The organism is Tenacibaculum sp. M341 (assembly GCF_004337695.1).
GTDB lineage: Bacteria > Bacteroidota > Bacteroidia > Flavobacteriales > Flavobacteriaceae > Polaribacter.
On the sequence record NZ_SJXJ01000011.1, the window covers coordinates 115,344 to 173,014 of the forward strand.

Genomic DNA, 57,671 nt, shown 5'->3' on the forward strand with positions numbered 1-57,671 from the left:
ATCAAAATCAATAGCATGCCTATCTGTGTTTGACACTCTTTTTCCTTCTTCCCAAACCTGAATTTCATCTTTAAAAAGAGCAAAAGCTCCTGCAAAAAATATAATATAAAGTGCTACACTAATTACAATTCCGCTTACCGTATGTGTATTAAAAAACACATTGTAATTTCTTTTACTCATAATACAAGCGGTTTTTGTTGACTACCAAAATGATACACCAAATAAAGAATTACTATAACTAAAGTATATAAAACCAAAACTTTGTAGCCATTTTTAAATAAAAAAGGAACAATCATTAAAGCAGACCAAATAATGAAAAGACTAAATATAGAAGTGATTAATACCTCTTTTGGGTATGGTAAAAAAAGTACTAAAATCATATGCAATAATGCTGCTATTACATAGCCTCCAATAATTCCTGCAACTAGTTTTGTTGTTTTATGCCAAGGTGAGGTTGTTAAGTATTTTTTATTCGCTGGCATAACCGATTATTTTTCTATTCATATTTTTTTATTCTAAAATTAGAATTGTTGTTAACTCTATTAAAAGTGCTATCATAAAAACAATGAACAAATAATTACTGTTTATAACTTTTAATGGGTAAACAACTATAATTAAACTTAAAAAGATTAGTAATAAGAGTAATAGAAATATAACTCCAGAGGTACTTCCGAATAAATGAATTGATATAAACGTACCTACTAACAATAGTAATCCTCCTATTAAATAACCATATTGAGATAACTTGGTTATTATTCCCATTATTCCCTTTGATGATGCATTAGTATCTTTTGATGTACTATAAAAAAAGAGACTTGCTACAAATACAATAATTATTAAAATACTATTCATGCTTATTAAAATATAATAGCAAAACTCTAAATAAATTATACTTAGAGTTTTGCATGATTAATTAAGTATTAATTCTAATATGATTAACACACAATTAGGGGGATTAGTTTATTAAAACTTATATGTTAAAGCTCCAAAAAATGCTCTTGGTTGTTGTGGTGTAACTGTACTCCATCCTTTATAATAAGTTTCATCTGTTAGGTTATTTACATTGAAACTTACACGGAATTTGGTATGATCATAATACACTCCTGCATTAAAAACTGTGTAAGCTGGTAAAATAAATTCTCCTACATTTGGATACCCTTCCATTGTGTTATAATCACTTGCTCCATTAAACCCTGCTGTAATTCCAAAGTTCTTAATAGCACCTTCTAAGAATCTATAATCTGCCCAAAAGTTATAAGTAATATCTGCTCCTGCTTCTCCAAATCTTTGTCCGATTAATGATGGATCTGAAGCTGTTTCAACGATTTCAGAATCATTGTATGCAAAACCACCTCTTACATTTAATCCGTCAACAGGATATGCATTAATATCTAATTCAAAACCTTGACTTTTTACTTTTCCATCTTGTTGTTTTGATGGACCAAAACCAATAATTTTATTACTAACTGTTATGTTATAATAACTTACAGTTGCTTCTAATTTATTATTGAATAGATTTGTTTTTACTCCTCCTTCAAGTTGATCCGCATTTTCTAAATCGAAAGAACGTAATTGTAAGCCAGCAGAAGGATCTGCAATATTTACTGGCGCTAATTCTGGATTCACATAATTAAATCCGTTTTGATAATTAGCAAACACAGACACTTTATTTAAAATTGGCTGATAGATTACTCCAAACTTTGGCGAAATTGTAGATTTTACATATTCCGTTGCGTCATCATCTGCAGTATTTTTATCTCCTTTATAATTAAATCTATCATATCTTACTCCTGCCATTACCGATAACTCTGGTAAAATATTTACTACATCAGAAACATAAGCACTTAATATATTTTGATTTACATTAATATCAGAAGTAGCAGCTCCGGCTAAAACTAAATTTACACTACTTAAGTTTGTAGGTAAACCTTGTAAAACATTCCCTTGAATATCAATCGCATTTAATGTTGCAAAATCAGAACTTTTATCAATATTTTGAGTTTCTAAATAATCAACTCCTACTACTAATCTATTACGTACATTTCCTAGTTTGAAATCGCCAGTAAAGTTTTGTTGAATGTCAAAAGAGTTTGTTTCTGCATCTGAATTTTGGGCAAAAACACTAAAGAAAGGTGTTGTTTGAGGATTAGCTGGATCTGACCAATCTGCAAAATTCCATAAAAAAGTATATTTCCCTTTAGATTGAGCTTTTCCTCCAGAAATAAGTGTTTGAGAAGACCAATTATCTGTAATTTTATATGCTATTTCTCCTCTATAATTTTGAGTTGGATTTTTAATAGAAATACTATCATCTGTTAACGATAACTCTGGATTATAATTTAATTCATCTATAGTATTAAAAGCTAATGGCACTGTTCTATTAAAGAATAAAAATGTTGGATTGGTTTGTGATGTACTTGATAACTCATAGCTTAAGTTTAAAGTTAATCTATCATTCACTTCATAAGAAACTGACGGAGCCATAAATACTGATTCTCTAAATCCTGCATCTTGAAAACTATCTTCAGATTGAAAACCTGCATTAAAACGGAAAGAGAACTTTTCAGTACTAGAATCAGTGGTATTCACATCTACCGCTAACTTTTTAAAGTTAAAAGATCCTCCACCTAAAGATATTGATCCACCAGTACCTTTAAAAGGTTTCTTGGTTACAATATTAATTAGTCCACCATAAGAACTTACAGTGCTACCAAATAAAGTAGCTGATGGTCCTTTAATTACTTCTACTCTTTCTACATTTAATGGATTTATAAATCCGTTTGTAACACCTGGCATACCATTTACTAACTGTGGCTGTGTAGCAAAACCTCTCATAGCATAAAAACCTGCACCATCTCCTGGTCTACCAGTAGATTGCCATAATTTATCAACTCCTACAGCGTTTTTTAAAGCATCTTCAAAATTATTTACATTTTGAGATATTAATAATTCTTCTGTAACAGTATTATAAACTTGAGAGTTTTCAATGTTTCTTAAAGGTAATTTAGCTACATAAGCAGTTTTCTTTCTAGAAAATTTATTCTTTCTATTCTCAACTACTACTTCTTGTAACAATTCGTTTCCTTCAAATAGTATAATATTTAGACCATTCTGAGGTGCATTTACTGCTACCTGTTTGGTTTTAAAACCAAAAGATGTAAATACTAATGTTTTAGCTCCAGCTACTTCATTTAATTTAAATATTCCATCAACATCTGTTACCATTTTTACATCTGTTCCTTTAACAGATACTGTAACCCCATACAAAGGTTGTTCATTATTATCAACCACCACCCCGCTAACTTGCGCAAAACCAATTGCACAACAAAAACATAGCAAATTAAAAAGTATAAATTGTTTCATTTATTTTTATTTAGATTTATTAAATATTATTTTTACAGCAAATTTATATTGTTCCCCCTTACTGTAAAAATTATTTAGAACTGTTTTAAATAGTTTGTTTAGGGTGCAAAACTAACCACATTATAAATGCAAAAAAGACGTATTTGGGATTAAAAAAGACGAGTTATGGAACTTATTAAAATTGATATAAATACTAAGGAAAAATATATTTTTGAAGACCTCTTATTATTAGAAAATGTAACTGAACAATGTGGACTTAAAAGAAAGGAATTCTCTTTAAAATCTGAATATGGTTCTGGTAAATTGGTTAGCTGTAATTTTAATGGAATTACTGTTAAACTAGTACAAGTTAAATTTAATAATACAATACAGTTTAATGGTTTTCAAGAAGTAAATGCTTTGGTATTTTCAGCTTTGGCAAGTGGTGAAAAGAAAATAATTATTCCTGAATCTGATGTTGAAATTGTTCAGGAAAATAACGAGAGTTATATTTCTTATTTTAATAAAGTTGAGGGAACCATGACTTATGCTAAAGATAAATATGTTGAGGAAATTATTGTAAAAATGTCTCCTGATTTTATACAAAAACACGAATTAGACGTACTCTTTCCTATTTTTGATGAATATGCTACAAACAGAATTGCTAAGAATTTAATGCAACAAATTGAAGCTAAAAGTCAGAGTATTATTAGAGAAATTATTGAAGATGATAGAGTTGGTTTATTAAAACGTTTATTTATAGAATCTAAAGTACTTGAAATTCTATCCATTCAAATTCATACAAAAAATAAAAAGAAAGCAAACAACAATACAACCATTAAAAAAGTATACGAAGCTAAAAACTTAATTACTGAAAACTTAGATACGCAACTATCAATTAAAGAGTTATCTAAAAAAGTGTATTTAAATGAATTCATTTTGAAAAAAGAATTCAAACGCATTTTTAATATTACCATTTTTGAGTTTTCATTGAAAACACGTATGGATGAAGCTAAAAAACTATTAATTCATACGTCTAAGCCTATCTATGAAATTGCAGAGTTAGTAGGCTATAAAAATTCTACACATTTTTCAGCAGCTTTTAAACGAAAAGAAAATATTACACCAAAGGAATTCAGAAAAACATTAATGTAATAGCTAGTAGTGTACAGTATTTTAATTGCTTATAATGTAAAGTTTACTAAAACACTGCACACTGTTAACTAACTATTTTCGTTCTTTCCATGCTTCTTCCCTATATACTTCAGCTTTTTTACCTCCATCAATATGATTCCATCCTGGTGGCATGAATATATATTTCATTTTATCTGTAAAAGTAGGAGCTCTTTTAACATCTAACCATAATTCTTTCAACATTAAAAATTGAACATGCCAAAAACTTTCGCTATTTAACTTATCATGCATAATTCCATATTGAATTTTTTCATCATCTAATTCTGTTTGAAAAGTTTTAAATAATCGATCCCAAATAGACAAGGTCTCTCCATAATTTCTATCTAAATAAATATGATTTTTTGCATGATGTACTCTATGAACAGAAGGGGTTATAAAAATACCTTCAAGCCATCGTAATTTACCCACAAATTTTTCATTTGTATGTGATAATGTAGCATACAAACGCGCTACGGGTTCAATTACAAAAATCATAAAAGGATGAAAACCTAAAATTGGTAACCATATAAAGTTAAACGGAGTAAAAAACACATCAAAAATAGAACCTCTGGCTACCACTGTTAAATTCATTTCTTCTGCCGTATGATGCACTCCATGAATACACCATAAAACACGTACTTTATGTCCTAAAAAATGAATAAAAAACACCGTAAAATCATATAGTAAAAAAGCTAAAACCCAAGAATACCATTCAAAGTTCATGTCAAAAATTCGATGCTGATATAGCCAAAACATAGAACCTACTATAAATATTTTAGCCAATAAAAAGTAAGGAATACTTTGAACTAAATAAGATACAATACTTACCAAACCTTCTCTTTTCTTTTCTACATAGTTTGTTATAAATAAAACGATTAATTCTATAATCATTAACACCAAAACAATTACACTCATATGTGCTAAATATCCTGATAGGTTTTCTATTGAGGTTAAATTCATCTTAATAATCTAAAAAAATTGTTTGTAAAAAATTATTGGTTTGTTGTAAAGCAGCCTTTGAAGCTTCAGTATTTTTTAAAGCATTCAGTACTATAAAATCATGAATTGTTCCTCCATACCTTGTTGAAATTACAGGAACATTTGCCATTCTTAACTTTTTAGCATACGCTTCTCCTTCATCTCTTAAAACATCATACTCAGCAGTAATTATTAATGCTTTTGGTAATTCTTTTAAATCGTTTAAAGAGGCTTTTAAAGGTGCTACTGTTGGTAATGAATGTAACTTTTCATCTGGAACGTATACCTTAAAAAACCAAATCATTGTTTCTCTAGATAAATAATGTCCTTTAGAAAATTGATGATATGATCCCGTATTTACATTGATATCTGTTACTGGATATAACAATATCTGTCCTTTAATATCAAACTCCTTACGTTCTTTCGCCATCATAGTAACAACAGTTGCCATGTTACCACCAACGCTGTCTCCTCCTACTACTATTTTATTTGGAATTAATCCATATTTTTGTCCGAATTTAGCTACATATAGAGTTGCTAAATAAGCTTCTTCATTTGCCATAGGATATTGTACTTCTGGTGTTCTAGAATATTCAACAAAAACAACTGCTATGTTAGATTGTAATGCAATATCACTCATTAATCTCTTGTGAGTTTCAAAGCTATTATATACCCAGCCTCCACCATGAAAATACATTAAAACAGGAAGTGTTTTTTGTGCTGCTTTAGGTTTTACAATGACTACATTTACTTTTTTAGCATTTAATTCAAAAACCTCTTTTGCAAAGGTTACTTTATCATAGTTAACTGTAGAATCTTTCTGCATGTTTTCCATTGCTCCTCTAGCTATATCTAAAGAAAGTTTATGAATTGGTGGACCTTCATATGAATGAATCACTTCTAAAAAATTTTGAACAGCAGGATCTAAACCGTAACTACCTGCTAATCTTGCTTGTGAAATAGCACTTAATTGTATTAAAAAAGTACTAATTATAAATACATATTTCATTTCTAAGCTGTAGTTCTGGTTAATTTTCTTTTTATTGTTTTCTTAGAAAAAACATATCTATTAAGTATGTGCAATAATCCGAAGGTTCCTATATTAATTACTAACATAATACCCAGTACAGAAATCTCTCCATAAGCAGAAAAGTTTGTAAAAGCTAATAACCAATAAATTAAAATCCATTGTAAAATGTAAAAAGGGGTTACATTTTTACTGCAATAAAAAAACAGTTTACTTACATAATTATTTTTTGGTAATAATTTCTCAATACGATAATAAATCCAAAAAAGTACTAACATTACTCCCATTAATCCCATGGTACCTCCAGGTCCTAAGTGATAATAGTCTCCAAAATGATATTCATAATTATAATCACATAATAATTTTCCTATGATTAATAAAACTACTCCTATGTATAGCATTGGCTTAAAAAGTGATTTATCTGCATTTTCAGGATTTTCTTGATAACTCAATCCCAAAAACAATCCTATTAAAACAAATGATAACCAAGGGAAAAGAGGAAAGTAAACATCAAAATTATTACCCCAAATCAACGTTAAAATATAATCAACTCCAGGAATTCCTAATTGAATACCACTCACTATTTTTGACAACCACATAATGACTAATGTGATAAATATTAAAACATATTTATTTTTAACTAAAAAATTAAACGATAAGCCTATTAAGAATAATGATATTCCAACTAATTGAAACATATCTCCTATTAAAAAATAGTTCAACATTTTTAGTGGATTAGAAATCTCTAATCCGGTTACTTTTACAAAACTTTCAGGAAATCCGCCTAAAAATAAAATAGGTACAATAAATCTTAAAAAATTTAGTATGTATCCCAAACCAATAATCATTAATGCTTTTTTTAATATTCCATTTTTATTAGAGTTTTTTGAAAAAGCAAACGAAACTCCCATTACAATTAAAAATATAGGAGAGCCTCTTTCTAAAAGTTGCACAAAATTTCCTGTAATAGTGTTTTTCCATGTATCAACAGTTGCAAAAAGCATCATTACATGTACAGGTATCATCATAAGAACACTAAATCCTCTTACAAAATCAACTCCTCTTACTCTTTTATTTTTTTTCATTTAGTTGTATTTATGCTTGTTAATTTTTTGTCCAACTTAATTTTTTAGACAGTGGTTTTCTTTTTCTATTCCCAATTTCTATTCCCTCTCTTAAATGTCCCATCATAAAAAGTCCTAAGAATTTCTCTCCTTCTTCTAATGGAATTCTCTTCCCATATTCCATAGTTGCTTCAGCAGTATCCCAATAACAACCAATATTTAGTGTTGTACAGCTTAGCCACATATTTTGTACAGCACATGAAATTGCTGCTATCTCTTCCCATTCTGGTAACTGTGCTCTTTTACTTGGTTGAAAAATAACAGCTAACAACGTAGCATTTTTAGCATAACTTTTAGTTGCTTCATAACGTTCGTTAGAAAATTGCTCTTCAGTATATAATTCTCTATAATAATCTGCCATAAACTCTCCCAATTCATTTTGATGAACTCCCTCTAAAACAACAAACCTCCATGGTTGAGTTAATTTATGTGTAGGTGCCCACAAGGCATTAGATACAATCTTTTCAACTGTAGCTTTATCTATTTTTTCTTCAGTAAAGTCGTATGCATATGTTGTCCTTCTCTCTCTAATTAAGTTAGATATTGTTTCAAAAGTCATATTGCTATTATTAAGCTTTTTCCGCTACTAAAGATGTAGGTCTTAATTTTTTAAACTTTGCTAATGGATTCTGCAACGTTCCTACTAATTTTAAGCTTTCAATAGGATCAGCCAAACTCAACATTTGTTTGGTATTTCCTAACTGTAATCTGTTTAAACAACAACGATCAAACTCATCTACAAACAAATCATATCGTTTATATTTATCATTAAATTCTGGATGCTGCTCTTGATATTTATGTACGCAATTTGCTACTAATTGCCAAAAATTATGTTCTGAAAAGTTGATATGTGTTTGTAATTGTTGAGACATAAATCTGAAAAAACAATCAAAAACATCTGTGAAAATAGATAAGATTTTCATTTTATCTGAAGTTTTAGTGTACAGTCTGTCAACATGCTCAGGTAAATTCATTGCTTCATTAAAAACAATTACTTCTTCTGTAATATCTTTCATTAAAACATAAACAGGTGTATCTTCCTCTAACACCATTATTAAGTTTTCCCCATGAGGCATAAACACAAACTCATACTTGTAAAAACAATGTAATAAAGGTGCTAAATATGCTTCTAAATAACGTTCAATCCAAGTGGTTACTCCGTATGGAGACTTTTCTACTAGTGATGCTAATAATGAACCTCCTTGATAATCTTCATGAAGCAACGCAGCCATGGTTAACACACGTTGATTAGATGTTATTTTAACAAATGGACTTTCTCTCCATAATGCTGATAGCATTTTATTATGCGGATTCGTTTTTCCTAATACTTCGTAGTAATGATTTTGATATCCAACAGTAGCTACTTCACCTAACATGGTAAAACCATTTTCTAATAAATAATCATCTTCCGCTAATAAATTAGTAATCCACTCGGTAATAGGCGGTGTACTTTGCATGTAATACGGAGATAATCCACGCATGAACCCCATATTTAAAATAGAAAGAGCTGTTTTTGTGTAAAGTCTATCAGGATTTGTAACATTAAACAATGTTCTAATAGACTGCTGTGCAGAATATTCATCGTTACTTTCGCCTACCAACACAATATTTTTCTGTGCAATGTCTGCTGCAAATACATGAATAATCTTATTTGTCCATTGCCACGGATGAACTGGCATAAATAAATAATCATCTGTATTTAACTGAGCTTCCTTTAATACTTGATAAAAAGTATAGACTGATTTTTCTCCTAACTCACTATTGATTAAAGTTTCGTACTTATAATCTCTAGTACCTGTATATACAGCATATTTTTTATGAACTGCAATCCATAAAATTTTAAATGGTTGATTGGTTTCTGGTGCATATGCATGATAATCATTAGCATTAAAACCAATTCTTCCGTTATTAGCCACAAAACAAGGATGGCCTTCTGTCATTCCATGTTCAATTTCTTGAAAACTTTTAGTCGCTAAATCTGTTGCAGAAAATTGTTCGTTTGCTAATTTATATGCCGCCCCAAAAAGTGTACTTGTTATTTCTTCTAAATAAGTAGCTAAAAACTCATCTGGTATTCCTAATGTTTGTTTAAACTCAGTAATAAAATGAATAGCATCTAATTGAATTTCATTTTTTTCTTTATCTAATTTCTGAATACTTTCAACATCTACAAACCAATGATCTAATAAGAACTTCTGTGCTCTAAATTGATATGTAAAACTCTCTCCATCGGTTACTAATTCGTAATAATTCCAACTACTTTCTTCTTTAAGAAAAACAGGTTCAAAAATCAGTTCGTGAGAAAACTCACTAATCGATTTTTTTATTAAGTTTCTATTTACAACTTTCCAATGATTTGGTTGTAAATGTGATATATTTTGGTTGTTCATTTTTTTCTATTATCAGTAATCATTAATCAATTATCAATGATGTCATACAATTATCAGTAATCGGTAATCAGCTATTAATTAAGTTAACTTTGTTTTATGGCTTTTCACTTACGTTTTGTAACTCTTTAATATTTCAATTATTAAAATTGAACACTGATCACCGATAATTGATCATTGCAAAAACTCTTCTCTTGTACAAAAAGCTAAACTTGCTGTTTTGTGAGGTAATTCTATCTCTTTTTGATAAACAAATCCTGCTTTTTTATTAAGTACATGAATCTTTTCATTATTCTTATCTGGCTCTACCACTACTCTGTTTACAAAATCTAAACTGAAAAAATAGTGCATTACTGTAGAAAATACATGCCAAGTAAATTGCGGAATTCTTTTTTCTGCTGGTGCTACTAATATGTGCATCCCATAATCATCATCTAATGCTTCGTAATGTTCTGCAATAACATCTTCAGATGCTTTATAACGTTCCATCAAAAAAATTGGATTTCCATTTAACTCTCCGATGTAAGTATGATGATTTGGGTCTTCTTCTATCTCTTGATAAGCTGCCTTTACCTCTTCTTTAGTTTGATCTAACATTCCCCAATATTTAGCATACGGTTTAGTTACCCAGCTATACAGAGTTTCTATATCTGATGCTAGATGAATTGGACGAATACTTATTTCACCCAGTCCTTCAATATTTCTACTGAAAACGGTTTTAGTAGTTGAAATCATAACTAAGCTTCTTGAGTTTTAAACTGTGCAATCGGATTCTCTAATTTCCCCGCAAATTGAAGTAATGCAACTGGATCATCTAAATCAATCATTTGCTTATGATTGTTTAGTTGTAATCTATTTAAACATGATAATTTAAAATCATCAGCAAATAAATCATACTTATCAAACTTTTCTGATAACTGCGGAAATTGTGATTGATAGTCACTAATATTCTCAGCAACTAATTCCCAAAAACGAGTTTCACTATAGTTTGAATGTTCTTCTAAAATTGGAGCTAAGAAGCGGAAGAATCCATCAAACATATCAGTAAAAATTGATAATAATTTTACATCTTCAGGCACAGGAGCATACATTCGCTTTAAATGATCTGGCAACTCAACATCTGGACTCAAAATACAGGCTTCCTCTGTAATATCTTTTAATAATGCGTATACAGGAATATTATCTTCTAATACTAAAATAATATTCTCTCCATGTGGCATAAATACCAAATCGTAATAATAGAAACAATGTAACATTGGACTCAAATACGCTTTCAGATATTTACGTAACCAATCATCAATAGTAATTCCTGAATCCTTAATCATTTCTGGTAATAATGCATTCCCATGATGATCAATGTGGAGTAAAGCCGCCATGGTTATTGGTTTTTGATTTTCTGTTACAACTGAAAACGGACTTTCTCTCCACAATGATGCTAACATTTTATTATAATCGTTATGCGGACCAAACTCCTCAAAATATGGGTTTACATAACTTACTGATCCTATTTCACTCAACATTCTAAATCCATTCTCTTGAATGTACGTATCACTATACAATAAATCTTCTAACCAAACGGCCATTTTAGGTGCTGTTCCTAAATAATACAATGGCAATCCTCTCATAAAGCCCATATTTAAAATAGATAAAGCTGACTTTGTATAAAATTTTTGAGGATTTGTAATATTAAATAAAGTTCTTATAGATTGTTGTGCTAAGTATTGATCTGGTCCGTACCCTAAACAAATTAAATCTCCTTTTGCTACTTCTGGTGCAAAAATATTTGCTAGCTTATTAAACCATTGCCAAGGGTGAATTGGTAAGAATAAATAATCGTTAGATGCATACCCTTTTTCTTCTATAATTGCATTGAATTTTTGAATTGTATCGTTATCTAATTCTTGCTGAATCAACTTTTCATAAGGTAATGACTCTATAGCTGCATATACAGCTTTCGATTTGTTTCCTGCTAACCACAATAGTGAAAAAGAATTTCCTGCTTCTGGAGCATATGATCGATAATCTGTACTATCAAATCCTATTCTACCATTATTAGCTACAAATCCAGGATGACCTTCTGTCATTGATTGTTCTATTGTTTGGAAATCTGCAATTGCTAATTCTTTTGCTGTAGGATTTCCTTTGGTTATCTTATAAGCACTTCCGTATAATGTGCTAATTATTTCTTCTAAATACACTGGCATTTTTTCATCAGCTATACCAAGTGCTTCTCTGTATTCCTTTATAAAATATATAGCATCTAAAGGTTCTTCATTACCTTTTACATATTTTTTAATAGAGTTTTCATCTATTAAAAAATGATTTAAAGCTAATGGCTTTGCATTAAACTCATAGCTTATTTCTGAACTATCTGCATGTACCTTGTAATGATTATAACCATTGGCTAAACTTTCAATAATCTCTGGTTGAATTAGTAATTCATGTGAAAACTCACACAATGCTTTTTTTACTAATAATGTATTTGCTTGTTGCCATACTTCTGGCTGTATATGTTGAGTTGATTGTTGTGGAGATACTACATTATCTATCGTATTCATACTACTTCTTTTTGAAGGTAATGGTGTTTTTATTTTTTGCTGATAATTTTCTTTGGATAAAAATGCTAACTGAGCCATTTTATTAGGTAATTCGACTATTTTATCTAATTCGAAACCTATTCGTTGGCATAGTGCAAACATTTTTTTATTTCTAATATCTGGTTCTACTAATATTCTGTATACACTTGGATTTGTAAACACAAAATCCATAATAGAACGAAACATAAACCAAGTGAAATTTGGAGTTTTTGGTGTCTTGGGTGGAGCTACAATTATATGAATTCCACAATCTGAATATTTAGCTTTGTAAAAATCTCCAATAATATCTTTTTGAGGATTATAGCGTTCTAATACAAAAGCTGGTTCATTATTAAACTCTCCTACAAATACATCGTAATGCTCTGGTGTGGTTAATGAAATATATTCAGACTGTACCTCTTCTAAGGTTGCATTTTGCATTCCCCAAAAAACTGCATAATCTTTGTTAACCCATTTATGTAAAAATTCACTATCATTTAACACATTAAATGGTCGAATTATAATCTCTCCAAAACCTGCATATTCTTTACTAAAAACAATGTTATTTTTATGATTCATATTATTAGGTTTTTGCTAATTGTTTATGAGTAATTCTTACCGATTTGAAAACAAAAAAGTATAGTGTTAAGGTGGTAATGAATCCTAATAAAGCAATAGCGAAAGGAATTCGTAATCCGTAATCTTCTACAACTATTCCTACACTTAATGAAGCTAGTAATACCCCTAAATTTTGGAAAAAGTGGATTTTACTATAATCCCAAGCATACGATTCTGGCTTACTTAATTGAAATAGCAATACATCAAATTTTACGACTCCTTGAAAAATTGCCCATCCGTAAACTATTCTTCCTATAATTACAAAAGCATCAGAAGGAATTCCCTGTAAAAACAATCCTATTAAACCAATACATAATGCATTGATAATTCCATTAGCCCCTTCTTCTTTCTTCCTTTTGTTATTAATCCACAGAGTTATTAATGCTACAAAACCAGGAATTGCATAAATGGTTCCTGATACAAGTTTGGTTTTATAAGCTGAAAAACTTTCCCAATACAAAGAGAAAAAAGGTCTAATTAAAAAATCACTGAAATAAAGAATGAGCGTAATAAATCCTAGTTTTAAAATAAATCCTTTGGGAATTAATTTTTTATCAGTAGGTGTCTCTTCTTCAGACACTATTAAACCAGTGGCATATCTTTTACTTTTTAGTAAATAGGCACTCATTCCCATTTGTATGAAATCACCAGCAGCCATTATTAAAAAAATATAACTGGGATGAATTAGATCAACGGTCAACCCACCTAAAACAGCACCCAAAATTCCACCTAAGTGTACTACCACTGATAATAATCCTATTGTGCTGGGATGTTCTTCTTTGGTAATTATCTTTAAGATATATGGATATACTAGTAAATAGCTTCCTTTGAATAATATCATTACTAAAGAAACAATCCAAAAAGTTAAATATGATTCAGTATAATAACAATAAAGCGCTAAAATTCCAGCAACAAACTGAGTGTAGACTAATATATTTAACTCAGATATTTTTTTTGAGATATATGCCCAAAAAGGAAATGCAATCATTACCATAAAACAAATGGCTGCAAAATAATATCCTACCAGTTTAGGGTTCGTTATTCCGAAACGCAACTCGAAAAACTGTGGATAAAAAGGATGCAGTAAGTAATCACTTACTACTGCAACCAGTGTCATTAATATTAAAAAGTTTTTAAGCTTCATATTTTGTTTGTTCTAAACTTAATTGTCACTTCGAGTGAAATTATTTGCAATGCAATGGAGAATAATTTAGTATCGAGAAGTTTCCGTTTCTCTAATTGTTCTCGATACATTTTTTATTCCATTATCACTGTATAAAAAATACTCGAACTGACATTCGGCATTAAAAATTCATAATTAATTAACAGTCATAGAAGCTCTTATTTCTTCCTCTTCTGAAACTCCAAATTGCTGAAAAGCTATTTTGGTTTCAATAGGATAATGTTCAACTCCTGTTATTTCTTTTATGATGTATGAATTTCTATATGCAGCCATTCCTAAATCTGGAGTTACAAATCCATGCGTGTGTAATTCAGCATTCTGAACAAAAATTTCATTCTTATTTTTGTCTACACTATAATTACGAGCCACATCAAAACGATCTTTGTAATCCCACTCTATTCTATCTGAAATTCCTTCTACGAATTCAGGAAGTTGATACGAATATCCTGTTGCTAAAACCAGACCTTTAGTTTCGTGCTTGAAATACTTATCCTGCTCTACTTGATGTAAGTCTAGCTGAATTGTATCTTCTTTTAATTCTGTATTAATTAACTCTGTATTTGTTCGTAATGAAACTTTTAACTTGTCTTCTGATGTGATTCTTTTCGTATATAAAGTATCGTGAATTGCAGCTATTAAATCATCATTAATTCCTTTATACAAATGCTTTTGATGCTTTGTTAAATAATCACGCTTTTCAGCAGGTAAATTGAAGAAATAATCTACATACTCAGGCGATGTCATTTCTAAAGTTAACTTTGAATATTCTAGTGGAAAAAATCTTGGTGAACGTGTAATCCAATTTAATTCATAACCAATGGTATCTGCCTCTTGTAGTAAATCATAAAAAATTTCAGCTGCACTTTGTCCACTTCCTAAAACAGTAATTTTATCTTGTTTTTGAAGATTTTCTTTATGATTCAAATATTGAGAGGAATGGACTGCTTTTCCTTTCAATTTCTTGCAAGATTCAGGAATATAAGGAGGTGTACCCGTGCCAAAAACTAACTTTTTAGCCTTATAAATTTTAATTTCTTCTGTTTTTGTACATGTACTAGTTATAATATAAATCTGCTCTTTCTCATCATAATCTACATGTGTCACTTCTGTATTAAAATGAATATTCGATAATTTTTCAATTGCCCATTGGCAATAGTGATTATATTCATTTCTAAGTAATAAAAAGTTTTCTCTTATATAAAAAGAATACATTCTTCCTTGTTCTTTTATATAATTTAAAAAGCTAAATTTATTGGTAGGATCAGCCAAGGTTACCAAATCTGCCATAAAAGGTACTTGCAGAGTGGTATCTTGCAAAAGCATACCCGGATGCCAATTAAAACCTTCTTTTTTATCTAAAAAAACACCATTTAAATTCTCTATTGGATCTGTCAAACAGGCTAAACCTAAATTAAATGGTCCTACTCCAATGGCTATAAAATCTGCTACTATGTTCTGCTTCATTTTGTTCTAATTTTGTGGTTTGTATTCGGCTCCTGTTTCTTCTATCATTTTTACGATATTCAAGAGATTCATAATTGTGTTTTTCGGATTTAACAGTGTAAACTTTAAGTATGTTTTACCATTTAACTTGGTACTTGCTACAGAAGCTTTTCCTGCTTTAAAAAGCGTATTTTTTATAAATAGATTTACTTCATCATGCATTCTTTCATCTGAAACATTAGTAGATTTATACCTAAAAACTACGGTACTTAAAGCTGGTTCATGTGCTGTTTCAAAAGCTTCATTAGCTACTAAAGATTTGTGTACTTGTTGCGCCAAACTACACACCTCTTCTAAATAAGATGCTATAATTTTTGTTCCAAGTGTTTTCAGAGTTAACCAAACCTTCAAAGCATCAAACCTTCGAGTAGTTTGCATAGATTTTTCAATTAAGTTTGGACGCTCTTCATCTTTAGCTTCTATAGGATTTAGATAATCTGCATAATAAGACACATATCTAAAATGCTCTTTATTTTTAGCTAAAAACGCACTACAACTTACAGGTTGAAATAAGGTTTTATGAAAATCAATTGTTACAGAATCTGCCATTTCAACTCCTTCAAAGTGATGTTTATGACTATCAGTTAACACAAAACAACCTCCATAAGCTCCATCTACGTGTAACCATATATCTTGATCTTTTGCTATTTTCCCAATCGTCTTTACCGGATCAAAACTTCCATAATCTGTAGTACCCAAAGTAGCAACTACTGCTATTGGAATATTTCCTTCCTGCTTTGTTTTTTCTATAGCTAATAACAATGCTTCGGCATCCATTTGCATTTTATCATCAACTTTAACAGGAATCACAGCGTCATAGCCCATACCTAACAAAGCAGCATTCTTTTTAATACTGAAATGTGATTTTTCTGAACAGAAAATTCTAAACTTGCTTACTTTATCTGACCAACCATTTTGCTTAATGTTTATTCCAAACTTTTCAAAAGCATAATGATCTCTTGCCATTAAAAGTGCCATAAAGTTTGACTGGGTACCTCCACTAGTAAACACACCATCTGAATTTTCATCAAAACTATATTCGTTACAAATCCAACGAATCACCTCTTGCTCAATAAAGGTTGCTGAAATACTCTGATCCCAGGTTTCAACAGCAGTATTTACAGTTGTTGCTATTAACTCTGCTACAATAGAAGGTAAAGTAATTGGACAATTTAAATGTGCTACATAGGTTGGATTGTGAAATGCTATTGCATTTTCTATGTACAATTCATTTAATTCCTCTAAAGCTTTATTAATTGGACTAGAAGTATGAATATCTACCAACTTAGCTTTTTGTCTATTCTCTCGTATCTCTTCAAGATCATCTCCCTTATAAAATTTTCTATTAGACAAGAACTTTTGAATATATAGTAAAGTCTTACCTATGTATTCCTCATATAATTTAAGCGACTCGTCATTAAATAAGTAACTATTCAGTGATAGCTCTTTAAAGGGAGGGGCTTCGTTTACAATCATTATTTTTATTTAATCTTAATAAGAAACACAAAATTACATGCATTGTAAAAATTGATTATGACGAAATAAGGAGAAAAAAAGACGTGAATATTTATTCTTAACAGATGTTTACTTTTAAATAAAAAAACGATACCAACAACAACCTTAATAGAATTTTAAGATAAAATACTCATCGATATCCATAAAAAGATAAATTATAAATACTTTTTTAACATTATTAAAAGATAAAACTCAAAAACAAAATGTTAAACAAAAAAATAGAATGTTAATTTTTGATTTTTCTATTTAACACTTTTCTGACATTTAAAAATTTCACCTACGTACTAATTCATATGATAAAGTTCGATTTTTGATATCAATTTTTAAGCCTTTCTGAAAACATTTTGTTTATCTTAATTAAACATACATTAAACAGGATGTTTTTTTTTATCCTCATTTATTTACAATATTTGCCTCAATAATTATTAATTAAACCCTTTAAAATCAAATTAAAATGAAAAATTTAAACAAATTTTTTGTTGGTGCCGTGGTATCGGCTTTAATGATGACTTCTTGTCAAAACGAAAGTACTTCTAACGATGGACTAGACACAAACGCAGAGATTGTTGCTAGTGAAGGAAACATTATTCCTGGTCAATATATCGTTACTTTCAAAAACTCTGAAATTGCTCCAACTTCACAAGTGCTTTCTAGATCTGCTTTTACTAGTAGAGAAGCTAAAGCAAAGTCTGTTGACAACATTTCAGAAGTATCTATTTCTAAAATGGATGCAGTATTATCTAAAAATGCATTAGATAAATCGAACGTATTACACTATTACACAACAGAAATTGTTGGTATGGCTGTAAAATTGACTGAAGCTGAATTTCAACAACTATCTAAAGACCCAAGTATAGACAATATTGAGTTTGATAGAATTGTTGAATTACCAGAAAATCAAATTGAAAAAGTTGTTGCTGGTGATGCTTCACAAAGAATGGCACAACAAACTCCTTGTGGTATCACAAGAGCTGGAGGTGCAGCTAATGGAACAAATAGAAGCCAATGGATTTGGATAGTAGACAGTGGAATTGATTTAGATCACCCAGACTTAAATGTAGTAACTAATACTACTTATGCAAGAAACTTCTTCCCTGGTTTTAGTAACGCAGATGACTGTAACGGACATGGTACTCATGTTGCTGGTACTGCTGCAGCAATTAACAATGGAATTGGTGTAGTTGGTGTTTCTGCTGGTGCTAATGTTGTACCTGTAAGAGTATTTGGTTGTGGAACTTCTAGTGCTACATCTACAATACTTGCTGGTATTAATCATGTTGGTAGATTCGATCAACCTGGTGATGTTGTTAACTTAAGTTTAGGTGGCTTCTTCGGTTCTAGTTGTTCAACTAGATCATCATATAGAAGTGCTGTTTTAGCTTTAGCTAATGGTGGTTCTTATGTAGCAATTGCTGCTGGTAATGATGCTGCAAATGCTGCTAACTATGATCCTGGTTGTATCAATGGTAATAGAATTTATACTGTTGCTAATATGACTTGTGACGGAAGATTTGCTTCTACTTCTAACTATAACATGAATCCTATTGATGTAATTGCTACTGGTACAAACGTATTATCAACTTGGCCAGGTGGTAGATATGCTACTATAAGCGGTACTTCTATGGCTTCTCCTCACGTAGCAGGAATTATACATGCTAGAAACGGAGCTCCAAGAACTTCTGGATCTGTTACTTTTAGAGGTGAAAGATATCCTATTGCTGTGAGATAATTATAATTGTTCTATCTGACATAGTTCACTAATAATAAAACCCCATTTGTTTATTTAACAAATGGGGTTGTTTTTTATAGGTATATTTATTCTATGTTTACTTTCACTGCTTCTTCTGCCATTCATAAGCAGATTTCAAAGCCTCATTTAATGTTTTTTGAGCTTTCCAAGCTAACTCTTTATTGGCGATTGTAGTATCAGCAAATGCAGCAGTAACATCTCCTTCTCGTCTTGCTACAATTTTATAATTTAATTTTAAATCATTTGTTTTTTCAAACGCTTTAATAATTTCAATTACTGAGTTTCCTTTCCCTGTACCAACATTGAAATACTCAAAATTTTCTTTGTTCTTTTTTTGTATCAATCTTTGCAATGCAGCAACATGAGCCTTCGCCAAATCAACCACATGAATATAGTCTCGAATTGGTGTTCCATCAGGTGTATCATAATCATCACCATAAACAGATAATTGTTCTCTAATACCTAAAGCAGTTTGAGTGATATAAGGCACTAAGTTTTGAGGAACTCCTAATGGTAATTCTCCTATTTTTAAACTATCGTGCGCACCTATCGGATTAAAGTAACGTAAAGCTATTGCATTTAAACCATTTGCTTTACAGGTATCTCTTATAATCTCTTCACCAACCTGTTTTGTATTTCCGTAAGGAGATTCTGCTGGTTTAATTGGTGCATTTTCAGTGATAGGTAATTCATCTGCTTGACCATATACTGTACATGAAGAACTGAAAATAAAATGATCTATATTTCTATCTCTCATTTCTTGAAGAAGATATACCAAAGCACCAATGTTATTCTCGTAATAATCTAAAGGTTTTTGAACGCTTTCTCCTACCGCCTTAAAAGCAGCAAAATGGATAATTCCATCAATGCTTACTTTGTTAAAAAAGCTTTTTACCTCTTCTTTAACTCGTAAATCTATTTGGTGATACTCTGGCGTTGTACCAGTTATTCTTCCAATATTGTTTAACACTTCTATACTAGAATTTGATAAATCATCAATAATAACAACATCAAATCCTGCATTTTGAAGTTCCACAACTGTATGTGAACCAATGAATCCTAATCCACCAGTAATTAAAATTTTCTTCATTCAAATTTATTTTGATGACTTTGTAATATCTAAAAGTAGTACTCCTTTAGACTTCAATTTAAAGTGCTCACCTATTTCCAATCCGTTCATCATATTTTTCACCAAGATGCTATCTTCTCCCTTTAAACTAACTTTTAAATCTGCAGTGTTTTTTCCCAAATTTACTATTGTCAATACATAACCGTCTTCATTTTCTTTCTTAACAACTTTCCATACACAACCTTTCCAATCCGTTCCGTTACTTTCCGTTACATTTACTCTTCTTTCTTCTTTAATTTCTGAAATAGCTATGTCTTTAAATTCACTCAAGTTAGCATTATCTGCATAAACTAACTTTCCTTTACTTGCTGATAATTTTACAGCATGTAATTTACCGTATTCATTTTTAGTCAAACTTTCCTTAGAATCAACAACAACAACTCCACCTTTATCTAAATAACTTTGTAAAGCTTTGAATTCACTTTCGGTAATATATGGTGTTTTATACACCACTACAACATCCCAATTTTTGTGATCTTGTTTATTAATAATTTTTTCTGTTGCAAACCCAATATTAAAACCTTCAAAATACATTGACTCATACAACTTTGATTGCTCTGTCATATGATGCTTTTTATTAATTGCTGAAGTTTCAGAATGAAAAATTCTTAATGGTCGTCTTTGATCTCTTAAAGCTAAAATTTCTTCAGAAAAACTATTTAAATCGTACATTACTTGAGAAACTTCATTCACTACATGTGGTTGCATATTTGCTGAACCTGCATATGAACCTGCTAAAGCAGGATCGAAAAAATTCAATTCACCTTCAAGTCTATCTTCTGGAGAACCATCAGCATCTCTTGCCCAAAACCAAGACATACTTGCATCCATTCCGTGTAAAGTTGCCAACCAAAAACTACTTCTAACATAATCGATATCTGTATCTAATTCTCTAAACCCAGAAGTAGATAAGAAATGTCCTTCTGAATTGATATGCAACTTATTCGGTGACACTGATTCTTGAAAATCGTAAGAATGTGCTAATTCATTCCAATAAAAAGCATACTTTTTCTCCCATTTTTCAGGTTGTTTGGCTCTGAAGTTTCTTCCTCCTGTAATTTTTGCATCGTCACCAATCATAGAAGTTAATTCTGTTAATGCTTCATAATCGATTCCATGAGAACGGTGATCGCCAATAAACATTTTTGCCATGATTTTAATATGGGTATCAGCATCTGGATTTACACTTCTTAATTCATTCTGCAAAAAAGTAAACCATTCAATACCTCTATCCATATTATAACGACACCAATCGTACCACAATGGTGTACCACGTTGAGCTGTATTCATAGGAATATCTATAGTAACTTCATCAAAACTTTTAAAGTTACTTTCCCAATATTCATTTAACGTTTTTAAATTACCATTGTATTTTTTTTCTAACCAAACTCTGAACTTATTTAACGTATACGATGAAATTGAATTCATCTCTAAATACTTTTGTGTCCAATGACCTTTTTCAGAAAACCAATGTGGCTCGTTAGACAAAATGTAACCTAAATCGGTAACTTTTTTCCCTTTAGTTATTTCTCCTGTCTTTTTGATTACTTTACTCCAAACCTCTCTCAACAAAGGATTATCCACATCAAAACCTGTAAATAACGATCTTCCTTTTTCTATTTCAGGTTCTTTCTTTTTCATCCAATCAGGAACGCCCATATTCCAAAGCAACAAAAAACCAATGTTAGTATCTGGAACTTCTGTGATGTAACTCAATAAAGTTTCATCAAAAGTTCCATCTTCATTTAACATGTATGGATTACTAGGACGATCTTTATTTACATCATATAAATGACTTCCTGTATGATAAATTGCACCTAAATGATCATTGTAAATATTTTTATCTGTTAAAGGAGCTCCAACAGTTTTAGAAAAATAATCATGTAAAAAAACAGGTCTTCCATTATTTACTAACTTATTTGTTTCAACAGTAATATTATCCCAAGCAACTTTTTGTGCAGGTTTTCTAGTTACTTTTCCGTTTAAAATATTTTCTAAATCCTCAATTCCTTTATCTAAAATTTGAATGACTTTTTTTCTTTCAAAATCTGGTAAGTCTTTCGCTAAAGTTTCTTTCTCTGCCTCATATTTTTGATAATATCCGAATAGTTTTTCAACTGCATCATAATTTTCTTGATCCCAGTTTGCAAACTTTAAAAACTCTTTAGAAAACCATAAAATGGTTTCTTCTCTAGCTACATCTATTGATTTTTCTCTAGCATTATCCGTTAGTTTTTCTAAAATTTCAATTTTTGTTAAAGCTTCACTTTCTAATTTATTTTTAAGTGTTGTTTTACAACCAAAACATAAAATTGTAAAAGCTACTAAACTTAACGTCTTTAGTAGTTTTATTTGGTTTGTTAATCTCATTATAATTTGTGTTTGTTTATTATTTCATCTGAACTAAGCTTATTCAGATTTCTTCATCAATTTTTGAATTTCTTCAATAGATAAGTTCTTTGTTTCTGGTAAAAATTTATATAATATAAAAAGTCCTATTGAAACAATACTTGCATAAAAAATAAAGATGGTACTTGCTCCCATGTTTTGTAATTGCCAAGGAAAAAAGAACTGTACAATAGCACTTACTGTACTCGATATTAAAGCAAATAAAGGGATAGCAACTCCTCGTAAAGAAATAGGAAATATTTCTGATAATAATACCCACATTATTGGTCCTATTGAAAAGTTAAATGCCGCTACAAAACTTAATATTCCTAATAAAATAAGTAACGCATTAATATTTGTTGCTTCTTGTAATAATGCTCCTGAATTATCTCTTGCTGATGCTTCTCCTAGTACTTGTTTTATTGCTTCTTTAAACTTTGTATCACTTTTAAACTCTTTTCCTACTAAAACTGTAAGCTTATCAACATCTGGAATATTTTTCATTTTACTGATCGCTTCATTTGTAATTTTATAAGTAGCTTGATTGAATCCAAATGCGCAAATTCCTAAACTTAAAATAATCCATATCAAACCACCAACCACTAACGGCCTTCTACCTATTTTATCTATTAATGAAAGTGATAAAACAGTTGCTAACAACCCTATAACTCCTAGCCAAATTGCACTAGCAAAAGCTCCATCTGTTCCTAAACCAAGTTGTTCAAACATTGTAGAAGCATAAGTCATAATAGCATTGATTCCTGTTGATTGTTGAACAATAGCTAAAGTTAATGCTACAATAAAAACTATTTTCATTGGTGCACTAAATATCTCTTTTAGTTGTGATGTTGTTGATTTATTGTTATCTGCTTTAGAGACACTTTCTTTCATTTCCTGAATATGGTCTTCTATTTCATTTTCAGGATATACTTTTGCTAAAGAACTTCTAGCTTCCTCTTCTTTGTTTTTATACATCAACCACGCTGGACTTTTAGGAATAAAAAACAAGAAAATATACCAAAAGAAAGCTGGTAAAATTTCAATTCCTAACATCCAACGCCATCCTGTTTCTTTTAAATTGATTGCTGTTACCCAAGCTGCATCTGTTCCCATTTGTTGTAAAATCCAATAATTGATAAAATAGGCTGCTGAAAACCCTATTCCAATATTAATTTGTAACATTGAAACTAATTTCCCTCTTTGTTCTGGTGGAGCTATTTCTCCAACATACATAGAAGCTAACGTAATAGAACTAAAAGCTAGTCCTCCTAAAAAACGTGCTAAAAACAATGTAGTAAATGATGTTGCTAATGCAGATCCAATAGCTGAAACTATGTATAATAAAGCAATGGTTTTCAATGTTGCTTTTCTTCCGTATTTATTACTAGACCAAGCAGCTAAAGGCAATGCAATTAATACTCCGAGACCTGGACCAAAACCAATAGCGCCAATTTCCCATTCATTTAAATTAAATTCAGCAGTAATAAATTTAAATCCTCCTGAAATTAATGCTGCATCTAATCCAAAAACAAAGCCACCTAAAGCAACTATTGTTGCATATATAAACACGTTTTTCTTATATGATTTCATAAATTATTTTAAGTTAGTTTTAGTTTGTTCTCCTATAAACACATTAGTGTTAAATGTATTTATTTCCTTTTTTTGTTCTTCTCCATTAGACCATTTTACTTTAACTATAACTGTTTTTTTACAAGTACCTAAACCAAAATGAATTTGATTATTAAATGAGAGTGAATAGTTTGCTCCTGTACTTCCTATTCTTTTTTGTTGTATACCTGTGCAAGATTCAATAGAAACCAAAGCTCCTAAAGCAGTAGCTTTGTTTGATGAAGAATTTCCTACTGTAATTGTTATGTAATTATTTGTTTTGGCTTTATCTAATTCATTTTTGAATAAATGCCACTTTCCTCTTTCATCGCCAATTACAACATCTTGATTACCATCTTTATCGTAATCAATCGTTTCAATAACCAAACCAATACTTCCTAACTCTTTTGTTACTATGTTATGATCTTGATAATTTTCAAAACCATCTATTCCTTTATTTAGGTAAAGAATTGTTTTATTGTTGAAAACCAAATTTCCGCGTTTACGAATCATTAAATCTTGAAAACCATTATTATCAAAATCTGCAACAGTAGTAGTAACAGTATTTTCTTTTAAATAAACTCCCCTTTCATTAGTAACATCTTTAAATAAGCCTTTTTTGTTTTCTAGTAAAATATCATGTAATGCTTTATCATAAGTTTTTTCTTTATAATCTTTTACATTATGAATTACACCTGTACTAGGTGACCATAAATAACCTGCCAACCTCCACTTTGTATTCCCAACATAACCAAGATATATTCCTTTTTTATGTTTGAAATCCATTTTATCTGGAAAACCTAACGCATTACTATTAGTTAATCTTATGTTTCTACCAGAGTGTGTTTCTCCTTTAAACTCATAATTATACCCAGTTTCTCCTAAAAACAAAGCTTCATTATATGGCCATTGAGTTTGAAGATTTTCAATCTCAAGTACATCTCCTACTTGTATATCTGGTATTTTAAACATTCCTCTTTTTGTATAAAACCCAAATGCTTTTGTTTGTTTATTGTAGAATGTTTCTTCTTTTTTAAAATCTTCTCCTCTTGAAATATATAGATCTAAATCTCCATCATTATCAAAATCTATCTCAACAATACTTGTTGCTCTTTCTATAAGAAACGGAAGTACTTTTGTAGATACTTCTTTAAAATTAAAGTTTTCTGTTCCCTGATATACTTTAATTGACGCATTTCCATATAATATGATATCTAAAACATTGTCATTATTAATATCTGTCAATAACGATTTTTGCCCATCACCTTTAGAAGATGGTAGTTTGTTTTGAAGTAATAATGTTCCTAATCCGTTGTTTTTATAAATATAGTTTTCGCTATCTCCTTGTTTCTGTTTATCTGGAAATGCAAAATTTAATAAATCTAGACTTCCGTCATTATTTAAATCGGCAAATTTTACTGTTCTACCCCTCATTAATTCTAAAGGAGGATTAAAATCAGGTTGAGCTATAAACTCTCTATTTATAACTTTAAATAATTTTGAATTCCTTGCATTACTACCTGAACCACCTCCTCTGGACATTATAACTTCTATAAAACCATCTCGATCAAAATCACCAGCAGAAATTCCATGTAAATCTCCCATAATTATATCTAATGGTTTTGCAAATTCACCTTTGTTATTCCAACAAACTTGAACGCCAAAACCATGATCATTTATCAATAAATCGAGATATCCGTCTTGATCTAAATCTACGACTACAGGAGCGTCCCATTTTCTTAGATTTTTTTCTTTTCTTGGAAAACCTTTTTTTACTTCTGTAAAATTATTTTGACTTTTAGACTGACAATGACTAATGGAAAACATAAAAATCGTTCCAAATAAAAGCGTTTTAGGTATAATCTTATGAGTTGTGATTTTCATATACTACTTTTCTATATTTTCATGTAGTAGAATTACTTTAAGTTTTTTAAAAAATTATAGCAGTTTTTCTTTATAAATTCTTTGATTAAAAAATTATAAAATCTAAAAAGTAAAACTGCTATTTATATGCATGGGAATTATTATGTTTTACCAAACAACTGGCATAAAAACAGTCATTTCTGCCTGCCCTCTATTGCTCCAAGCAAAATAAGGAACAAGATTTGTTTTATAAGAATTCCATTGAGGAGCTTTTACTGTTTTGTACATTGAATTTGGATTATCACTACGTAACATTAATTCGCTATTAATTGTAGTAACTCCTCCTAAAAAATCTGGTTTAAATTCTGCTTCTAAAGCTTCTTTTCCGTTGATGTAAACATCTAAAATATTTGTATCCTTTGGTAAATCTGGAGACTCTACACAATACACAACCGGACCTCTTTTTACAGCAACCTGATTTCTTACCTCTTCAATACGTGGATGACCTTCTACAAAATGAGTTTCCATAGGCAAATCTATTGTAATTACATCTCCTGCACTCCATTCTCTATTTAAAATAGCATAAGTACCAGAAATAACTTCTGCAGTAACTTTTTCACCATTAATTGAAATTGAAGCATTGTTTACCCATTCAGGTATACGAACTAACAATTCAAAAGCTTCTGATTTACACTCTTCAATAGTTAGGTTGATACTACCTTCCCAAGGATAATTAGTTTCTTGAGTAACTTTTATTACTGAACCGTCTAGTAACTTTGTATCTAAAACACTACTTCCGAAAAGATTTACTACTAATCCGTTTTCAGATAGACTGTAAGCCCATTCTGAAACTCTAGCAATTGTACGCACCAAGTTTGGTGGACAACAAAAACATTCTAAATATGGTTTTCTTTCTGGAGTTTCCGTTACATCTTTATGTGCATTGTAGTCTCTTGTATTATTTACCATACGTAATGGATTCGCATAGAAATACTCTTTCCCAGTTAAACTGATCCCAGAAAGCGCACTGTTATACATAACTAATTCTATGATATCTGCATATTTAGCTTCTCCTTTTACACCTAACATTCGATAACTAAACATGGCATTACAAAGATTAGCACAAGTTTCATTGTAAGCAGTCATATTCGGCATCATATAATCATCAATAAAACCTTCTTCGATCATATCTCTGTTCTTTGATGCTCCATAATGTGTTTGTCCAACTGCTCCAGTTACATACATTTTCTTCTGAGTTACACTTTCCCAAAGCCTGTCTAAAGCATCCAATAATGCCTGCTCTCCTGTTTCTGCATACACATCTGTAGCTCCTGCATAATAATACAAAGCCAATACAGCGTGTCCTACAGGTTCTGTTGCATCTCGAAGTGCAGTTCGCTCTTGTACCATATCTCCTATAGGATAACCTTCTGTAGTTGAATGGTGTGCTACTTCATATTTACCTCTATTGTTTATAAAACGTTCTGCTAATTCTAAATACTTTTTATCACCAACTGTTCTATACAATTTTACCAATCCCATAATTTGAGTTTGATTAAAACCAAAACGACCGTAATGTTTGGTTTCTGGCATAAAAATGGTATGTAATAAATCGGCATGTTTTATAGCAATATCTAAGAAATTTCTTTTTCCTGTAATAGTATAATGTGCACAAGCACTTAATAATAAATGCCCAGTATTATACATTTCGTGATACTTTCTGTTTTCGTAACGATCTGCATCTTCTCGTAATTGAATTTGAGTTTGTAAATACCCATCTTCTTCTTGAGCATTTCCTATAATTCTGATGTACTCATCTAACTTTTCTAAGATCTTTTCATCCTTATTATGTCCGTATACATATATCTGAGCTTCCATGTATTTATAAAAATCACCATCGTGCCAATACATTCCTTTATGCTCTCCTGTTTTTTCTCCAGCGGCAATTTTAAAGTTGTTCAGTGCATGACCAATATCTCCACACAATACATCTCCCATGTAAGGAACCATAATATCTTCACAAAGTTTAAATTTGTCTGCCCAAAAACCTGTGGTCCATTGACAGTCTCCTAATTTAATTCCTTTAAACTTTGTATGTGTTGCAATCTCTTTTTTATGTATACTAGTTGATTCTGTTATCATTATCTGCTATGCTTTTATATATAAGTTGAATTAATTCAACATTTATTTTTTAATTTTTAAGATTCTTATTGAAAGAACTCCCTGAAGTTTTTTCTCCTTTATTCCAATATTTATCCATTCTATCAATATCATATTTTTCATAACTCTTCTTCAACATCCATCTGGGTCTTTCTAAAGTTAATTCCCAATCAAACAACTCTTTGTACATTTGTCTATACAGCTCTGGGTGTTCACTAGAAACATCATACAACTCTTTTTCATCTTCAACAATATTGAATAACATTGCAGGACGATCTGGAAATCGTATCAATTTCCAATCCCCTTTTCGAATTGCACCTCTACCATCTTTTCTCCAAAATAACGCTTGATGTGGTTCTCCTGTTTTGCTTCCTTTTATATACGGAAGTAAACTCACCCCATCGATATCTTTTATCTTAGAAACATCTCCTCCTCCGATTTCATAAAAAGTTGGTAGTAAATCAAAAGTACTAATTGGGTATTTATAACTTGAACTTAGCTTTTTTTCCTTGGGAAGTTTTAGTAAAAATGGTACTCGAATCCCTCCTTCTAAATGATTTGATTTTGTTCCACTAAGTGGATAATTTACAGATGCATTTTTATCAGAAGGTCCGCCATTATCATTGGTAAAAACAATTAAAGTATTATCATCTAAACCTAACTCTTTTAATTTATCCATAATTTTACCACAAGCTCTATCTAAAGCTAATGTCATTGCAGCTACTTCTTTTCGTTTTCCTTTCAGATTCGGAAACTTTTTTAAATCTTCCTTTTTAGCATCCATTGGTGTATGCACAGCATTAAAAGAAACAAATGCAAAAAAAGGTTTCGATTTATTCTTCTCTATAAACTTTATTGTTTCATCAGCTAAAAAATCAGTCAGATACCCATTATGCTCCTGATAATTTTCAAATCCTTTTTCTAACCAATTCAATTTATCTTTTGGTAATTTCTTGTATGCAAAATAATCTCTTGCTCCTCCTCTAAAACCATAAAATTCATCAAAACCTCTTTTTGTAGGATGAAAACGATCGGCCCCACCAACATGCCACTTTCCGTAAAAACCAGTAACATATCCTAAACTCTGCATATAATCTCCCATTGTTTTTTCCCCTAACGGCAATCCCATTTCTGCATTATCTTGAGCAGAAACTTCACTCATATAACCGGGTACATTATTCTCTTCGTAACCAAAACGTTGTTGATACTTACCTGTTAATAAACCTGCTCTTGATGGCCCACAAGTTGGATCTGTTACATAAGCTTGTTTAAATTGTATACTTTCATCTGCTAATTTATCTAAACTTGGAGTTAGCATTTCTTTGCTTCCTTGAAAACCAAAATCATTATAACCTGCATCATCTGCAAATAGTAATATAATGTTAGGTTTATCTTGAGCATTGATTATCGCTCCTATATTAAATAGAGCTAATAATAAGAATACCTGTAAATGTTTTTTACTCATTATCTTGTTTTTATAAAACACACAATCATCAAATTTATAACATCAGTAACTATAATAGTTCGTTAATTTTATCGTAAGCACACAATATTTTATCTTAGTTAGGGTAAATATATCTCAATAAACTTTTCTCTTCTTCTTACTTCTCATATTAAAAACCTACTGAAATAGATAAAATAAAGTTAGTAAGAGGTAATTTACACCTCTACTTCTTATCACATTTTTTATTGTTTTGTTTTAGGTTATACTTTATTGTGTATACAGCAATTAAGTTTTTAACCAAGAGCTGTAAGTTCTTTATATAAAGTTGAATATTATGACTTCTACATATTTTATTAGCTGTGATTGGGGTACCACTAATTTCAGATTACGTGTAATTGAAACAGCAACCCTAACTGTTATTGAAGAGAACACGTCTGATTTAGGAATTAGAGATTTGTTTGATGTATTTAAAACCACTTCTTCAATAACTCAATTTGACTTTTTTTCGAATCATTTAAAAAAAGAAGTTTTAAAGCTACCTCAAAAATATCAAAATGAAATTATTGTCATTGCTGGTATGGCTTCTTCCAATATTGGTTTAAAAAACATGCCATATGCTAATTTCCCTTTCTCTATGGATGGTAGTAATTTAAATTCAGAATATTTAAAAACTTCCAATGGATTAAACATCGTATTAATTTCTGGTGTAAAAAATTCTTCAGGAATGATGCGTGGCGAAGAAGTTCAAGCAATAGGTTTGGCTAATTTTTTAAAAGATCTTAACGAAGGAATATTATTACTTCCTGGTACACACAGTAAACACATATCTTTTACTAACCACTCTTTCACCAATCTAAAAAACTTTATGACTGGTGAATTATTCGACATATTATCCAACACTTCTATTTTAAGTAACTCGGTGGTTTCTACCACTTGGAATTCCGAAAAAAATCAAGCTTTTAAAGAAGGTATTGAAATTGGAATTAAGCATCAACTAGCTGCTAGTTTATTTAGCGTTAGGGTAAAAGATGTTTTGGAAAATAAAGATAAAAAAGACAATTATTATTTCTTAAGTGGTATGCTCATTGGTAATGAGTTAAGCTACTTACAACACATAACAACCAAATTATTTTTAGCGGCATCTAATCCTATGTTTGACATGTATAAGACTGCGCTAGAAATGATTATTCCTAAAAATCAACTTGTACTATTAGATGATTCAATTTTAAAAAACGCGTTTTTAATAGGACAACAAAAAATACTCTTATTACATGATAAATAACAACTCTTCTTTCTCTTGGGATTTATTTAATGAAGCTCCCATTATTGGAATTGTAAGAGGTTTAAGTAAAGAAACTACTCTTAACATTGCTAAAACCTTTTTAGAAAGTCAACTCTATACGTTGGAAGTAACTATGAACACAGAAGGAGCTACGGAATTAATTAATAATCTTAAAAATAATTTTCCTAAACTAAATATCGGTGCAGGAACTGTTTGTACCATGGTTGACTGCCATAGGGCAATTACAGCTGGTGCTCAATTTATTGTTACACCAATTATAAATGAAGAAGTTATTACTTACTGTGTTTCTAAAAATATTCCAATTTTTCCTGGTGCTTATACTCCTACTGAAATATACAAAGCTTGGTCTTTAGGGGCTTCTGCTGTAAAAGTTTTTCCAGCAACCCAACTAGGACCAAAATACATTAAAGATGTGTTAGCTCCTCTTAATGACATAAAACTATTGCCTACTGGTGGTGTTTCAAAAGAGAATATTTCATCATTTTTTGAAGCTGGTGCTAAAGGTGTGGGTATGGGTAGCTCTCTTCTTCATAAAGAATATATAGCAACTGAAAACTTCACCGATTTGAAAACACATTTTCTATTGATTAAACAGCAAATTCAAGAGTATTTAAAATGAATATGAATCCTAAAAAACAATACGATATTGTCATCGATTCTCCTGGTAGAATTAATCTTATTGGAGAACACGTTGATTACAGTGGTGGTCATGTATTACCTGCTTCTATTGATAAAAAAATCACGTTAAGTTTTCGTAAAAATGATACTGAAACTTGTAAAGTATACTCTGAAAATTTTAAAAATCAATTTGAAATTAATCTAAATGATTTAAAAAGAAGTAATATAGAATGGCATAACTATATTATTGGAGTTATTTTTCATATAAATGTACTAAAGCCTAATGCTGTAAAAGGTTTTGACTGTAATATTTATAGCAATTTACCTTTGGGCTCGGGTGTTAGTTCTTCTGCTGCTTTAGAGTGTGGTATTGCTAAAGGTTTAAACGAACTATTTAACATTGGACTTACCGATATTGAAATTATTAATATTTCAAAAGATGCTGAACATACTTTTGTGGGTACCAAATGTGGTATTATGGATCAATTTGCTGTAGTAAAAGGTTGTGCTGATCATCTACTTTTATTGAATTGTGAAACACTAGAACATCAATTAATACCTGCTGATTTTGGCGATTATAAAATCATTTTATTAAACACCAATGTTTCTCACAACTTAGCCACTAGTGAATATAATGTGAGGCGTGATGAGTGTAATACAGCTTTAGAAGCCATCAATAAAAAATATCCTGAATATACATTATTAGCTCAAGTAAGTCCAAAGATTATTCAAGAGTTTAAAAATATATTACCTCATAAAATCTTTAATAGAGCTTTATACATTACAAAAGAAAACAGAAGAACTCTTTATGCTGTTGAATGCCTTAAAAATAAAGACATTGTAGGTTTTGGAGAATGGGTTTACAAATCGCATAGAGGACTTACCAATTTATTTGAAGTGAGTTGTGAAGAGCTCGATTTTTTAGTTGATTTTACTCACAATCTTGATTATGTAGTGGGAGCCAGAATGATGGGTGGTGGTTTTGGTGGATGCACCATTAATATTGTTCATAAAGATTTTCATGAAGAATTTATCAATAGTATTTCTCCTGCTTACCAAGAAAAATTCAATATTAATCTTACTCCAATTACAGTAGCTATAGGAAACGGAGTTTCTAAAATTTAATTATGGAATTTAACTCAAAATCGCACAGACGATATAATATATTAACTGGAGAATGGATTTTAGTTTCTCCACACAGAACCAAAAGACCTTGGCAAGGAAAAAAAGATAAACCTGTCATTTTAGAAAAGGTTACTTATGATCCTGACTGCTATTTATGTCCAGGAAACACAAGAGCTAACGGAAGTGTAAATCCTGATTATGAAAGCACGTATAGCTTTGTAAATGATTACGCGGCTTTGATTGAAGATCAAGAACACGAAACTTATACCAATGGATTGTTAAAAGCAGAAAGTGAAGAAGGAATTTGTAAAGTAATTTGTTTTTCGCCAGATCATTCTTTAACGCTACCATTAATGTCTGTTGCATCAATTTGTGAAGTGATTAGTTTATGGCAACATGAATATGAGGAGCTCGGAAAAAAAACAAACATTAATCATGTTCAAATATTTGAGAACAAAGGTGCAATTATGGGCTGCAGTAATCCACATCCTCACGGGCAAATTTGGGCTCAGTTTTCTATTCCTGAAGTAGTTTTAAAAAAGCAATTCCATCAACTTGATTATTGGAAAAAAAATAACAGAAGTTTAATAAGCGATTATATTCAACAAGAGTTGGCATTGAATGAACGTATTGTTTTAAAAAATGAACATTTTGTTGCTTTGGTTCCATATTGGGCAACTTGGCCATACGAAACGATGATTGTTCCAATCAAACAATATCAACATATTGGACAATTAAATAATGATGAAAAAACTGCTTTTGCTGAAATCATTAAGCAATTAACTACCAAATACGATAATCTTTTTCAAACTTCATTTCCTTACTCATCAGGAATACATCAAAGTCCTACCGATAAAGAGCATCCCGAATGGCATTTTCACATGTCTTTTTATCCACCGCTTTTACGATCTGCTGAAGTGAAAAAGTTTATGGTTGGCTATGAAATGTTTGCCAATGCACAACGAGATATTACTGCAGAACAAGCAGCTAACACTTTAAAAAAATTACATATTAAACATTACAGTATTGCATAATTTACAATGAAAAGCAACGTCACTCTTAAAGACATAGCAAAAACCTTAAATTTATCTACATCAACAGTTTCAAAAGCATTAAACAACAGCTATGAAATTAGTGTAAAAACAACAAATAAGGTAAAAGAATTAGCTTCAAAACTAAACTACATTCCAAATGATGTAGCCAGAAGTTTAAAATCAAATATTACCAAAAGAATTGGTGTAATTGTTCCTAATGTACAAGATGACTTCTTTGCTAAGGTGATTCATGCTATAGAACTAGAAGCTAATAAATTAAACTATAAACTTATTATTTGCTTGTCAAATGATGTTCTAAGTAAAGAAGCCGATTCTGTTTCGTTTTTAATGAATGGAAGCGTAGATGGTGTATTGATTTCATTGGCTGAGGAAACTCAAAATAAGAACAACTTTGACCATTTTAAAAGTTTGGGACATCGTAATTTTCCTTTAGTTATGTTTGATAGAGTTTCAGAAGAAATTATATGTGATAAAATAACTGTAAATGATTTTGAAGCTACGTATGATGCTGTAAAATATCTTGTAAAAACCAATTGTAAAAACATTGCCTTTTTATCTACTATTGCAAATACCAGCGTTGGAGCACTCAGAACCAAAGGATATTGTAAAGCTATTGAAGATGAATTATCTGCTTCTCCTAATTTGATAAACATTACTGATTACAACGAGTTTGAAGGAAAGTTAATAAAAGCACTTCAACAACATAAAATAGATGCTTTGATAACTGCTGATCAACTTTCTGCTATTTGTGCTATTAATATTATTCAGAAAAAAGGACTTCATGTACCTAATGATATTGCTGTAATTGGTTTTACAGACGGAGCAATTCCCAAATACACATTACCCTCTTTAACAACCATTAACCAGAAACCAGAAGAAATGGGAAAACTGGCTTTTAAGACTTTAATGAAACGTATTCACAACAACGATAAAAAAATTAAAAATATAGTCATTGAAACTGAACTTGTTAAAAGAGCTTCTACCTACTAATTATGAATACTTATATTTTAAAAAATAAAAATAATTTAGAATTAGAAATCAGTACTCTTGGCGCTACTATACTAAGTTTAAAGGTGCCTGATAAAAATAACAAACTTGTGAATGTTGTTGTTGGTCTTAGCTCTAGTGAAGATTATAAAACTGAAAAATATTTAAATAATAACTTGTACTTAGGAGCTACTGTTGGCAGGTATGCTGGACGAATTTCTAAAACAAGTCTTGAAATTGATGGAAAAAAATTTCCTATTCATACTAAAGAAGGAGTGCATTTACATGGTGGTAAAAATGGATTTGATAAAAAAAACTGGATTGTAGAAAATATTGAGAATGGTGTTACATCTTCCATTACCTTATCATATTTAAGTGAACATTTAGAAGAAGGTTATCCAGGGAACTTACATGTTTTTGTTACTTATTCTCTTACTGAAAATAATGAATTAACAATTAAATATTCAGCAACAACAGATAGTGTTACACACGTAAATCTTACCAATCATTCTTATTTTAATTTAAATGGAGAGCAATCTATATTGAATCATGAATTATTTATTGATGGTGATTTTTATTTAGATGTTGATGATCAATTGATTCCTTCAGGCAAAAAAAACGCTGTTGATAAAACTTCTTATGATTTTAACAAAAAAACTAAAATCAATCATCCAAACTTTAATGGATTAGACGACACTTTCATTTTAAACAACAAAAAACATGATGCTGAAATAAGTTCTAAAACATCAGGAATTTGTATGAAAGTTTTTACCAATCAACCTGCTATTGTGGTATACACTCCTAAAAATTTTAAAGACTTAACTTTTAAAGATGATGTGATTTACACAGATTTCCCTGCTATTTGTTTTGAAACTCAACATTATCCAGATTCTCCAAATAACGCTCATTTTCCAACTACTCTATTAAAACCTGGTGATACTTACAGCAATGAAACTACTTTTAAATTCTCCGTTTTAAAATAGCATTATCATTTTGTTTTTAACTCGTCTAAAAATCTCATATACTGAGGATTTTCAGGATGTAGCTTTATCAACCTCTTAATAATTGTTCTAGATTTCTTATAATTATCGGTTGTATAAAACTGATAAGCAAGTGTATATAATAGACTCTCATTATTTGGAGCTACTTTCAACCCCTCATAAAGAATTTTTTCTGCATTTTTATAATCGCCTTTCTTATTGTACAGCAAACTTAAATTGTAATATACTCGGTTGTTAGTAGGCATTTTAATTTTCGCTTTTTGTAACTGCTCTATGGCTTCCTCTACTCTATTCTGCTCTGCAAGCAATAACGCTAACGAATAATAAACTGGTCCGTACTCAGGTTCTAATTCAATCACTTTTTTAAACAGACTTTCAGCTTTATTAAAAGTATTATTCTGATAATATAAATTAGCTAACGTTAATCTTAAACTGTTATTTAATTCATCTATTTTAAGAGCATTTTCATACCCTTCAATTCCTTTGTTAACATTTCCTTTTTTTAAATAGTAATTCGCTTCTTTCACTCTTCCTCCAACAAAATCATAATTAGAGTTAACATGATTCCAAAACTCTTTTTTAACCTTATCATAATCCTTTTTATAAACTTCAGGAACTTCTTCTTTTGCCAAACTACTTAATCCATAAAAAGCTTTAATTCTTACTGTTCTTTTAGTGTCCTTTAAAAGAGGTAAAAAATAAGAAACATAATTTCTATTATTAATTCCGCTTAAAACATCAATACTAGTTGCTCTCACTAAAGGAGAATCGTCTTCTAATAAATCGATGTACTGCTGAATAAAAATAGTGGTATTGTATTTTTCCAATGCTTTTACAGCTGAAGCTCTTACTATTTCTGGATGTTTTTTATCTTGAATTAATGCTAACAATCCTTCATGAGCATTAACTTCTCCTTGTATTCCTGGAATCAATTTTTCTGAAAAATGAATAGAATCTACTGTTCCATATAACTTTTTAAATGAACTCCAAGCCCACTCATCATCTTTATCATTATGACAATTGGTACATGCATTTGGTGTTCCATATTTTAAACTTAAATCTGGTCTTGGAACTCTTAAACTATGATCTCTTCTAAAATCATTCCCCATATAATAGTTCCCTGGCATATGACAATTAACACATTGTGCTCCTTCAGAGTTTATGTTATGAGCATGGTGGGTTTTTGCATTATATTTTTGTGGTTCGTGACACTGGGCACACAAGGCATTTCCTTCAAACTTCAACTTTAATGAATGTGCATTATGACAATTGGTACAACTAATATTATTCTGATACATTTTACTTTGTACAAACGATCCATAAACATATACCTCATCTAAAATTTGACCATCTGCATGATATCGTTCTTCTTCTATTAACTGAGGAAAATAATGATCCAACATTGTTCCTTTAAAATCATATGCTTTAGAAAATTGCTCCCTTCTCATATGGCAGCGTGCACATTGATCTACTAATTCTTTTGGAGATGTATTAGATGTCATCAAAAAAGTATCTGAATTTACATAATCTTCTCCCAATCTAGCAACATCATTTACATGTTGTTTTCCTGGCCCATGACAAGCTTCACAACTAACATTTATCAACGAATATTTTGTATTATAACTATCCGTTTCTCTTCTGTAATTTTTTCTAACATTTGTAGAGTGGCAATCAGCACACATGGTATTCCAATTTAAACCGCCTCTAGACCAGTGTAGCCATTCTGAATGCACAATCTTAAAATCAGGATATAAATCAAACCATTTTCCTACTTTAGAATCCCAAGCTGTTTTCAAACATTGATAACGACCATTCGGAAACTTCACAATGTACTGTTGCAATGGAAAAACCCCACACGTATATGCTATTTTATAATCATGATAATTTCCGTCTGGACCTTCTGTGTTTACAAAAAAGTCTTTTCCTTTTTTAAAAAACCTCGATGTGACTCCCTGACTTTCAAAAGTTATATTTTTGAAATTTCCTAAAACAGTTTCTGAGTTTGCAACCTCCATTGCTTTATCATGATGAGATCCTTTCCAATTTTTGAATTCTTTTTGGTGACATTCTTTACATTTTTTATCACCTAAGAAAAAGTCATCACTAATCGAATCATAAAGTCTTACTTCAATTTCTTTGAATACGCTTTGATACTCATTTTTCTCTTTACAAGAAGCAATAAAAGCACAAAAAACTATGATTAAAAAAAAATGTTGAATAAATCTCACTTAAAATTTTATTTTTCAAATACAAATGTATCATAAATTGAAGAAGTCAATTTCTTCTAAATTACCTCAGATCGATGATATTTTAATCAAAATCAGTTAAAAAAAAGTAACTAACAGATAAAAATGAGCCATATTTTGATAAAATTATTTCATTATTTAGATGATTAAACAAACCGAATCTGATAATGATAATGAAATCAATTATAAAGAAACAAATTTTACAATTTGTTACACTTTCTGTGCTCTTGAGTTTTTATAGCTGCATTAATAATAAAAAAGAAACAAAGGAAATCAAAGAAAAAATATCTAGTTTAACTAAAACAACCACTAAAAGACCTAATATTTTGGTTGTTTTATGCGATGATTTAGGGTATTCAGATGTAGGTTTTAACGGTGCTAAAGACATTAAAACACCTGGTTTAGATAAACTTGCTAAAAACGGAACTATTTTTACTGATGCTTATGTTGCGCATCCTTTTTGTGGTCCGAGTAGAACCAGTATTATGACGGGTAGATATGCTCATAAAATTGGCGGACAATTTAATTTACCAAGAGCTCATGAGAATGCAGGTTTAGGTATTACTACTAAGGAAGAATTTATTAGCAAAACCTTACAAAAATCAGGTTATTACACGGGTGCTATTGGTAAATGGCACTTAGGAACTGTTCAAAAATATCACCCAAATAATAGAGGTTTTGATGATTTCTATGGTTTTTTAGGAGGCGGACATAATTATTTCCCTAAACAATTTAAAGCCGAATATGAAAAACAAAAAGCAAATGGAAATACTAAAATTAGAGATTACATAACTCCGCTTCAATTCAATGGAAAAGAAGTTGATGAAAATGAATATATTACTGATGCACTTTCTAGAGAAGCTATCAATTTTATTAATAAAGCGAATCAAAAAAACGATCCTTTCTTTCTTTACGTATCGTACAATGCTCCACACACTCCATTAGAAGCTAAAGAAGAAGATTTAAAACTGTACAGTCATATAAAAGATAAAAAAAGACAAATTTATGCTGGTATGGTGCATGCTGTAGATAGAGGTGTTACCAATATTGTTGAAACTCTTAAAAAGAATCATCAATTAGAAAATACACTCATTGTTTTCTTTAGTGATAACGGTGGAAAATTAAGTAAAGGAGCTACCAATTATCCATTAGCAGAAGGCAAAGGAAGCACAAACGAAGGTGGATATAGAGTTCCTATGTTTTTTCACTGGCCAAATGTTGTTCCTTCAGGTAAAAAATTCGAACATCCAATTTCTGCATTAGACCTATACCCTACTTTCACTCATTTAGCAAATGCTAAATTACCCGACAATAAAATACTTGATGGTAAAAATATTTGGAATGATTTCTTACATGGAAAAAACTCTTATGAAAATGAAAACATTTATGCACTACGTCATAGAATTGAATTTAAGAATCATACTGATGTTGGAGTTCGTAAAAATCAATGGAAAGCTTTAAAAACAAATAATAATAACTGGACTTTATATGATATACAAAATGATCCAGGAGAAAAAAATGACTTAAGTAAAGTACATCCGAAAATATTAGACAATTTGGTTAAAGATGCTAAAAACTGGAGTTCAACAAACCAACAACCATTATGGTTTCATAATGAACGAACAGCTGAACAATGGGAGAAAAATAAGATGCCTCATTTTGATCAAACTTTTAAAACTAACTAACGATGATATTCTCAAAAAACAAAACTGTAATATTTTCTATTTTACTAGCTACAGTAAATCTTTCATTAGCTCAAACTACCAACAAAAATTCATCTGTAAGTATTATTAAAAATTACAAAAATTGGAAATGGGATGACGTTATGGTTGCTAAAAATAAATTTATTAGCGTTGCTGTAGTTCCTAAAGCTGCAGGAAGAGTTTTAGAATACAATTTAGGAGACACTCCTTCTTTATGGATAAATCCTAAATTATTTGGAAAATCGTTTTCAAATGATGAACATGTAAAAATTAAAGATTGGAGAAATTTTGGAGGATACAGACTTGTACCTATTCCTGTAAATAATTGTGCTATTAATAAAAATGGAAAAAAAGTAAAACGCTGGCCTCCTCCAGTAAGTATTGGCGATGCTCCTTATAATGCTGAGATTATACAAAATGATGGAATTTCATCTATTAAAGTTACCTCTGGTATTCAAAATTTACCTGTTCCAAAATTCGATTACAAATCAAAAAGTTTTTCGGTTCCTGAAAAGATAGAGGAACAATTTCAGTATAGTAGATCTCTTTACATTGAAGAAAACAGCAGTTTAGTGTTTATCAATCATACATTAACGAACAAAGGAAATCAAACAATAGAAAGAGGTTTAAAAATTTCTAGTCAACATATTTCAAGAAGTAAACCTGAGTTAGAAGACGGAGAAAACTTTATTGCACATATCCCTTTTGATAAAAATTTGAAATTACCTGATGGAAAACAATTTCATATTAGTGTTACTCCTGAGTCTAGATGGAGATATATCAATAGAAATAGAATGAAATTGGATAAAAACAATCCTGAACATATTAAAAAGTACTTTAATAAAGGAACTAACTGGACGGGAGAAGTTTCACCTGGAATTTATGAAACTCACTATGATTATTATTTAATGGGAGGTATTGAAATGGTATCTTCAAAATCATGGCTTAGCTATGTTAATAAAACAAACAACACTGCTTTTGTAAAAATATTTGAACCTTACAATCCTAAATTGACTTATGAAAATGGGGCAAACAGTGTTATTTTTCATAGTGGATTAGAAGATGGTTATTTAGAAACTGAAGTAAAAACTCCTATTTATACTTTAGAAGCTGGGGAGAGCTTTAACTACAAAGAAATTCATGGTGCTGCAAAAATTAAATCTTCTTTAATATTAGATGTTAATAAATCTGGAATTATTACTCAAAGATTAAATTTCAATAAAAAATCTAATATTTTAAGTGGAGAATACGGAGTTTTTAGAGAAGGTAAAGCTTCACTTCAAATCACAGATAACCTAGGTAATGTAAGCGAAGTTTATATCGATACAGTTGATCCTTTAAACACGTTTACTTTAAAACATACTTCCAATAAAATAGCAAAGGCAAAAACTATTCTATTACTTATAAAATCTAACAACAAAAATTATATACTAGATAAACTTGAATTATAAAATGAATGGTGAATCATAATTTTCATTTGTAAAAACTTAATCACTAAGCATATAAAATAACCACCAAAAAAAAACGTTTAAAAAAAAGGAAATCAAAAGTTAAAATAAGTCAAAAATTTCATAAATAATTAATAATATGTAATTTTGACAATATCCTTTATATTTTTTATGACTTTTTTTGAGAAAGTCATATTTTTTATAACACTTAAAATGTTTATTGAATTATAATGAAGTTAGTACTAAAGCACCCGGAGGAGATTACAAATAAAAAATTAAGCGTTTCAAAAAATACTAGGCCATGCCTAGATTCATCATGGCATTATCATAGTCAATACGAACTTATATACATTTCTGTTAGTCATGGTATTAGATTTGTAGGAGATAGCGTATCTCGTTTTCAACCAGGAGACTTGGTTTTAGTAGGTCCGTATTTGCCACATTTATGGTTAAATGAAGCTGAAGATTATAAAGATCAAACTGTAAATAAAAAGGTAAACACCATTGTTATTAAATTCACTGAAGACTTTATAGGGTCAGACACTTTTAAAAATCCTGAATTTTTAAAAATCGATAAAATACTTAAAGAATCTAAATACGGAATTAGCTTTGGTCAAAATATCAGCGATAAACTTCACAATGAATTGATAGGTTTAAACAAATTATCATACACCGAACAGGCTATTAAATTACTAAACATTTTACATCAATTATCGCTTACAAATTCTAAAAAAGTTCTTTCTTCTACTGATATGCGTCAATATACTTCTATAAATTCAAGTAGAATTGACACTGTTTTAAAATATATTTCTGACAACTATTCTAAAAACATTTCACTAGAAGATATTTCTCAAGTTGCTTGTATGACAACGAACTCGTTTTGTCGTTTTTTCAAAAAGGTAACCAACAAATCTTTTACACAATTTTTAAATGAAGTTCGTATTCGTAATGCTTCGCGTTATCTAGCTCAAAATAATTTATCTGTATCTGAGGTTTCTTATTTAGTTGGATATAACTCAATTACAAACTTTAACAAGCAGTTTAAACAAATCATGGGTAGCACTCCTAAAAGTTACAGAGAGGCTATTTAAAATAAATCAACTTTTTTCAATTTTATCATTTTATAAATAATCCATTTTAACTCAATTAGATTAGTAAAAATGTAAATTTCAATAGTATTTTTTACATTTTACATACTCAAGGGTAAAAATGAATTAGTAAGAGATAATATTGATAATTTTTAGCGTCCGCATTTTGTATAATTTTCACATCACAAAAAACCACTTAATATTAAGTTAACTTTTTGTTTAAGGTACGCTTACAATTTTTAAAGATTATAAAAACATGTAATCATAAGTTTTTCAGCCCTCCTCAATCAAAAAGCTAAAAATCCAATTAGAAATAATTTAAAAAATAAATTTTCATTTTATGAAAAAAACTACATCACTTAAAGTTTACAAAAACTTTATTAGATTGAATTTTTTGGATTTAGATATGATGTTCAAAAAGCTATGTATCTTAATTATTATCATTTGTGCTAATAATAATGCATTTGCGAAGATCTCAATCGATCCAGAAACACCTAAATCATCTAATTTACAAGAACAAATATCTGGAAATGTTTCGGATAGCGAAGGACCTTTACCTGGAGTAAATGTTGTTATTAAGGGTACTACCAAAGGTGTTGAAACAGATTTTGATGGTAACTACACAATTAGTGCTTCAGGAGAAAATACTGTACTTGTTTTTTCTTACGTTGGTTACAAAACACAAGAAGTTGTTGTTGGTAATAAAAAGGTTATCAATGTAAAACTTGTTTCAGACGCTACTAGATTAGAAGAAATTGTTGTTTTAGGGTACACCACAAGAAAAAAAGGTGAGTTAACAGGAGCTGTAGGTAAAATTGATGATGAAGTTATACAAAGATCTTCTAGTAAAGATATTGCTAAATCGTTATCTGGTAGAGTTACAGGACTTAACATTATTGATAGAGGTGGAACTCCAGGAGCAGGAAATGGTGGAGATGGAGATACTAGTAATGATGCAACTACTATTTTAATTAGAGGTAAATCTACCTCAAATAATAACTCTCCATTAATTTTAATAGATGGTATTCAGTCAACAACATTTTCAAATCTTTCACCTGAAGATATCGAATCTTTAACTGTATTAAAAGATGGAGCTGCTGCAATTTATGGTTCACGTGCTGCAAATGGAGTAATATTAATTACTACTAAAAGAGGAAAGTTAGGAGCACCTACAATAAAAGTTTCTAGTTCATATACTGTTTCATCGTTTACTCAGAGACCACAAATAATGAATGCTAAACAATATGCTACTTATGAAAATGAAATAGCAGAGAGACAGCGTTTATTAGATCCTAATGTGACTAATCCTTTTACTAGTGAACAAATTAGTCGATTTGGTACAGATCCAATACGATATCCTGACACCAACTGGATAGATCTTACATTTGCAGATTTTGCTCCAGAATCAAGAAATTCTTTATCTATTTCTGGTGGTACAGATGCAGTTAAATATTTTGTAAGTGCTGATGCTATTAGACAAGGAGGTTTATTTAAATCAAGATCATTACAATTTGATCAAAATCAAGTTAGATCTAATTTAGATATTAAACTTAATAAAGACATTAAAGTAGGTATCGATATTGCTGGAATTTTTGGTGATCGTGAACAACCTGGTGTTGATTTAGGAAACATATACAAACACATTTATACCAATTTACCTACTGAGGTAGGAATTTACCCTAACGGATTACCTGCTAGAGGTGGAGAAAATGGGCAAAATCCATTTTTAATGTCAAGTAGACAATCAGGATTTATAAATACTAACACAACAAACTTAAGAAGTCGTTTTTCTTTTGACTATTCACTTGATAAAATTATAAAAGGGTTAAAGTTTAATAGTTTTGTTGGTTATAGAAAAATAATAACAAGAACCAAATCTTGGTATACTCCATGGACATATTATACTTTTTTAGAAGGAAGTAATGAATATATTCCATCAACAGGTTTCTCTCCAAGAGGTGAAAATAGAATCCTTCGAGAAACCTCTAATACTTTCAGTCAAATTTTATTGAATGGAACTCTTAACTACACCACTAAAATTGCAGAAGATCATTCAGTAAATGCAATTTTAGGTACTGAAAAATTAAACTCAGAAGTAAGTAACTTCTTCGGAGAAAGAATTGGAGGTTTCCCTTCTTCTGAAGTACCTGAATTATTTGCTGGTAGTGAAGAAAATGCAAGAACTAATGGTTCTTCTGGTGAAGGAGCTCGTTTTGATATATTTGGAGCTTTATCTTACGACTACAAGAAAAAATACTTTTTAGACTTTACCATTCGTAGAGATGGATCTAGTAACTTTGGACCAGGAAAACGTTTTGGAATATTTCCAGGTTTATCAACTGCTTGGGCTTTAGATAAAGAAAAATTCTTAGAAAATGTTAGCTGGATAAACGCTTTAAAAATTAGAGCATCTTGGGCGCAATTAGGTAATGATCGTATTGCTCCATTTCAATTTTTATCTCGCTTTAATTTTGGTAGTCCAAACCCTAACACGCCACAACCAAACTTTTTTGTTTTTGGTGTTGATGGTGAAATCTTTAACGGATTCTCTTCTACTGTTGAACCAAATCCAAACGTAACTTGGGAAAAATCTACACAACAAAATGTAGGTTTAACATTCTCTTTATTTGATAGTAGGTTATCTGGTGATGTAAATTATTATTTTGAAAAAAGAACTGATATTTTAAGAACTAGAAACGCTAGTACCCCTGATTTTGTAGGAGTTTTACCTAGTGAGTTTCCTTCGGAGAACTTTGGTGAAGTGAACAATTCTGGTTGGGAATTTGAATTATCTTGGGCTGATAAAATTGGTGATGTAAACTATAATTTTGGTGGTAATATATCAACCAATAGAAATGAAGTAGTTTTTATAGATGAACCAAGTAATATCCCTGATGCTTTAAGATCAGAAGGAAAATCTATAGATACTTATATTGTACAACCAACTGCAGGTATTTTTCAAAATCAAGCTCAAGTAGATGCCACTGCTGTTAAATTACCGGGTACTGTAGAAGGTGAACCTATTTATGTAGACACTAATGGAGATGGAGTTATTGACGATGGAGATAGAATTCGTTTAGATGCTTCTAGTATTCCACGCATTCAATATGGTTTTTATGGAGGTTTTAATTATAAAAACTTCGATTTTAACTTTTTATTCCAAGGACAAGCAGATGTTCAAACATTAGTGTTCTTTGACCAAAATGGTTCAAAGCCTGTTCATGTTTTTGAAGATAGATGGACTCCTGATAATAGAAATGCTAGATACCCAAGAGCTTTTCAACAAGATGATAGATTTAGTGGAAATCAAAGTGGAGATGCAGATAATTTTATTGGAGCTGACTTATGGTTACACGATGGTTCTTTCTTAAGATTAAAGGAAGTTGAACTTGCATACACAATTAATAAGGATATAGCAAAAATTGGTGATATCAGACTTTTTGTAAGAGGATTTAATTTATTCACTATGTTCTCTGAAATCGCTGATTTAGGTTTAGATCCAGAAGCAAATGGATATAGTAATTTTAGAGGATCAACATACTCATCTTTGAAAAGTTATACTCTAGGTGTTAATTTTAATTTTTAACTAAAATGAAAAAAATAAAAATAGTTTTCGTTCTAATGTTAATGCTTGTTAATTATAGCTGTGAAGAAACATTAGAAATTGAATCGAGAAATACGTTTACAGAAGATTTTATATACAGTGATCCTGATCAATTAGAAAGTTTAGTTTTCACTTCTTACAATAGTACTGAAGGTTGGGGATTGAATAAATTTATGTGGTGGTCTAGAAGATTTAATATTGAAGGTGCTTCTTTTGAAGCAAAATTTAACTTCAACGATTTAGATCAATATAGGTTACGTGCTGGATGGAACCCAAATAATGTTGGAGTTTTTAGAGATCAGTGGAGAAAATACTATAGCTACATTAGAGATATTTTAGTGTTTCTTGACAAAGTAGATGATAGTGAAGCCATGAAAATTAATCCTGAAAAAGTAAATCTACTTAAAGCTGAAATGAAGTTTTTATTGGCTAATACTTACAGTAAATTAATCAAATATTACGGAGGTGTTCCTTTAATTAAAAATGCTTTAAGTTTAAAAGATGATTTTAATATTTCAAGAAGTAGTTACCAAGATTGCGTTGATTTTATTGTCCAAAATTTAGATGAAGCAGCTGCTGTTTTACCTTTAACAAGACCAGATAATGAATTTGGTAGAGCAACTAAATTGGCTGCTTTAGCGGTAAAATCAAGAACATTATTATATGCAGCTAGTGATTTGCACGATCCTGCTACCCTACCAAACGGTCCTTTGTATGATTACATAGCTGATGACAAATGGCTAAAAGCTGCTGAAGCTGCAAAAGCTGTTATTGATGAAGTTGGTGCAAGAGATTTAATTCCTGTAACTGACGCTGAATCTTATGGTGATTTATTTTTATCAGCTAACAGAGATATAATTTTTGCAAGACCTTATGGTGACATTCTATTTGATTATGGTACAGATGTAAACTCATTATGGAATCAAACACAAGCTCCAAGTGGTTATGGTGGTTGGGCTTTAAGTTCTCCAACTCACAATTTTGCTTTGTTATATAATATGAACGATGGAACTTCAACATCTGAAGCTTTATATAATCCGGCACAACCAAATGAAAATAGAGAAATGAGATATTATGCTACTTTAAATTATAACGGTGCTGAGTTTAGAAACAGAGAAGTAGAATATTTTCTTTCTAGAGATACAGATGTTCATCCTGATGGTTTAGATTCTCCTAATGGTTTAGGAAATGTATTACATTCTTCAAAAACAGGATATAATATTAGAAAATTCCAAGACGAGTCTAAAGGCTTAACAGAAACTTCTCCTGGTAGACCTTTCATTTTATATCGATTAGCAGAAATTTATTTAAACTATGCCGAAGCTAATTTTGAATTAGGCGAAGAAGACATTGCAAGAGAATATGTCAATAAAGTTTCTACAAGAGCATTACAACCTGCTATTACGGCTACTGGTTCTGATCTTTTAGAAGCTATTAAAAGAGAAAGACGTATTGAATTATGCTTTGAAGGACATAATTTCTTTGATGAAAGAAGATGGATGAATACTGCTAACTTAGGTTTTGATGTTAAAGGTTTAAAATGGTTTAAAGAAACTGATGGTAGCCTTACTAATGAAGAAATAACCGTAGTAACTAGACCTTGGTTTGATAGACAATATTACCTTCCAATTCCTCAATCAGAAATAAATAAAACCGATTCGTTAATTCAAAACGACGGTTACTAAATTACAAAATGTGTTTATTATTTGAATTAATATTTCAAAACAAAGAATACCGGGCTATCTCGGTATTCTTTATTTAAATAACTTACTTTTACTAGTATCTTATGAAAAAAATCATCCAATTTTCTATATCTAATTTTCTTTTGTTCCTATTACTAATTAGTTGTAAAACCAAAGAAGAATCAACACCTAAAGAAATTAATAACACGAAACCGAATATTGTTTTTATTGCAGTAGACGATCTTAGACCTGAATTAGGTTGTTATGATTCTGAAATTGCTATTACTCCTAATATTGATAAATTAGCTTCTAACGGAATAACCTTTAATAAAGCCTACTGTCAAGAAGCTATTTGCAGTCCATCGAGAGCTAGTTTAATGACAGGAGCTAGACCAGAAACAATTAATGTGATTGAAAATTTCACTTACTTTAGAGAGGCTAATCCTGATATTATTACACTACCTCAGCATTTTAAAAACAACGGTTATGAAACGGTTCATACAGGAAAAATATTTCACAAACCAGCTTTTGCTGACTTAGATATTTCTTGGAGTAGAAAACCTGCACATGATAAAATGACTATTAAAAAAGAAAGGACTCCTGGAGGATTTGCTTTGCCTGAAAATCAAGAAATATTCAAGCAAAATAGAGCTGATGTTATTGCTAAATATGGTAAAAATGCACCAAGAAATGGTTTAGGTAAAGGACCTGCTTACGAAAATGCAGATGTTCCTGATACCTTTTATGAAGATGGTTATAATGCTGAATTGGCTATTGCTACTTTAAAAGATTTAAAAGAGAAGAATCCAGATAAACCTTTTTTCTTGGGAATGGGAATGAAAAAACCTCATTTAGATTGGTTAGCTCCTAAAAAATACTGGGATTTATACGATCCTGCTAAAATTAAATTAACTTCTCAAAAAGATGCTCCTGTAAATGGCGCAACTATGGGCTTACATCCTTCTTTTGAATTAAGAGCTCGATTTGGAATTCCTAAAAAAGGTCCTATTCAAAAAGATTTGGCTAAGAAATTAAAACATGCTTATCTAGCTTCTGTAAGTTATATTGATACCCAAATAGGAAAACTTATCAACGCTATTGATGAACAAGGATTACGAGATAATACAATTATTATTCTATGGAGTGATCATGGTTGGCATTTAGGTGAAATGGGTATTTGGGGAAAAGCAACCAATTATGAAATTTCTACTCGAGTTCCTTTAATAATTGCTAGTCCAAATATGACAAAAGAAATTAAAGGAAAAAGGTCTGAAGCTTTAGTAGAACTGGTAGACATGTACCCTACTCTAGCAGATTTAGCTAATTTACCATTGCCTAAACATTTAGAAGGACAAAGTTTTAAGCCATTATTAGACAATCCGAATAAAGAATGGAAAAGAGCAGCTTTTTCTCAGTTTCCTTCTCCTGCCTTACGTGAATGGGCTGCTAATCCACTTTCTAAAGGGATGAGAGAAACGTACTTTGGTCCATTAATAAATGAAGTTGAGCAAAAAATTAAAAATCAGCAAAAAGACAAATGGAATAGAGAATTATTTGAAAATTATTTAATGGGATATGCCATGAGAACACAAGAACATCGATTAATTGTATGGAAAGATTATAGAACTCCTGAAGCAGCACCAATTTTTATCGAACTATATGATCATCAAAATGATCCTAATGAAACTGTTAATATTGCTGATAAGAATCCTGAATTAACCAAAAAACTACTTCAACAATTTAATAAAGGATGGAAAGGTAATTTAGCCTTAAAATAACATCTTACTTTTATAAATATCAAACCCCGTTTAATAAAACATTAATCGGGGTTCGAAGTCACCAAATTTACTTACTCAAAACATTGATTGAGCCCTTAAAAATTTTTAATATATGGCTGTAGAAACACGTTTTTTCACTAAATAATCATCTAAAGCTAAGTGCGAACAATCATAACCTATTCCGCTTTCTTTAAAACCTCCATGAGGTAAATAAATAGCATACTTTACACCATTAATTTGAATTTCTCCAAATTCTAGTTCTTCTGTAAATTTTGCTATTCTTTGATGATTATTTGTAAAAATATAAGATGCTAAACCATATTCTGTATCGTTAGCCAAAGACAACACCTCTTCATCTGTTTCAAAACTCATAATTCCAGCTACAGGACCAAAAATTTCTTCTTTAAAAACTTTCATCTCCGTTGTAACTCCGGATAACACTGTAGGTTGTAACCAATTCCCTCCTTCAGGTAACTCTGATGGAATTTCACCTCCATACTCTAATGTTGCTCCCTTTTGTACAGCATCCTCAATAAGTTCAAACATTCTATCTCTTCCTTTTCTACTTGCTAAAGGTCCCATAAATACATCCGAGTTGTCTTTAGTTCCTAAACCAACCTTTAATTCTGATGCTTTTTGTGCATAAGCTTTTACAAATTTTTCGTAGATAGATGTGTGTACAAAGATTCTATTTGCTGCAACACAAACCTGACCGCTATTACCAAAACGTAAGGCTATTGCTAAATCTAAAGCTTTATCAAAATCAGCGTCATCAAAAACAATAAACGGAGCATTTCCACCTAACTCTAACCCAAATCTTTTAATAGATGTAGTACTTTCAGCAATAATTTTCTTTGCGGTTTCCGTTGATCCAATCATAGTAATTACCGCAGGAATTTTACTTGAAGTCATCGTTTTTGCGACAATCTCACTTGGTCCTTCAATGATATTTACTACTCCAGGAGGAAAATTAATTTCATCTAAAATCTCTCCAATTAAATACGCTGATAATGGTGAAATTTCTGAAGGTTTAATAATTAAAGAACAACCAGAAGCTAGAACTGGTCCTATTTTATATCCAATATTTAAAATTGGGAAATTCCAAGCTAAATAAGCAACAACAACACCTGCTGGTTTAGAAATCATCTTATGAGTATGCGTATTCTCATAATCAGGAATTTGTTCTTCACGCATATTTTGCATTGCCGCTGGGTACCACTCTAAAGCTTCTACTAACCGATCGATATCCTCTGCTCCACCTCCGTAGGTTTTACCCATTTCATAAACCATTGCTGTGCGTAATTCTTCTTGCTTATCTAAAACAGCAGTTCTTAATTTCTGCATCCAAGCAGTTCGCTCTTCTAAAGATAAAGATGACCAGTATTTAAAACCTTTTTCTGCAGCTAATAATACTTTTTCAGCGTCTTCTTTACCTGCCTTAGCTATTTCTGCAATTACCTCTCCTGTAGCAGGACAAATAACATTGCTACGCTCTCCACTAATGGCATCAACTAGTTCGCCATCAATGTACATTTTTTTATATCCGTAATTTTTAATTTTCATTTTTATTAATATTAAAGGACATTTATTTCAGCATCTGAAAGTGCATATTCCATTAAAACATCTTCATCTACTTCTATTCCTAAACCAGGTCTTTTAGGTACTTCTATCATTCCGTCTACCATTTGAATTTTAGGATACGTTAAACGTTCTCTTAATCCGTTTTCCGTTTGATCATATTCAATTAAGAAATCTGGAGTTTTCATACGTCCAGGAATGAGCTCTAAATTAGCAATAAAATGTAAAGCAACATGAATTCCAATAGCTGTTCCCCAAGTATGAGGCACAACATCTACTCCATAAGTACTTGCAAGAGCCGAAATTCGCTTGGCTTCTGTTAATCCTCCTGCAGCACAAATATCTGGTTGCACAATATCTACAGAGTTATTCTGAAATAATTGATGAAATCCATAACGTAAATATTCGCACTCTCCACCTGATATTGGTATTGACGTTTTTTCTCTTAACTCTTTATATTGTTTATAAAACTCTGGTGAAATAGGTTCTTCAAACCAAGAAATATTAAACGGTTCTATTTTATTAGCTAAAATAGTAGCTTCTCTTAAACTATAAGCATGGTTAGAGTCTACCATCAATTGAATATCATCTCCTATAATTTCTCTAACCTTTTTTACATTTTTATAATCCTCTTCAATTCCTAAACCTACTTTCATTTTAATAGCTTTGAACCCTTGCTTTACATACGATTCTGCTTCTTCTTTAAAATGTTTCGCTGGATTATCAGGATCCATAAAATACAAACCCGTTGCATATGGTTTTATTTTATCTCTAAAAGCACCTCCTAACAATGTGGAAACTGGTAAGTTCAATATTTTACCTTTTAAATCCCACAATGCAATATCTATTGCACTTATAGATGCCACTAAAACACCTCGTCTTGCATAATCTAAAGTTTTACGATAAAGGTGATTCCATATCACTTCATTTTCTAATGGATTTTTTCCAATCAAATGACTTTTTAAGAAGTCTACTCCTGCTTTAAGAATAGGTGCTGGTCCGTAACCTTCTCCCCAACCGTATTGACCGTTGGATGCTGTTATTTTTACAACACAAATACATCTCTCGGCATATTCCCATTGAGAGAAAAAAAAGCTATTTGACAATTTATCTTTAAGTATAAAAGTTTCAATTTTTTCAATTGTCATATTTTAATAAATTAAGTGATGGTTAACAAAACTACGCATTCACCCCACTCTTTATCAGCTCATATTTATCTCAAACTGGTTAAATATTACCCTTTAATTTTATAATACTATTGCTTTATTATTTTAAATGTTTTATGGTTATATTTTAATAAGTATAAACCTTTTTGTAACGATTTACCTAACTGAATATCTTCACCTTCTTTTACTTTTTTACGAGTTAAAAGTTTTCCATTGATTGAAAATATTTCAATTATGCCATTGGCTTTTAAATGTTCTATATGTAACTCATCTTCAAAAGGATTTGGAAATATCTTTACCTCATTTTTAATAAAACTATCTGTACTTAATGTATTATTTGTAAGAACCACAGGGTAAAAGGTCCCTCCTCTAGGTGGGGTTGCAGATAACTCTCTTGGATGACTGTATTGATCAAAAACAAAAACCTTTGTATCGCTACTAAATCTTTCTGAATTATTTTTTCCGCTTACTTCATTGTTAAAAATTAAGTTATTCTCTCCTGGTGGTTTATGTCCGTATTGGCTACCTCCGCTTGCAAAAGCTCCCCAAGACCTCCATTGTTCACTTTTAACTTTATTGTTTTCTATCAAGTTAAAACCATCATCACCATTATGAAAATTAATATCCACTTCAAAGTCGCATCCATAAACAACATTATATTTTGCACCAACTTGAATAGAAAAATGTCTAATTCTTCTAACTCTTTCGTTTACTATTAAATTATAATCTCCATTAATTGCATAGTACGCAGAACCTCCTCCGCCTTTATTATAAGCTGCATCTACAAAATTATTACGAAAAGTATTGTGCTTGCCATTAACATTAATAGGATTACTTCCTGAATTTTTTAGTGTACAACTATCCACCCAACAGTTTTTGCTTTTCTTTTCTATCATTACAAAACTTACATACATGTTTTTCAATCCTTCAGGATCATTACTAAAACATCTACTTCCACACCATCTATTTCTATCTACATTTCTATCATCATAAATAGTCACTGGTTTTTCTGGAATATATTCCATTGTTAAGTTCTCTATACCTACATGTTCAACATCATCTAACAAAAAAGCTCCTTTATGTTCAAAACGTTGTCTTTCATAACGAATCGTAACGTCCAACTTTACGTTGTCTCTACTTTCTCCTCTTAATATGATGTTAGATTTTAATCGAATGGTTTTATCAATATCATAAGTTCCGTTTTTTAATAAAATAACACTCAATTCTCCATTGGTGTTAAGATTATCTATAGCAGCTTGTAAACCATCTGAATTTGTTGGATTGATTTCTTTTTTAACAGCTAAAGAGTTACTAAAAGGAACTCCTCCTTCTACACCTGACTTTTGCCATTCACTCATAAATGGATAATCAGGATCGTTCTTCGAATTATCGAAAGTAACACCAGGATCACCAATACTCAATTGAGCATTTAAAAAACTAATATTCAATATCAACAACAAAAAAATTACTTGATATTTGATTGATTTTTGAGTTTTCATGATTAGGGTATTTTATTGCTACCTTAAATAGCATCTGTTGAATAATGTTTATTATTTTTTCATGACACATTTAGAAAAAGTTTTACTATATTCTGAATATATAAACCAGTTCTTTTTTCTAAAAACTTAAATACCCCTTGAATTAACTTATACTAAATGTATCCATATTTATTAACTTTTTATTATTTTGAAAGTCTTAGTTTTATTTACCGTTAAAAAATATAATCCTGTAGGTAATGTTGAAATATCTATTTTTAAAGATCTACCTTTTAAAAGTTCTACTCCTTTTAAATTAGTTAATTTCCAAGAAATTTTTTCTCCATAATTATCTAAAATTCTAATTACGTTTTTAGAAGGGTTAGGGTAAATAATAATTGATTCTTTTTTTACATCTAAAGAATTAGTAGACAATGTTGACGTATCTGATATTAATTCAAAAGAAATGTTTTCAGGATTTATATTTGATCCTACATCTGGAAAATTTGATCCATATTCAATAGCTCCTACATCTGGAGAATCTCCAGTATAACTATCTGTAATTCCAGAAATTTCTGTACCACTATCTATAGCTACAGAGTTCATTTTTAGTCTAAAGTCCCCTTTATTAGCATCTACAAATAATGTATTTCCGTTTCCTGTTATGCTTCTTAGGTTAGTTTTAAATGATAATTTAGCAAACAAAGAATTTACATTAGGATCATTATCATGGGTTTCTCCATCGTTTGCTTTTCCATCTATAATATTATTCCAAAAACGAACATTTTCTACATCCCCTCTATTATCTCTATTCCAAACTCTTAATCCCCAATCTACATTCCAAACAGTGTTATTATAATAATAACAATCTTTGATGGTAGCCATTCTTGGACCTAAATAAACAAAAGTACCGTCAGGAACCACATCTGTTTTAAAGTTATAAATAAGATTATGGTGTACAGTATAATTAAAGCATCCTTCAAGATAAAGAGCTAATACAAACTCTTTATTTCCATCTGTTAAAGTATTACAATCATGTATTTTATTATAAGCAATTTCAGATCCTTTTAAATCCAAAGGAATCCCCCATTTACCACCATTAGTACTCTGAATTGAACCAGCATCTTGTCCCATTTTCATACAATCATATAAATCATTGTAAGTAATCTCTATTTTATTATTAGTTCTTATATGAAATCTACCAGACGAACTTAAAGTGCTTTTTGTAACTACAGTACCATCTCCAAAGTTTTGGATTGATGATGTAAATTGTGCTATCCATCCAATGTTATCGATAAAACAATTTTCTATTTTATTTTTTCTTCCACCATCAATAAAAACTCCATGTCCCCAACTATGTGCTATATACATGTTTTTAAAAAGATTCTCATCTCCATCAATAAAAATACCTCCTTGCTCAGTTTTAGATACTGCATACCCTTTTCTGGTAAAGAAAGGCCATAAATATTGTACAGATCCGTTAACTATTTCGCAATTATTAGTATTCTTCATTTCAATTGAAGCTGCGTGAATATTGATTCCATCAAGTTTTATGTTCGATCTATTATTTAAAACAAAAGCTAGTTTTCTATTTTTTGCTGATATTTCCATATCATTAGGATTTTCTCCTACGGGAGGCATAAAGTAAATTTTTCCATTTTTCTCAAACCATTCCCCTGGTTGATCTAATGCGTTTAAATGAAAAATAAACCCAAAACCTTTGCCATTATCGGTAAACATTTTTGGGGAATTCGTTCCCCAATCATCAGAAATTGCAGTTACAGTTAATTCAGTTTCAGTTGAAGATTCAATTATTCCCATTGGATTAATCCATTTTTTACCTACAATACCTCTAAATATACCTCCTTTAAAATGATCTGAAGGGAAACCTGTTAAATTAGGAAACTTTACCCTTCGACCATTTTTTCCACTTTTTACATTAAACACTTGACAAGCTTCATAACCAGTTTTTATGTCTTCAGGCATCATCATTTCATCAGTTTCATTGTTAGGCCATCTTGCCATTTTTTGCCTTTTATTGTCTACGAATAACATACTAAACTGTGTCTCTGCACCAGTAAAGTTAGCTTCAAAAATATTAGATCCAATATCACTAAGAGACCAATTAGTTATAAGATCTGCACCTGAAACAATAACTTTTTCGTTATCGTAATTTGTAAAAGTTAAATTATTTTTTAAAACGATTACTTCCTCTCTGTAAACTCCTTCTCTTATAAAGCATACATCTCCTGAGGACATTATATCTGCTGCTTTCTGAATAGTTTTGAAGGGAGCATCGATTGTTCCTGTATTATTATCATTTCCTTTATGAGAAACATAATAATTTGTAGCATAAAAATTGTGATTGTAAATGAAGAAAAATAAAAGGGTATAAACAATTTTGTTCATAATATTAGGGTTGATTATCTACAATAAAAAATTAAATAACTAGAAACTTCTATACGAAGAAATCAATATAATTAGAGACAAAACCATATCATTTTTGAATGATTATAAAATATATAAAAACTATTATATCAGTCATATAATAATTATATATGGTTCGAAAGAGTTTGGTAAAACTTTTGAAGGTTTTAAATTAGATTCTCATATAAAACAACAATCTATATTAACCTAAATTAAATTTATAAATCAGTTCTTCTCTAATAGAAATTTTAAAATTAATTTAAACTATTATAGATTACTTTTTTATTAATTTATATATGTTTTTTTTATGAGCTACAAGATATACTCCTGATTTGAACTCGCTGTTTAAAATGAAGGTTTTAGAAGCATTTACTGTATCTTCCTGAACAAGTTTCCCTTCTATTGAATAAATACGAACTTTATCATTTTGTTCAGCATTTTTTATTGTAATTTGATTGATAAATGGATTCGGAAAAATCGTAAGTGCAGACTCATCTTCAACAATAACATCTTCAGTACTCAAAGTATCACTCATACCTACTTGTATTGTAATCGTAATTGTTTTGGTTTCATCATCCATTCCTTTTATTACAGCTTTTAATTCATGAGTTCCTTCTTCTAAGTCACCTAAAAACTCGCTATTTTTATTCCAACTGTAAGGCGTAGAATTTTGTGTACTTATAAGCGTATCATCAAAAAACAAACTAACCTCTTTTACCTTAGCTGAAGCATCAACAGTAACTACCATATGATCACCAATATTGAACTGTTGATTATTTTTTAAGATCATAAAATAAGGTTCTAAATCTTTTGTAGCTACAGTTGTTGGTGAAGAAACAATAACTGGATATAAAGTATTCCCTGATGGTGTTGGGTATTTAGATTCATCTATTTTAAAATTTGTAGAATGATCTGCTGGTTTTGCTCGCAATGGTCCATGATACACTTTGTTTGATCTTGAAAAAGGAGAAGCGCCATTATGTTGCAATTCTAAAGTAGCATTGTTTAATAAAAAGTTATCTCTTGCTGAGTTTTGATGCTGACTTGACCATGGTCCCATGATTGAAAAATAATCTGGATTTCTAGAAGCAGAAGATCTTGAACCCGACATATCTTCTGGTAGAACAATTTTATTCTTCTCTATTAAATTATTACCATTGTCGCCAGCATGAAAACTAATTTCTTGCTTAATTTCATTATCATACACTACATTATATTCTACTCCACCACCTTGTAATGAAAAATGACGCAAATGAGTCATTTGGCAATCGGTGATTAAATTATATCCTTTTTGAATAAAGAAATATCCTTGTGCTCCACCAGATTTACTAAAAGCTCCATCAACAATTAATCCTCTAAAAGTATTGTGCTTTGCATTGCATCTCATTGGATCACGCCCTGCATTGATTAAATTCACATCATCTAACCAACAATCGGTACTTTCTTTAAAAAAAACAAGAATGTTATCACTTCCATTAAGTTCATCGTTGGCAGAATTACTTGTATTCCAAGTAAACTTTGGAAAACCACTAGAATCTCCCCATTTACTACTTCCTCGAATAGTCATATTGTACAATCCTGCAAATCGAGTATTTCTTTCAAAATTAAAAGCTTTATTA

40 protein-coding genes (2 of these 40 cut by a window edge) are annotated in these 57,671 nt (G+C 30.4%); 14 read left to right on the forward strand and 26 right to left on the reverse strand.

Features of this window, described 5'->3' with window-relative positions; genetic code table 11:
* From EYW44_RS14130 to EYW44_RS14145, 4 genes are all read right to left on the reverse strand, one after another.
* A protein-coding gene (locus tag EYW44_RS14130) for a PepSY-associated TM helix domain-containing protein (RefSeq protein WP_132724320.1) crosses the window boundary here: on the reverse strand, nt 1–180 show its 5' portion. 1,881 nt of this gene lie to the left of the window's left edge; 180 of the gene's 2,061 nt are visible here — the first part of the coding sequence; it begins with the start codon at nt 178–180; its stop codon lies off the left edge, out of view.
* The gene (locus EYW44_RS14135; RefSeq protein WP_132724321.1) at nt 177–482 is read right to left on the reverse strand and encodes a hypothetical protein; all 306 of its coding nucleotides are present in this window, start codon (nt 480–482) and stop codon (nt 177–179) included. Before EYW44_RS14135 ends, EYW44_RS14130 begins: the two co-directional genes overlap by 4 nt.
* 28 nt (nt 483–510) lie before the next feature.
* Nucleotides 511–852, reverse strand: a complete 342-nt coding sequence (locus EYW44_RS14140) for a hypothetical protein (protein ID WP_132724322.1) — start codon at nt 850–852, stop codon at nt 511–513.
* Between the two features lie 111 nt (nt 853–963).
* Nucleotides 964–3,363 (reverse strand): TonB-dependent receptor, encoded by a 2,400-nt coding sequence (locus EYW44_RS14145; protein WP_132724323.1) that lies wholly within the window; start codon nt 3,361–3,363, stop codon nt 964–966.
* 165 nt (nt 3,364–3,528) lie between these two features.
* Between EYW44_RS14145 and EYW44_RS14150 the strand changes: the two genes are divergently transcribed.
* Complete coding sequence (locus EYW44_RS14150) at nt 3,529–4,497, forward strand: helix-turn-helix transcriptional regulator (RefSeq protein ID WP_132724324.1); 969 nt, start codon at nt 3,529–3,531, stop codon at nt 4,495–4,497.
* Between the two features lie 72 nt (nt 4,498–4,569).
* Here EYW44_RS14150 and EYW44_RS14155 read toward each other — a convergent pair whose 3' ends face one another.
* The 10 genes from EYW44_RS14155 to EYW44_RS14200 form a co-directional block, all read right to left on the reverse strand.
* Nucleotides 4,570–5,475 carry a sterol desaturase family protein gene (locus EYW44_RS14155; protein ID WP_132724325.1) on the reverse strand — a complete coding sequence of 302 codons (906 nt, stop codon included), beginning with the start codon at nt 5,473–5,475 and terminating at the stop codon, nt 4,570–4,572.
* A 1-nt stretch (nt 5,476) separates the two neighbouring features.
* The gene (locus EYW44_RS14160; RefSeq protein WP_132724326.1) at nt 5,477–6,502 is read right to left on the reverse strand and encodes an alpha/beta hydrolase; all 1,026 of its coding nucleotides are present in this window, start codon (nt 6,500–6,502) and stop codon (nt 5,477–5,479) included.
* 2 nt (nt 6,503–6,504) lie between these two features.
* Complete coding sequence (locus EYW44_RS14165) at nt 6,505–7,605, reverse strand: heparan-alpha-glucosaminide N-acetyltransferase domain-containing protein (protein WP_132724327.1); 1,101 nt, start codon at nt 7,603–7,605, stop codon at nt 6,505–6,507.
* Nucleotides 7,606–7,624: 19 nt separating this feature from the next.
* A complete protein-coding gene (locus EYW44_RS14170; RefSeq protein WP_132724328.1) occupies nt 7,625–8,203 on the reverse strand; it encodes a nitroreductase family protein in 579 nt (192 codons plus the stop codon).
* Nucleotides 8,204–8,213: 10 nt separating this feature from the next.
* A complete protein-coding gene (locus tag EYW44_RS14175) occupies nt 8,214–10,034 on the reverse strand; it encodes an IucA/IucC family protein (RefSeq protein WP_132724329.1) in 1,821 nt (606 codons plus the stop codon).
* Nucleotides 10,035–10,205: 171 nt separating this feature from the next.
* Complete coding sequence (locus EYW44_RS14180) at nt 10,206–10,766, reverse strand: GNAT family N-acetyltransferase (protein WP_132724330.1); 561 nt, start codon at nt 10,764–10,766, stop codon at nt 10,206–10,208.
* Nucleotides 10,767–10,768: 2 nt separating this feature from the next.
* On the reverse strand, nt 10,769–13,186 hold the full coding sequence (locus EYW44_RS14185) for a GNAT family N-acetyltransferase (protein ID WP_132724331.1): 2,418 nt from the start codon (nt 13,184–13,186) through the stop codon (nt 10,769–10,771).
* Nucleotides 13,187–13,190: 4 nt separating this feature from the next.
* A complete protein-coding gene (locus tag EYW44_RS14190) occupies nt 13,191–14,369 on the reverse strand; it encodes an MFS transporter (protein WP_243643667.1) in 1,179 nt (392 codons plus the stop codon).
* Nucleotides 14,370–14,543: 174 nt separating this feature from the next.
* Nucleotides 14,544–15,872: a lysine N(6)-hydroxylase/L-ornithine N(5)-oxygenase family protein gene (locus tag EYW44_RS14195; RefSeq protein WP_132724332.1), complete on the reverse strand. Its 1,329-nt coding sequence runs from the start codon at nt 15,870–15,872 to the stop codon at nt 14,544–14,546.
* A gap of 6 nt (nt 15,873–15,878) precedes the next feature.
* On the reverse strand, nt 15,879–17,387 hold the full coding sequence (locus EYW44_RS14200) for a pyridoxal phosphate-dependent decarboxylase family protein (RefSeq protein WP_132724333.1): 1,509 nt from the start codon (nt 17,385–17,387) through the stop codon (nt 15,879–15,881).
* Between the two features lie 493 nt (nt 17,388–17,880).
* On the opposite strand from EYW44_RS14200, the gene EYW44_RS14205 reads away from it, so the two are divergent.
* Nucleotides 17,881–19,155 (forward strand): S8 family serine peptidase, encoded by a 1,275-nt coding sequence (locus tag EYW44_RS14205; protein ID WP_132724334.1) that lies wholly within the window; start codon nt 17,881–17,883, stop codon nt 19,153–19,155.
* 103 nt (nt 19,156–19,258) lie between these two features.
* Here EYW44_RS14205 and galE read toward each other — a convergent pair whose 3' ends face one another.
* From galE to EYW44_RS14235, 6 genes are all read right to left on the reverse strand, one after another.
* Nucleotides 19,259–20,266: a UDP-glucose 4-epimerase GalE gene (galE, locus tag EYW44_RS14210; protein WP_132724335.1), complete on the reverse strand. Its 1,008-nt coding sequence runs from the start codon at nt 20,264–20,266 to the stop codon at nt 19,259–19,261.
* Between the two features lie 6 nt (nt 20,267–20,272).
* Nucleotides 20,273–22,675 carry a glycoside hydrolase family 42 gene (locus tag EYW44_RS14215; protein WP_132724336.1) on the reverse strand — a complete coding sequence of 801 codons (2,403 nt, stop codon included), beginning with the start codon at nt 22,673–22,675 and terminating at the stop codon, nt 20,273–20,275.
* Nucleotides 22,676–22,714: 39 nt separating this feature from the next.
* Nucleotides 22,715–24,283 carry an MFS transporter gene (locus EYW44_RS14220; RefSeq protein WP_132724337.1) on the reverse strand — a complete coding sequence of 523 codons (1,569 nt, stop codon included), beginning with the start codon at nt 24,281–24,283 and terminating at the stop codon, nt 22,715–22,717.
* A gap of 3 nt (nt 24,284–24,286) precedes the next feature.
* A complete protein-coding gene (locus EYW44_RS14225) occupies nt 24,287–26,185 on the reverse strand; it encodes a CRTAC1 family protein (RefSeq protein ID WP_132724338.1) in 1,899 nt (632 codons plus the stop codon).
* 147 nt (nt 26,186–26,332) lie between these two features.
* Nucleotides 26,333–28,306 (reverse strand): glycoside hydrolase family 127 protein, encoded by a 1,974-nt coding sequence (locus tag EYW44_RS14230; RefSeq protein ID WP_132724339.1) that lies wholly within the window; start codon nt 28,304–28,306, stop codon nt 26,333–26,335.
* Nucleotides 28,307–28,355: 49 nt separating this feature from the next.
* Nucleotides 28,356–29,789: a sulfatase-like hydrolase/transferase gene (locus tag EYW44_RS14235; RefSeq protein ID WP_132724340.1), complete on the reverse strand. Its 1,434-nt coding sequence runs from the start codon at nt 29,787–29,789 to the stop codon at nt 28,356–28,358.
* 313 nt (nt 29,790–30,102) lie between these two features.
* On the opposite strand from EYW44_RS14235, the gene EYW44_RS14240 reads away from it, so the two are divergent.
* Genes EYW44_RS14240 through EYW44_RS14265 form a run of 6 tightly spaced genes read left to right on the forward strand, consistent with a single transcriptional unit; the run spans nt 30,103 to nt 35,839 of the window.
* A complete protein-coding gene (locus EYW44_RS14240) occupies nt 30,103–31,050 on the forward strand; it encodes a 2-dehydro-3-deoxygalactonokinase (RefSeq protein WP_132724341.1) in 948 nt (315 codons plus the stop codon).
* Nucleotides 31,040–31,690 carry a bifunctional 4-hydroxy-2-oxoglutarate aldolase/2-dehydro-3-deoxy-phosphogluconate aldolase gene (locus EYW44_RS14245; RefSeq protein WP_132724342.1) on the forward strand — a complete coding sequence of 217 codons (651 nt, stop codon included), beginning with the start codon at nt 31,040–31,042 and terminating at the stop codon, nt 31,688–31,690. The genes EYW44_RS14240 and EYW44_RS14245 overlap by 11 nt, the downstream gene beginning before the upstream one ends.
* A gap of 2 nt (nt 31,691–31,692) precedes the next feature.
* Nucleotides 31,693–32,814, forward strand: coding sequence for a galactokinase (gene galK / locus EYW44_RS14250; protein ID WP_243643668.1), 1,122 nt, complete (start codon nt 31,693–31,695; stop codon nt 32,812–32,814).
* Nucleotides 32,815–32,816: 2 nt separating this feature from the next.
* A complete protein-coding gene (locus tag EYW44_RS14255) occupies nt 32,817–33,848 on the forward strand; it encodes a UDP-glucose--hexose-1-phosphate uridylyltransferase (protein ID WP_132724344.1) in 1,032 nt (343 codons plus the stop codon).
* A 6-nt stretch (nt 33,849–33,854) separates the two neighbouring features.
* Nucleotides 33,855–34,859 carry a LacI family DNA-binding transcriptional regulator gene (locus tag EYW44_RS14260; protein ID WP_132724345.1) on the forward strand — a complete coding sequence of 335 codons (1,005 nt, stop codon included), beginning with the start codon at nt 33,855–33,857 and terminating at the stop codon, nt 34,857–34,859.
* 2 nt (nt 34,860–34,861) lie between these two features.
* Nucleotides 34,862–35,839 (forward strand): aldose epimerase family protein, encoded by a 978-nt coding sequence (locus EYW44_RS14265; RefSeq protein WP_132724346.1) that lies wholly within the window; start codon nt 34,862–34,864, stop codon nt 35,837–35,839.
* A gap of 5 nt (nt 35,840–35,844) precedes the next feature.
* On the opposite strand, the gene EYW44_RS14270 is transcribed toward EYW44_RS14265, so the two are convergent.
* Nucleotides 35,845–38,085 carry a tetratricopeptide repeat protein gene (locus EYW44_RS14270; RefSeq protein ID WP_132724347.1) on the reverse strand — a complete coding sequence of 747 codons (2,241 nt, stop codon included), beginning with the start codon at nt 38,083–38,085 and terminating at the stop codon, nt 35,845–35,847.
* Nucleotides 38,086–38,276: 191 nt separating this feature from the next.
* On the opposite strand from EYW44_RS14270, the gene EYW44_RS14275 reads away from it, so the two are divergent.
* The 6 genes from EYW44_RS14275 (at nt 38,277) to EYW44_RS14300 (ending at nt 49,406) form a co-directional block, all read left to right on the forward strand.
* Nucleotides 38,277–39,788 carry a sulfatase family protein gene (locus EYW44_RS14275; protein ID WP_132724348.1) on the forward strand — a complete coding sequence of 504 codons (1,512 nt, stop codon included), beginning with the start codon at nt 38,277–38,279 and terminating at the stop codon, nt 39,786–39,788.
* Nucleotides 39,789–39,790: 2 nt separating this feature from the next.
* On the forward strand, nt 39,791–41,257 hold the full coding sequence (locus tag EYW44_RS14280) for a hypothetical protein (RefSeq protein WP_132724349.1): 1,467 nt from the start codon (nt 39,791–39,793) through the stop codon (nt 41,255–41,257).
* A 227-nt stretch (nt 41,258–41,484) separates the two neighbouring features.
* Entirely contained in the window at nt 41,485–42,345 is an 861-nt protein-coding gene (locus EYW44_RS14285) for an AraC family transcriptional regulator (RefSeq protein WP_132724350.1), read from the forward strand.
* A gap of 337 nt (nt 42,346–42,682) precedes the next feature.
* Nucleotides 42,683–45,928 (forward strand): SusC/RagA family TonB-linked outer membrane protein, encoded by a 3,246-nt coding sequence (locus tag EYW44_RS14290; protein WP_243643669.1) that lies wholly within the window; start codon nt 42,683–42,685, stop codon nt 45,926–45,928.
* Nucleotides 45,929–45,933: 5 nt separating this feature from the next.
* Entirely contained in the window at nt 45,934–47,631 is a 1,698-nt protein-coding gene (locus EYW44_RS14295; RefSeq protein WP_132724351.1) for a RagB/SusD family nutrient uptake outer membrane protein, read from the forward strand.
* Nucleotides 47,632–47,732: 101 nt separating this feature from the next.
* Nucleotides 47,733–49,406, forward strand: coding sequence for a sulfatase (locus EYW44_RS14300; protein WP_132724352.1), 1,674 nt, complete (start codon nt 47,733–47,735; stop codon nt 49,404–49,406).
* Between the two features lie 105 nt (nt 49,407–49,511).
* Here EYW44_RS14300 and EYW44_RS14305 read toward each other — a convergent pair whose 3' ends face one another.
* The 5 genes from EYW44_RS14305 to EYW44_RS14325 all read right to left on the reverse strand — a co-directional run.
* Nucleotides 49,512–50,969, reverse strand: coding sequence for an NAD-dependent succinate-semialdehyde dehydrogenase (locus EYW44_RS14305; protein WP_132724353.1), 1,458 nt, complete (start codon nt 50,967–50,969; stop codon nt 49,512–49,514).
* A gap of 11 nt (nt 50,970–50,980) precedes the next feature.
* Nucleotides 50,981–52,132 carry a mandelate racemase/muconate lactonizing enzyme family protein gene (locus EYW44_RS14310; protein WP_132724354.1) on the reverse strand — a complete coding sequence of 384 codons (1,152 nt, stop codon included), beginning with the start codon at nt 52,130–52,132 and terminating at the stop codon, nt 50,981–50,983.
* 107 nt (nt 52,133–52,239) lie between these two features.
* Entirely contained in the window at nt 52,240–53,649 is a 1,410-nt protein-coding gene (locus EYW44_RS14315) for a T9SS type A sorting domain-containing protein (protein WP_132724355.1), read from the reverse strand.
* Nucleotides 53,650–53,820: 171 nt separating this feature from the next.
* Nucleotides 53,821–56,034 carry a T9SS type A sorting domain-containing protein gene (locus EYW44_RS14320; RefSeq protein ID WP_132724356.1) on the reverse strand — a complete coding sequence of 738 codons (2,214 nt, stop codon included), beginning with the start codon at nt 56,032–56,034 and terminating at the stop codon, nt 53,821–53,823.
* Between the two features lie 292 nt (nt 56,035–56,326).
* A protein-coding gene (locus EYW44_RS14325; protein ID WP_132724357.1) for a T9SS type A sorting domain-containing protein crosses the window boundary here: on the reverse strand, nt 56,327–57,671 show its 3' portion. The gene runs 410 nt beyond the window's last position; the window shows 1,345 of its 1,755 coding nt (coding positions 411–1,755); its start codon lies off the right edge, out of view; it ends in the stop codon at nt 56,327–56,329.

Excerpts from the sequence above, each read along its gene's own strand:
- EYW44_RS14135 (WP_132724321.1), bottom strand. The coding sequence starts at position 482 with ATGCCAGCGAATAAAAAATACTTAACAACCTCACCTTGGCATAAAACA.
- EYW44_RS14140 (WP_132724322.1), bottom strand. The coding sequence starts at position 852 with ATGAATAGTATTTTAATAATTATTGTATTTGTAGCAAGTCTCTTTTTT.
- EYW44_RS14145 (WP_132724323.1), bottom strand. The coding sequence starts at position 3,363 with ATGAAACAATTTATACTTTTTAATTTGCTATGTTTTTGTTGTGCAATT.
- EYW44_RS14150 (WP_132724324.1), top strand. The coding sequence starts at position 3,529 with ATGGAACTTATTAAAATTGATATAAATACTAAGGAAAAATATATTTTT.
- EYW44_RS14155 (WP_132724325.1), bottom strand. The coding sequence starts at position 5,475 with ATGAATTTAACCTCAATAGAAAACCTATCAGGATATTTAGCACATATG.
- EYW44_RS14160 (WP_132724326.1), bottom strand. The coding sequence starts at position 6,502 with ATGAAATATGTATTTATAATTAGTACTTTTTTAATACAATTAAGTGCT.
- EYW44_RS14165 (WP_132724327.1), bottom strand. The coding sequence starts at position 7,605 with ATGAAAAAAAATAAAAGAGTAAGAGGAGTTGATTTTGTAAGAGGATTT.
- EYW44_RS14170 (WP_132724328.1), bottom strand. The coding sequence starts at position 8,203 with ATGACTTTTGAAACAATATCTAACTTAATTAGAGAGAGAAGGACAACA.
- EYW44_RS14175 (WP_132724329.1), bottom strand. The coding sequence starts at position 10,034 with ATGAACAACCAAAATATATCACATTTACAACCAAATCATTGGAAAGTT.
- EYW44_RS14180 (WP_132724330.1), bottom strand. The coding sequence starts at position 10,766 with ATGATTTCAACTACTAAAACCGTTTTCAGTAGAAATATTGAAGGACTG.
- EYW44_RS14185 (WP_132724331.1), bottom strand. The coding sequence starts at position 13,186 with ATGAATCATAAAAATAACATTGTTTTTAGTAAAGAATATGCAGGTTTT.
- EYW44_RS14190 (WP_243643667.1), bottom strand. The coding sequence starts at position 14,369 with ATGAAGCTTAAAAACTTTTTAATATTAATGACACTGGTTGCAGTAGTA.
- EYW44_RS14195 (WP_132724332.1), bottom strand. The coding sequence starts at position 15,872 with ATGAAGCAGAACATAGTAGCAGATTTTATAGCCATTGGAGTAGGACCA.
- EYW44_RS14200 (WP_132724333.1), bottom strand. The coding sequence starts at position 17,387 with ATGATTGTAAACGAAGCCCCTCCCTTTAAAGAGCTATCACTGAATAGT.
- EYW44_RS14205 (WP_132724334.1), top strand. The coding sequence starts at position 17,881 with ATGAAAAATTTAAACAAATTTTTTGTTGGTGCCGTGGTATCGGCTTTA.
- galE (WP_132724335.1), bottom strand. The coding sequence starts at position 20,266 with ATGAAGAAAATTTTAATTACTGGTGGATTAGGATTCATTGGTTCACAT.
- EYW44_RS14215 (WP_132724336.1), bottom strand. The coding sequence starts at position 22,675 with ATGAGATTAACAAACCAAATAAAACTACTAAAGACGTTAAGTTTAGTA.
- EYW44_RS14220 (WP_132724337.1), bottom strand. The coding sequence starts at position 24,283 with ATGAAATCATATAAGAAAAACGTGTTTATATATGCAACAATAGTTGCT.
- EYW44_RS14225 (WP_132724338.1), bottom strand. The coding sequence starts at position 26,185 with ATGAAAATCACAACTCATAAGATTATACCTAAAACGCTTTTATTTGGA.
- EYW44_RS14230 (WP_132724339.1), bottom strand. The coding sequence starts at position 28,306 with ATGATAACAGAATCAACTAGTATACATAAAAAAGAGATTGCAACACAT.
- EYW44_RS14235 (WP_132724340.1), bottom strand. The coding sequence starts at position 29,789 with ATGAGTAAAAAACATTTACAGGTATTCTTATTATTAGCTCTATTTAAT.
- EYW44_RS14240 (WP_132724341.1), top strand. The coding sequence starts at position 30,103 with ATGACTTCTACATATTTTATTAGCTGTGATTGGGGTACCACTAATTTC.
- EYW44_RS14245 (WP_132724342.1), top strand. The coding sequence starts at position 31,040 with ATGATAAATAACAACTCTTCTTTCTCTTGGGATTTATTTAATGAAGCT.
- galK (WP_243643668.1), top strand. The coding sequence starts at position 31,693 with ATGAATCCTAAAAAACAATACGATATTGTCATCGATTCTCCTGGTAGA.
- EYW44_RS14255 (WP_132724344.1), top strand. The coding sequence starts at position 32,817 with ATGGAATTTAACTCAAAATCGCACAGACGATATAATATATTAACTGGA.
- EYW44_RS14260 (WP_132724345.1), top strand. The coding sequence starts at position 33,855 with ATGAAAAGCAACGTCACTCTTAAAGACATAGCAAAAACCTTAAATTTA.
- EYW44_RS14265 (WP_132724346.1), top strand. The coding sequence starts at position 34,862 with ATGAATACTTATATTTTAAAAAATAAAAATAATTTAGAATTAGAAATC.
- EYW44_RS14275 (WP_132724348.1), top strand. The coding sequence starts at position 38,277 with ATGAAATCAATTATAAAGAAACAAATTTTACAATTTGTTACACTTTCT.
- EYW44_RS14280 (WP_132724349.1), top strand. The coding sequence starts at position 39,791 with ATGATATTCTCAAAAAACAAAACTGTAATATTTTCTATTTTACTAGCT.
- EYW44_RS14285 (WP_132724350.1), top strand. The coding sequence starts at position 41,485 with ATGAAGTTAGTACTAAAGCACCCGGAGGAGATTACAAATAAAAAATTA.
- EYW44_RS14290 (WP_243643669.1), top strand. The coding sequence starts at position 42,683 with ATGAAAAAAACTACATCACTTAAAGTTTACAAAAACTTTATTAGATTG.
- EYW44_RS14295 (WP_132724351.1), top strand. The coding sequence starts at position 45,934 with ATGAAAAAAATAAAAATAGTTTTCGTTCTAATGTTAATGCTTGTTAAT.
- EYW44_RS14300 (WP_132724352.1), top strand. The coding sequence starts at position 47,733 with ATGAAAAAAATCATCCAATTTTCTATATCTAATTTTCTTTTGTTCCTA.
- EYW44_RS14305 (WP_132724353.1), bottom strand. The coding sequence starts at position 50,969 with ATGAAAATTAAAAATTACGGATATAAAAAAATGTACATTGATGGCGAA.
- EYW44_RS14310 (WP_132724354.1), bottom strand. The coding sequence starts at position 52,132 with ATGACAATTGAAAAAATTGAAACTTTTATACTTAAAGATAAATTGTCA.
- EYW44_RS14315 (WP_132724355.1), bottom strand. The coding sequence starts at position 53,649 with ATGAAAACTCAAAAATCAATCAAATATCAAGTAATTTTTTTGTTGTTG.
- EYW44_RS14320 (WP_132724356.1), bottom strand. The coding sequence starts at position 56,034 with ATGAACAAAATTGTTTATACCCTTTTATTTTTCTTCATTTACAATCAC.